49 protein-coding genes and 2 tRNA genes (1 of these 51 only partly in view) are annotated in these 48,332 nt (G+C 73.4%); 16 read left to right on the top strand and 35 right to left on the bottom strand.

Going from position 1 to position 48,332, the window contains the following annotated elements:
* Positions 1-129 precede the first annotated feature (129 nt).
* Positions 130-897 (top strand): HNH endonuclease, encoded by a 768-nt coding sequence (locus ACFYNO_RS34795; RefSeq protein WP_388021537.1) that lies wholly within the window; start codon positions 130-132, stop codon positions 895-897.
* A gap of 50 nt (positions 898-947) precedes the next feature.
* Positions 948-1,025 (top strand) — tRNA-Leu (locus ACFYNO_RS34790).
* A 45-nt stretch (positions 1,026-1,070) separates the two neighbouring features.
* Here ACFYNO_RS34790 and rdgB read toward each other — a convergent pair.
* The 4 genes from rdgB to ACFYNO_RS34770 all read right to left on the bottom strand — a co-directional run bounded on the left by rdgB (position 1,071) and on the right by ACFYNO_RS34770 (position 3,007).
* Positions 1,071-1,682 carry an RdgB/HAM1 family non-canonical purine NTP pyrophosphatase gene (gene rdgB / locus ACFYNO_RS34785; protein ID WP_388021528.1) on the bottom strand — a complete coding sequence of 204 codons (612 nt, stop codon included), beginning with the start codon at positions 1,680-1,682 and terminating at the stop codon, positions 1,071-1,073.
* A gap of 37 nt (positions 1,683-1,719) precedes the next feature.
* A complete protein-coding gene (locus tag ACFYNO_RS34780; RefSeq protein WP_388021527.1) occupies positions 1,720-1,854 on the bottom strand; it encodes a hypothetical protein in 135 nt (44 codons plus the stop codon).
* A gap of 92 nt (positions 1,855-1,946) precedes the next feature.
* The gene (gene rph, locus ACFYNO_RS34775; RefSeq protein ID WP_388021526.1) at positions 1,947-2,672 is read right to left on the bottom strand and encodes a ribonuclease PH; all 726 of its coding nucleotides are present in this window, start codon (positions 2,670-2,672) and stop codon (positions 1,947-1,949) included.
* Positions 2,673-2,773: 101 nt separating this feature from the next.
* A complete protein-coding gene (locus ACFYNO_RS34770; protein ID WP_035848895.1) occupies positions 2,774-3,007 on the bottom strand; it encodes a glucose PTS transporter subunit EIIB in 234 nt (77 codons plus the stop codon).
* A gap of 366 nt (positions 3,008-3,373) precedes the next feature.
* Here ACFYNO_RS34770 and ACFYNO_RS34765 point away from each other — a divergent pair, with 366 nt between their 5' ends.
* Positions 3,374-4,618 carry a PTS transporter subunit EIIC gene (locus ACFYNO_RS34765; RefSeq protein WP_388021525.1) on the top strand — a complete coding sequence of 415 codons (1,245 nt, stop codon included), beginning with the start codon at positions 3,374-3,376 and terminating at the stop codon, positions 4,616-4,618.
* 258 nt (positions 4,619-4,876) lie between these two features.
* Positions 4,877-6,151 carry a PTS transporter subunit EIIC gene (locus ACFYNO_RS34760; protein ID WP_388021524.1) on the top strand — a complete coding sequence of 425 codons (1,275 nt, stop codon included), beginning with the start codon at positions 4,877-4,879 and terminating at the stop codon, positions 6,149-6,151.
* Positions 6,152-6,214: 63 nt separating this feature from the next.
* Here ACFYNO_RS34760 and ACFYNO_RS34755 read toward each other — a convergent pair whose 3' ends face one another.
* Positions 6,215-6,961 carry an MBL fold metallo-hydrolase gene (locus ACFYNO_RS34755; protein WP_388021523.1) on the bottom strand — a complete coding sequence of 249 codons (747 nt, stop codon included), beginning with the start codon at positions 6,959-6,961 and terminating at the stop codon, positions 6,215-6,217.
* 209 nt (positions 6,962-7,170) lie between these two features.
* Positions 7,171-7,365, bottom strand: a complete 195-nt coding sequence (locus ACFYNO_RS34750; protein ID WP_388021522.1) for a MerR family transcriptional regulator — start codon at positions 7,363-7,365, stop codon at positions 7,171-7,173.
* Positions 7,366-7,519: 154 nt separating this feature from the next.
* On the opposite strand from ACFYNO_RS34750, the gene ACFYNO_RS34745 reads away from it, so the two are divergent.
* Positions 7,520-7,972, top strand: a complete 453-nt coding sequence (locus tag ACFYNO_RS34745) for a type II toxin-antitoxin system PemK/MazF family toxin (protein WP_388021521.1) — start codon at positions 7,520-7,522, stop codon at positions 7,970-7,972.
* 22 nt (positions 7,973-7,994) lie between these two features.
* Here ACFYNO_RS34745 and ACFYNO_RS34740 read toward each other — a convergent pair whose 3' ends face one another.
* The 6 genes from ACFYNO_RS34740 to clpS form a co-directional block, all read right to left on the bottom strand.
* A complete protein-coding gene (locus ACFYNO_RS34740) occupies positions 7,995-8,963 on the bottom strand; it encodes a PLP-dependent cysteine synthase family protein (protein WP_388021520.1) in 969 nt (322 codons plus the stop codon).
* A gap of 191 nt (positions 8,964-9,154) precedes the next feature.
* A complete protein-coding gene (locus tag ACFYNO_RS34735) occupies positions 9,155-9,433 on the bottom strand; it encodes a MoaD/ThiS family protein (RefSeq protein WP_388021519.1) in 279 nt (92 codons plus the stop codon).
* 106 nt (positions 9,434-9,539) lie between these two features.
* Positions 9,540-9,644 carry a putative leader peptide gene (locus ACFYNO_RS34730; RefSeq protein ID WP_342795305.1) on the bottom strand — a complete coding sequence of 35 codons (105 nt, stop codon included), beginning with the start codon at positions 9,642-9,644 and terminating at the stop codon, positions 9,540-9,542.
* Between the two features lie 139 nt (positions 9,645-9,783).
* Entirely contained in the window at positions 9,784-10,206 is a 423-nt protein-coding gene (locus ACFYNO_RS34725) for a Mov34/MPN/PAD-1 family protein (protein WP_388021518.1), read from the bottom strand.
* Positions 10,207-10,253: 47 nt separating this feature from the next.
* Entirely contained in the window at positions 10,254-10,832 is a 579-nt protein-coding gene (locus tag ACFYNO_RS34720) for a DUF2017 domain-containing protein (protein WP_388021517.1), read from the bottom strand.
* Between the two features lie 68 nt (positions 10,833-10,900).
* Positions 10,901-11,194 carry an ATP-dependent Clp protease adapter ClpS gene (gene clpS / locus ACFYNO_RS34715; protein ID WP_035848862.1) on the bottom strand — a complete coding sequence of 98 codons (294 nt, stop codon included), beginning with the start codon at positions 11,192-11,194 and terminating at the stop codon, positions 10,901-10,903.
* Positions 11,195-11,346: 152 nt separating this feature from the next.
* Here clpS and ACFYNO_RS34710 point away from each other — a divergent pair, with 152 nt between their 5' ends.
* Both ACFYNO_RS34710 and ACFYNO_RS34705 read left to right on the top strand, forming a co-directional pair.
* A complete protein-coding gene (locus tag ACFYNO_RS34710) occupies positions 11,347-12,702 on the top strand; it encodes a nicotinate phosphoribosyltransferase (protein WP_388021516.1) in 1,356 nt (451 codons plus the stop codon).
* Between the two features lie 245 nt (positions 12,703-12,947).
* Complete coding sequence (locus tag ACFYNO_RS34705; protein WP_388021515.1) at positions 12,948-13,535, top strand: isochorismatase family protein; 588 nt, start codon at positions 12,948-12,950, stop codon at positions 13,533-13,535.
* Between the two features lie 52 nt (positions 13,536-13,587).
* On the opposite strand, the gene ACFYNO_RS34700 is transcribed toward ACFYNO_RS34705, so the two are convergent.
* Complete coding sequence (locus ACFYNO_RS34700; RefSeq protein WP_388021514.1) at positions 13,588-14,628, bottom strand: hypothetical protein; 1,041 nt, start codon at positions 14,626-14,628, stop codon at positions 13,588-13,590.
* Positions 14,629-14,928: 300 nt separating this feature from the next.
* Between ACFYNO_RS34700 and ACFYNO_RS34695 the strand changes: the two genes are divergently transcribed.
* Positions 14,929-15,477 carry a hypothetical protein gene (locus tag ACFYNO_RS34695; protein ID WP_388021513.1) on the top strand — a complete coding sequence of 183 codons (549 nt, stop codon included), beginning with the start codon at positions 14,929-14,931 and terminating at the stop codon, positions 15,475-15,477.
* Positions 15,478-15,567: 90 nt separating this feature from the next.
* Positions 15,568-15,870 (top strand): hypothetical protein, encoded by a 303-nt coding sequence (locus ACFYNO_RS34690; RefSeq protein WP_388021512.1) that lies wholly within the window; start codon positions 15,568-15,570, stop codon positions 15,868-15,870.
* 217 nt (positions 15,871-16,087) lie between these two features.
* Here ACFYNO_RS34690 and ACFYNO_RS34685 read toward each other — a convergent pair whose 3' ends face one another.
* The 8 genes from ACFYNO_RS34685 to ACFYNO_RS34650 all read right to left on the bottom strand — a co-directional run bounded on the left by ACFYNO_RS34685 (position 16,088) and on the right by ACFYNO_RS34650 (position 23,725).
* Positions 16,088-16,501: a winged helix-turn-helix transcriptional regulator gene (locus ACFYNO_RS34685; protein ID WP_388021511.1), complete on the bottom strand. Its 414-nt coding sequence runs from the start codon at positions 16,499-16,501 to the stop codon at positions 16,088-16,090.
* A gap of 39 nt (positions 16,502-16,540) precedes the next feature.
* A complete protein-coding gene (locus ACFYNO_RS34680) occupies positions 16,541-16,921 on the bottom strand; it encodes a glyoxalase (protein WP_388021510.1) in 381 nt (126 codons plus the stop codon).
* 60 nt (positions 16,922-16,981) lie between these two features.
* Entirely contained in the window at positions 16,982-18,154 is a 1,173-nt protein-coding gene (locus ACFYNO_RS34675) for a S8 family serine peptidase (protein ID WP_388021509.1), read from the bottom strand.
* Positions 18,155-18,187: 33 nt separating this feature from the next.
* A complete protein-coding gene (locus tag ACFYNO_RS34670) occupies positions 18,188-19,798 on the bottom strand; it encodes a hypothetical protein (RefSeq protein ID WP_388021508.1) in 1,611 nt (536 codons plus the stop codon).
* Between the two features lie 58 nt (positions 19,799-19,856).
* Positions 19,857-20,507 carry a hypothetical protein gene (locus ACFYNO_RS34665; RefSeq protein WP_388021507.1) on the bottom strand — a complete coding sequence of 217 codons (651 nt, stop codon included), beginning with the start codon at positions 20,505-20,507 and terminating at the stop codon, positions 19,857-19,859.
* A gap of 155 nt (positions 20,508-20,662) precedes the next feature.
* Complete coding sequence (locus ACFYNO_RS34660) at positions 20,663-21,382, bottom strand: endonuclease V (protein ID WP_388021506.1); 720 nt, start codon at positions 21,380-21,382, stop codon at positions 20,663-20,665.
* Between the two features lie 79 nt (positions 21,383-21,461).
* Entirely contained in the window at positions 21,462-22,190 is a 729-nt protein-coding gene (locus ACFYNO_RS34655) for an RDD family protein (protein WP_388021505.1), read from the bottom strand.
* A gap of 71 nt (positions 22,191-22,261) precedes the next feature.
* Complete coding sequence (locus ACFYNO_RS34650; RefSeq protein ID WP_388021504.1) at positions 22,262-23,725, bottom strand: RDD family protein; 1,464 nt, start codon at positions 23,723-23,725, stop codon at positions 22,262-22,264.
* 284 nt (positions 23,726-24,009) lie between these two features.
* Here ACFYNO_RS34650 and ACFYNO_RS34645 point away from each other — a divergent pair, with 284 nt between their 5' ends.
* Positions 24,010-24,426: an SsgA family sporulation/cell division regulator gene (locus ACFYNO_RS34645; RefSeq protein WP_388021503.1), complete on the top strand. Its 417-nt coding sequence runs from the start codon at positions 24,010-24,012 to the stop codon at positions 24,424-24,426.
* Positions 24,427-24,500: 74 nt separating this feature from the next.
* Here the strand turns inward: ACFYNO_RS34645 and ACFYNO_RS34640 are convergent, their stop codons facing one another.
* From ACFYNO_RS34640 to ACFYNO_RS34625, 4 genes are all read right to left on the bottom strand, one after another.
* Positions 24,501-25,823 carry a glycosyltransferase 87 family protein gene (locus tag ACFYNO_RS34640; protein WP_388021502.1) on the bottom strand — a complete coding sequence of 441 codons (1,323 nt, stop codon included), beginning with the start codon at positions 25,821-25,823 and terminating at the stop codon, positions 24,501-24,503.
* A gap of 252 nt (positions 25,824-26,075) precedes the next feature.
* A complete protein-coding gene (locus ACFYNO_RS34635) occupies positions 26,076-27,653 on the bottom strand; it encodes a cellulose binding domain-containing protein (RefSeq protein WP_388021501.1) in 1,578 nt (525 codons plus the stop codon).
* Between the two features lie 156 nt (positions 27,654-27,809).
* On the bottom strand, positions 27,810-29,222 hold the full coding sequence (locus ACFYNO_RS34630) for an ATP-binding protein (protein WP_388021536.1): 1,413 nt from the start codon (positions 29,220-29,222) through the stop codon (positions 27,810-27,812).
* A gap of 65 nt (positions 29,223-29,287) precedes the next feature.
* Positions 29,288-29,992, bottom strand: a complete 705-nt coding sequence (locus ACFYNO_RS34625; RefSeq protein WP_388021500.1) for a response regulator transcription factor — start codon at positions 29,990-29,992, stop codon at positions 29,288-29,290.
* A 123-nt stretch (positions 29,993-30,115) separates the two neighbouring features.
* Here ACFYNO_RS34625 and ACFYNO_RS34620 point away from each other — a divergent pair, with 123 nt between their 5' ends.
* Positions 30,116-30,688, top strand: a complete 573-nt coding sequence (locus ACFYNO_RS34620; protein ID WP_388021499.1) for a hypothetical protein — start codon at positions 30,116-30,118, stop codon at positions 30,686-30,688.
* A gap of 45 nt (positions 30,689-30,733) precedes the next feature.
* Here the strand turns inward: ACFYNO_RS34620 and hppD are convergent, their stop codons facing one another.
* A complete protein-coding gene (gene hppD, locus ACFYNO_RS34615) occupies positions 30,734-31,882 on the bottom strand; it encodes a 4-hydroxyphenylpyruvate dioxygenase (protein ID WP_388021498.1) in 1,149 nt (382 codons plus the stop codon).
* A 226-nt stretch (positions 31,883-32,108) separates the two neighbouring features.
* Between hppD and ACFYNO_RS34610 the strand changes: the two genes are divergently transcribed.
* Positions 32,109-32,627 (top strand): Lrp/AsnC family transcriptional regulator, encoded by a 519-nt coding sequence (locus ACFYNO_RS34610; RefSeq protein WP_388021497.1) that lies wholly within the window; start codon positions 32,109-32,111, stop codon positions 32,625-32,627.
* 18 nt (positions 32,628-32,645) lie between these two features.
* Here ACFYNO_RS34610 and ACFYNO_RS34605 read toward each other — a convergent pair whose 3' ends face one another.
* The 3 genes from ACFYNO_RS34605 to ACFYNO_RS34595 all read right to left on the bottom strand — a co-directional run bounded on the left by ACFYNO_RS34605 (position 32,646) and on the right by ACFYNO_RS34595 (position 36,364).
* Positions 32,646-33,458: a S16 family serine protease gene (locus ACFYNO_RS34605; protein WP_388021496.1), complete on the bottom strand. Its 813-nt coding sequence runs from the start codon at positions 33,456-33,458 to the stop codon at positions 32,646-32,648.
* A gap of 25 nt (positions 33,459-33,483) precedes the next feature.
* Positions 33,484-34,134 (bottom strand): IclR family transcriptional regulator, encoded by a 651-nt coding sequence (locus ACFYNO_RS34600; RefSeq protein ID WP_388021495.1) that lies wholly within the window; start codon positions 34,132-34,134, stop codon positions 33,484-33,486.
* Between the two features lie 403 nt (positions 34,135-34,537).
* Positions 34,538-36,364: a DEAD/DEAH box helicase gene (locus tag ACFYNO_RS34595; protein ID WP_388021535.1), complete on the bottom strand. Its 1,827-nt coding sequence runs from the start codon at positions 36,362-36,364 to the stop codon at positions 34,538-34,540.
* Between the two features lie 273 nt (positions 36,365-36,637).
* Between ACFYNO_RS34595 and ACFYNO_RS34590 the strand changes: the two genes are divergently transcribed.
* The gene (locus ACFYNO_RS34590; protein WP_388021494.1) at positions 36,638-37,069 is read left to right on the top strand and encodes an SsgA family sporulation/cell division regulator; all 432 of its coding nucleotides are present in this window, start codon (positions 36,638-36,640) and stop codon (positions 37,067-37,069) included.
* A gap of 7 nt (positions 37,070-37,076) precedes the next feature.
* Here ACFYNO_RS34590 and ACFYNO_RS34585 read toward each other — a convergent pair whose 3' ends face one another.
* Genes ACFYNO_RS34585 through ACFYNO_RS34570 form a run of 4 tightly spaced genes read right to left on the bottom strand, consistent with a single transcriptional unit; the run spans position 37,077 to position 44,207 of the window.
* Positions 37,077-39,620, bottom strand: a complete 2,544-nt coding sequence (locus ACFYNO_RS34585) for a bifunctional lysylphosphatidylglycerol flippase/synthetase MprF (protein ID WP_388021493.1) — start codon at positions 39,618-39,620, stop codon at positions 37,077-37,079.
* Positions 39,617-40,930, bottom strand: a complete 1,314-nt coding sequence (locus ACFYNO_RS34580) for an alpha/beta hydrolase (protein WP_388021492.1) — start codon at positions 40,928-40,930, stop codon at positions 39,617-39,619. Before ACFYNO_RS34580 ends, ACFYNO_RS34585 begins: the two co-directional genes overlap by 4 nt.
* The gene (locus tag ACFYNO_RS34575) at positions 40,927-41,565 is read right to left on the bottom strand and encodes a class F sortase (RefSeq protein ID WP_388021491.1); all 639 of its coding nucleotides are present in this window, start codon (positions 41,563-41,565) and stop codon (positions 40,927-40,929) included. The genes ACFYNO_RS34580 and ACFYNO_RS34575 overlap by 4 nt, the downstream gene beginning before the upstream one ends.
* A gap of 41 nt (positions 41,566-41,606) precedes the next feature.
* Positions 41,607-44,207, bottom strand: coding sequence for a phosphatidylglycerol lysyltransferase domain-containing protein (locus tag ACFYNO_RS34570; RefSeq protein ID WP_388021534.1), 2,601 nt, complete (start codon positions 44,205-44,207; stop codon positions 41,607-41,609).
* 259 nt (positions 44,208-44,466) lie between these two features.
* On the opposite strand from ACFYNO_RS34570, the gene ACFYNO_RS34565 reads away from it, so the two are divergent.
* Positions 44,467-45,738, top strand: coding sequence for a hypothetical protein (locus tag ACFYNO_RS34565; RefSeq protein WP_388021490.1), 1,272 nt, complete (start codon positions 44,467-44,469; stop codon positions 45,736-45,738).
* Between the two features lie 183 nt (positions 45,739-45,921).
* Entirely contained in the window at positions 45,922-46,467 is a 546-nt protein-coding gene (locus ACFYNO_RS34560; protein ID WP_388021489.1) for a hypothetical protein, read from the top strand.
* 7 nt (positions 46,468-46,474) lie between these two features.
* Here the strand turns inward: ACFYNO_RS34560 and ACFYNO_RS34555 are convergent, their stop codons facing one another.
* The gene (locus ACFYNO_RS34555; protein WP_388021488.1) at positions 46,475-47,917 is read right to left on the bottom strand and encodes an MFS transporter; all 1,443 of its coding nucleotides are present in this window, start codon (positions 47,915-47,917) and stop codon (positions 46,475-46,477) included.
* Positions 47,918-48,131: 214 nt separating this feature from the next.
* Here ACFYNO_RS34555 and ACFYNO_RS34550 point away from each other — a divergent pair.
* Positions 48,132-48,203, top strand: a tRNA-Cys gene (locus ACFYNO_RS34550).
* An 87-nt stretch (positions 48,204-48,290) separates the two neighbouring features.
* On the opposite strand, the gene ACFYNO_RS34545 is transcribed toward ACFYNO_RS34550, so the two are convergent.
* A protein-coding gene (locus ACFYNO_RS34545; protein WP_388021487.1) for a xanthine dehydrogenase family protein molybdopterin-binding subunit crosses the window boundary here: on the bottom strand, positions 48,291-48,332 show its 3' end. Its footprint extends 2,229 nt past the window's final position; the window shows 42 of its 2,271 coding nt (coding positions 2,230-2,271); the start codon falls outside the window, past its right edge — the gene reads right to left on this strand; it ends in the stop codon at positions 48,291-48,293.

The raw sequence follows: 48,332 nt of genomic DNA, 5'->3' as shown, positions 1-48,332 counted from the left end.
CGGACCCGACCGCCACGAGATCCTGGAATCGAGTCCGTGCTACCTCGATCAAAGCCGGACAGTTGGGGGGAATCCCCTATCGAACACCCTCTAAGAGAACTCGCTGCCAGCTCGGCGAGCGTGACCGACATGATTCGCAGACTTGGTGTGCCCCTTGCCGGTGGCACTCACAGCTACCTCACCAAGCGACTGAAGCACTACCGAATCGACATCTCGCACTTCGAGCAGAGCCGTGCAGATGGACCGCGCCAGGCGTACACCCGCGATCGCCTGGCTGCTGCCGCAGCCGCCAGCACCAGCATGGGTGCGATGATCCGGGAGCTGGGTGTCGTTCCCTATGACAGCCTCTACGGCTACTTGAAGCGGCGCACCGAGGACTTCGGGATCGACACTTCACACTTCGTCAGGGACAGTCGGTCCCTGCTGATGCCCAAGGACGAGGTGGAGCCGGCAGTCGCCGCCCAAGCCAGCCTCGCCGGCGTCCTTCGGGTGCTCGGCCTCGCCGACACCACGGGCAACCGTCGGCGCCTCAAGGCCGTGATCGCCCAGCACGACCTGGACACCAGCCACTTCACCGGGGCCGGAAGCAACCGCGGGAAGCCGCCGGCGAACCGGCGACGACCCGAAGAGCTCCTTGTCCAGCGGCCGAGCGACGCACAGCGCCTGAAAGGCCCCCGGCTGCGCCGCGCCCTGCTCGAACTCGGTCGGCCGGATTCCTGCGAGGGCTGCGGCACCGGATCCGTGTGGCGCGGCCGACCACTGACGCTGGAGGTCGATCACATCAACGGGAACTGGTCGGACAACCGCCCGGAGAACCTGCGGCTGCTCTGCCCGAACTGCCATGCCACCACCACGACGTACTGCGGCCGGAATCGCAATCTTCCGCGCGTCGCCTGACCCGTCGGACTCCGAAACGCCCTTGCCGGACCGGGTAGGCTGCTCCATGAGCGCCCGTACCCCAGCTGGCTAGAGGGCTGCGACTTAGGATCGCAGTGTCGTGGGTTCGAGTCCCACCGGGCGTACCACGGTTGAGCAGCGGGGTCCTCCGCGACAGAGGACCCCGTTCTCCATCACCCCAGCACGTCCTTGACCACCTCCGCCAGCGCCCGGAACGCCTTCCCCCGGTGGCTGATCGCGTTCTTCTCCTCCGCCGTCAGCTCCGCGCAGGTCCGGCTCTCGCCCAGCGGCTGGAGGATCGGGTCGTAGCCGAAGCCGTTGGTGCCGGCCGGGGCGGTGCGCAGGGTGCCGAGCAGGCGGCCCTCCGTCACGCGCTCGGTGCCGTCGGGCAGCGCGAGTGCGGCGGCGCAGGCGAAGTGGGCGGCGCGGTGTTCCTCGGCGATGTCGGAGAGCTGGGCGAGCAGCAGTTCGAGGTTGGCGAGGTCGTCGCCGTGCTTGCCGGACCAGCGGGCCGAGAAGATGCCGGGCGCGCCGCCGAGCACGTCGACGCAGAGGCCCGAGTCGTCCGCGATGGCCGGCAGGCCGGTGGCGCGGGCCAGTGCGTGGGCCTTGAGCAGGGCGTTCTCGGCGAAGGTGACGCCGGTCTCCGGCACGTCGGGGATCTCGGGGTAGGCGTCGGCGCCGACCAGTTCGACGTCGAGGCCGGCGGCGCCCAGGATGGCGCGCAGCTCGGTGACCTTGTGCTGGTTGCGGGTGGCGAGGATCAGGCGTCGGGGGGTGCTCATGGCTCCCCAGTATCGCCCACCCCGGCGGCCCGTCAGCTCACCTGGACCCGGCGGTGCTCACCGGTGGCGCCGCGGCCCGGTGGGTGCCGGTGCAGCCGATGATGCTGAGCGGCAGGACGAGCAGCAGGGCGACGACGGAGAGGACGGTCGTGCGGTTGATGCTGGGCGGCATCGCGGACCTCGGGTGGTGCGGAGGGCTGTTCCCCGGAACGGTACGGCCCACCGCCCCGTGCTGTACAGCCCCGGGGCGGTGGATTCCGCAGGTCAGCCCTCGAGCGCCTTGCGCTGCACCGCGTCCAGCTCGGCGCAGCCGAGCGAGCCGAGGTCGAGCAGCTGGTTGAGCAGGTCGCGGTCGAAGGGCTGCCCTTCGGCGGTGCCCTGGACCTCGACGAAGCGGCCGTCGGAGGTGCAGACGATGTTCATGTCGGTCTCGGCCCGCACGTCCTCCTCGTAGCGCAGGTCGAGCATCGGCACGCCGTCGATGATGCCGACGCTGACCGCGCTGACGCCGCCGGTGATCGGCTGGCCCTTGGCGCGCAGCAGGCCCTTGCCGCGGGCCCAGGCGACGGCGTCGACCAGGGCGACGTAGGCGCCGGTGATGGCGGCGGTGCGGGTGCCGCCGTCGGCCTGGAGGACGTCGCAGTCGAGCACGATGGTGTTCTCGGCGAGCGCGCGGTGGTCGACCACGGCGCGCAGCGAACGGCCGATCAGGCGGCTGATCTCGTGGGTGCGGCCGCCGATCTTGCCGCGGACGGACTCGCGGTCGCCGCGGGTGTTGGTGGCGCGCGGCAGCATGGCGTACTCGGCGGTGACCCAGCCTTCGCCGCTGCCCTTGCGCCAGCGCGGGACGCCTTCGGTGACGCTGGCGGTGCAGAGCACCTTGGTGTCGCCGTAGGAGACCAGGACGGAGCCTTCGGCGTGCTTGCTCCAGCCGCGTTCGATGGTGATCGGGCGGAGCTGGTCGGCGGTGCGGCCGTCGATGCGTGACATGGTGGTTGAGCGTAGTCGCTCGGGGACGCCCGCCCGGCCACCCGGACCTGCCGAGGGCCCGCCGGCTGGTGCGCCGGCGGGCCCTCGGTGGGGGGTGCTGCTTACATCATGTCCTCGATGTCGGCGGCGATCGGATCGGCGTCGGTGCCGATGACGACCTGGATCGCGGTGCCCATCTTCACGACGCCGTGGGCGCCGGCGGCCTTGAGCGCGGCCTCGTCGATGAGGGAGGGGTCCTTGACCTCGGTGCGCAGCCGGGTGATGCAGCCCTCGACCTCTTCGATGTTGTCGATACCGCCGAGACCGGCGACGATCTTCTCAGCCTTGCTGGCCATGGTCTTTCTCCCTCTTCGTCGGCCTTCCGGCTGCCTTGCCGGGGCCGTCCTGCGGTGTGCGTGCCGTGCTGGGTGGTCCGGTGACGCGGGCTCAGTTCGCCCGTGTCCGGCGGGATCAGCATCGCCCGGTTCGGGGGGATCCGCCACGCCGGCCCTCGTTCGGACCAGTCCCGCGCGCGCCGGTTGGATCTTCCTCCCAGGATGACGGTGAGTGGGGCTCGGCTCCGTCGGCGCGTTCGGCAGTAGCACGACTGGTGGTGCCACGACTGGTCTACACCAATCCGGTCGTACTTCCCAAAACGTGCGGACCGCCCGGGGTGTTCCCGGCCCCGCTCGCGACCGGACGGCCGACGCGGAAGGACGAAGATGAGCTCAGCGAGCGCCGCGCTCCCCCAGAAGCAGTGGTGGCACACCTTCTACGGCGGGCTGCAGAAGATGGGGCGCTCGCTCCAGCTGCCGGTCGCGGTGCTGCCGGCGGCGGGCATCCTGAACCGGCTGGGCCAGCCGGACATCTTCGGTCCGCAGGGCAAGATCGCCGACTGGCCGAACGTGGCGAAGGTGCTCGCGGGCGCGGGCGGCGCGCTGCTGGACCCCACGCTGGGCCTGCCACTGCTGTTCTGCGTCGGCGTGGCGATCGGCATGGCGAAGAAGTCGGACGGCTCGACGGCGCTGGCCGCGGTCGCGGGCTTCCTGGTCTACTTCAACATCCTCCACCAGTTCCCGATCAAGCCGCCGACCAATCCGCCGACCTACCAGAACCCGGGGGTGTTCGGCGGCATCGTGATGGGCCTGCTCTCCGCCTGGCTCTGGGTGCGCTTCCACCGGACGAAGCTGCCGGACTGGCTGGGGTTCTTCAACGGGCGCCGGCTGGTGCCGATGATCATGGCACTGGTGGCGATCGTGCTGGCGGTGCTGGCGCTCTGGGCCTGGCCGCCGATCGGGCGGGGCCTGGTGCACTTCAGCGACTGGCTCTCGGGGCTGGGCTCGCTGGGCTCGGCGATCTTCGGTGTGGCCAACCGCGCGCTGCTGGTGATCGGCATGCACCAGTTCCTGAACACCTTCGTCTGGTTCCAATACGGGACCTACAAGGACGCCCAGGGCCAGGTCTGGACCGGCGACATCCCGCGCTTCCTGCACGGCGACCCGACGGCGGGCCAGTTCACCTCGGGCTTCTTCCCGATCATGATGTTCGCACTGCCGGCCGCCGCGCTGGCCATCGCGCACACCGCCAAGCCGCACCGGCGCAAGGAGATCTACGGCCTGATGACCTCGGTCGCGCTGACCAGCTTCGTGACCGGCGTCACCGAGCCGATCGAGTACTCCTTCCTCTACGTCGCACCGCTGCTCTACGTGGCGCACGCACTGCTGACCGGCGCCTCGATGGGCATCACCTGGGCGCTGGGCGTGCACGACGGTTTCAGTTTCTCGGCGGGACTGATCGACTATCTGATCAACTGGAGCCTGGCCACCAAACCCTGGCTGATCATTCCGATCGGCCTCTGCTTCGCGGCGGTGTACTACGCGCTCTTCCGTTTCATGATCACCAAGTTCAACCTGCTGACACCCGGCCGTGAACCGGACGAGGATGTGGTGGACACCACCAGGGCCTGAGGAGTCGAACCCGCGGGGTTCGCGATCCGTACGCGCGCAGCACGATCCGGAGGCTGGTTACCGCGGGTAGCGATGATCGTTAATCCACAACAAGGTTTCGATTTCATAGCGCTTCCCACCTGCGGGGCTAGCGGCATTTCCAGCCCCCCTCACGGCGTGCTACAAAACTGGTCTACACCACTAGTGGTGTAGACCAGTTCGCGTACCGGCCCCCGGCCCGCACCCCGCCCGGTACGCCATGCCGTGAGGAACCACCCCATGAGTACGACAGCGCAGGCAAAGGTGCCCTCCTCGGCGCCCGCCCCGTCCCCGCTGAAGCAGGCCGGCCAGAACACCCTGCAGGGCCTGCAGAAGATCGGCCGCAGCCTCCAGCTCCCGATCGCCGTGCTGCCCGCCGCCGGTCTGCTGCTGCGCCTGGGCCAGGACGACGTCTTCGGCAAGGACGGCCTCGGCTGGGACAAGGTCGCCGCGGTCTTCAGCACCGCCGGCGGCGCGGTCTTCGACAACCTGCCGCTGCTCTTCGCGGTCGGCATCGCGATCGGCTTCGCCAAGAAGGCCGACGGCTCCACCGCGCTCGCCGCGCTGGTCGGCTTCCTGGTCTACAAGAACGTGCTCACCGCGTTCCCGATCACCGAGGGCCACATCGCCGACGGCAAGTGGGTCGCCCCGACCTACCAGAACCCCGGCGTGCTCGGCGGCATCGTGATAGGCCTGCTCAGCGCCGTGCTCTGGCAGCGGTTCCACCGCACCAGGCTGGTCGACTGGCTGGGCTTCTTCAACGGCCGCCGCCTGGTGCCGATCCTCATGGCCTTCGTGGGCACCGCGGTCGGCGTGCTCTTCGCCGAGGTCTGGGGCCCGGTGGGCGACGCGATCGGCCACCTGAACAACACCCTGATCAGCGCGGGCGCCCTCGGCGCCGGTGCGTTCGGCCTGGTCAACCGCGCCCTGCTGCCGGTCGGCATGCACCAGTTCGTCAACTCCTACGCCTGGTTCCAGGCCGGCGACTTCACCAAGCCGGACGGCACCGTGGTGCACGGCGACCTGACCCGGTTCTTTGCCGGCGACCCGCACGCGGGCCAGTTCATGGCCGGCTTCTACCCGATCATGATGTTCGCGCTGCCCGCCGCCACCCTGGCCATCGCACACACCGCCAAGCCGCACCGGCGCAAGGCCGTCACCGGCATGATGCTGTCGCTCGCGCTGACCTCCTTCGTCACCGGTGTGACCGAGCCGATCGAGTTCTCCTTCGTCTTCATCGCCCCGGCCCTGTACGTGGTCCACGTGGTGCTGACCGCCGTCTCGCTGGCCGTCACCTGGGCGCTCGGCGTGCACGACGGCTTCACCTTCTCCGGCGGCCTGATCGACTACCTGCTGGCCTACAGCAAGGCGCACGACCCCCTGCTGATCATCCCGATCGGCCTGGTCTTCGCCGCCGTCTACTACTTCGTGTTCCGCTTCGCGATCACCAAGTTCAACCTCAAGACGCCGGGCCGCGAGGACGACGACGAGGTCGAGGACACCACCAAGGCCTGACCACCGGCCCTGCCGACAGGGGCCCCCGTCCGGTTCGCCGGACGGGGGCCCCTGTGGCATTCCTCAGACCTGGTAGACCGCGCCCGCCTTGGCCAGCTCGACCGGGCCGCGGAAGACCACCTCGGCGTCGTGCAGGTTGCGCTGCGGGTCGGTCCACGGCGGGATGTGGGTGAGCACCAGCCGGCCGACCCCGGCGGCCGCGGCGTGCTCGCCGGCCTCCCGGCCGTTCAGGTGGATCGCCCGGTAGGTCTCCTTGCCGTCGGTGTAGGCGGCCTCGCAGAGGAAGAGGTCGCAGCCGCGGGCCAGCTCCACCAGCTCCGGGCTCTCCCCGGTGTCGCCGGAGTAGACCAGCGAGCGGCCCTCGTGCTCGATCCGGAAGGCGTAGGCCTCCACCGGGTGGTTGACCCGCACGGCGGTGACCCGCAGCGGGCCCAGCTCGAACGGGCCGGCGGGCAGCGTGCGGAAGTCGAAGACCTCGGTCATGCCGGGCGCCTCGGGCATGTCGTAGGCCCGGGCCAGCCGGCCCGGGGTGTCGGCGGGGCCGTAGACCGGCAGCGGCTCCGGGCAGCCCTCCAGCCGGTAGTTCCTGGCCACCCAGTAGGCGCACAGGTCGATGCAGTGGTCGGCGTGCAGGTGGCTGAGCGCGATGGCGTCCACCTCGTAGAGACCGGTGTGGCTCTGCAGCGCGCCCAGCGCGCCGTTGCCCAGGTCCAGCACCAGCCGGTATCCGGCCGCCTCGACCAGGTAGCTTGAGCAGGCGGAATCGGGCGACGGGAAGCTTCCGGAGCAACCCACCACAGTCAGTTTCATCCCGTGCCCCTCCGCCGGATCCCAGTCCGCGCACGCCGGTTACCGCCGGGTCACACCGGCGGGTAGCGGCAGCGGTCGCCTGTTGAGGGTAAGGGCGGGACGGCACTTTGCCCCCGTCCCCGTGCCGGGCTGTGGCTGGAATCACCAGAACGGAGCGGCGTGCGCGCGGTGCCGGGCTCCGGGCCGCCGGACAGCTGTGCGGGAGCCGGTCAGCGGTGCCGGGGACGGCGCCTGGCCCACTCCCGGATCCGCTCCGGGTACCACCGCGGATGCCCGCCGGCGTCCACGAAGTCGGGCTCCGGCAGCAGCCCGTGCCGGCGGTAGCTGCGCACGGTGTCGGGCTGCACGCCGATGTGCCGGGCGATCTCGGGGTAGGACCACGCTTCGGCGCTGGACTGGCTCACCGGGGACCTCCGGGTGGCGAGGCTCGATCGGGGAGTCCAGCCAACCGGGGCGGGGGCCGGGCCCCGGGACGCGCCGGGCGCGGTGGCGGTTCCGTGACGAAAGAGCTGCCCGGTACGGATAAATGCTCAACTGTCACACCGGTACGGTCATCGCATGAACCATGCGATGTGGCCGCTGCTCGGCCTGGTGCTGCTGGTGCTGATCGGGCTGGCAGTGCTGGTCGGCCGCCGTTCCCGGACCACCGTCGAGCCCCCGCGGCGGGTGCCGCCGCCGACCGGGACCCGCACCGGAACGCCCGCGCCCCGGGAGATCTGGTGGGCCGAGGTGCCCTTCGAGGACGGCCCGGGCAGCAAGGACCGGCCCTGCCTGGTGCTCTCGGTGCACGGGCGGACGGCCACCGTGGCCAAGATCACCAGCAAGCACCACGCCGAACTGCCGGGCGTGCTGGCGCTTCCGCCGGGCACGGTCGGCGACCGCGCGGGCCGGGCCAGCTGGCTGGAGACCCACGAGCTGCGCGAGGTGCCGCTGACGCACTTCCGCCGCCGGGCCGGACTGCTGGACGCGACGACCTGGGCCCGTACCGAACGTGCGGTACGGGCCCGTTGACGAGGCGTCGGGTGCCGCGGGGTCAGGCCCAGAGCTGGCCCTGCAGCAGTTCCACGGCCTGCTCGGTGGTCTCGGCCGTGTAGATGCCGGTGGAGAGGTACTTCCAGCCGCCGTCCGGCACCACGAAGACGATGTCGGCCCGCTCGCCGGCCTGCGCGGCCCGGCGGCCGACGCCGATCGCCGCGTGCAGGATGGCGCCGGTCGACACCCCCGCGAAGATGCCCTCCTCGGCGAGGAGCTCGCGGGTGCGGCGGACCGAGTCGGCGGAGCCCACGCTGAACCGGGTGGTCAGCACCTCGGCGTCGTAGAGCTCCGGCACGAAGCCCTCGTCCAGGTTGCGCAGGCCGTAGACCAGGTCGTCGTAGCGCGGCTCGGCGGCCACGATGCTGACGCCCGGCACCTTCTCGCGCAGGAACCGGCCGACGCCCATCAGGGTGCCGGTGGTGCCCAGGCCCGCCACGAAGTGGGTGACGGTCGGCAGGTCGGCCAGGATCTCCGGGCCGGTGCCCGCGTAGTGCGCGCCGGCGTTGTCCGGGTTGCCGTACTGGTAGAGCATCACCCAGTCCGGGTGCTCGGCGGCGAGCTCCTTGGCCACCCGCACCGCGGTGTTGGAGCCGCCGGCGGCGGGCGAGGAGATGATCTCCGCGCCCCACATCCGCAGCAGCTCGCGCCGCTCCTCGCTGGTGTTCTCCGGCATCACGCAGACCATCCGGTAGCCCTTGAGCTTGGCCGCCATGGCGAGCGAGATGCCGGTGTTGCCGCTGGTGGGCTCCAGCACGGTGCAGCCGGGGGTGAGCCGGCCGTCCGCCTCGGCCCGCTCGATCATGTGCAGGGCCGGGCGGTCCTTGATCGAGCCGGTCGGGTTGCGGTCCTCCAGCTTGGCCCAGAGCGACACCAGACCGGCCTCGTTGCCCGGGATCGCGGCGGAGAGCCGGGGCAGGCGGACCAGCGGGGTGTTGCCGACGGCCTCGAGGGGGCTGTCGTAGCGCATGGGGTCTCCGGCGGTTGGGGGTGGGTGAGGGAGCGGTCTCCGGGCCGGGTCCGGGCGGCGCCGACGGAGGACTCCCTGCGGAGCATGGGCGACTGAGGAGGAGCCGTCCGGGGGGCACCTCCCGGCCGAAGGCCGGGGGAGAGAGCCCGGGCGCCGTGACGCCGCCCCCAACCGTCGGCGGCCCCCTGCTTCTACTTCGAGCCGCCGGCCACGGCCGGGAGGATCGTGACGCTGTCGCCGTCCTTGAGGTCGGTCCCGATGCCCTCCAGGAACCGGACGTCCTCGTCGTTGAGGTAGACGTTGACGAAGCGGCGCAGCTCGCCGTTGTCCAGCAGACGGGCGGCGATGCCCGGGTGGCGGACGTCCAGGTCGGCGATCAGCTCGCCGAGGTTGGCGCCGCTGCCGTCGACGGCCTTGGCGCCGTCGGTGTAGCTGCGGAGGATGGTCGGGATGCGGACCTCGATGGCCATGGCTGTGCTCCTGGGCAGGTGGTGGTGGGGCCGCAGGGGCGCGGCGCGGAATCGGGCGGTGAGCCGGGGCGTGGTGTTCCGCAGCCCGGCGAGGGGCGGCGGCGGCTCAGGCGTCGCGACAGATCGCGGCGGCGTGCCGGCACAGGTCGATGTGCAGGCGCGCCACGAGGCGGATGCCCGGGGCCTGGATGCTCACATCGACGGAACGCATGGGCTCATCGTATAGATTCCCGCCCGGATTCCTCCATGCCCGTCTCACTCACCGGATGTTTTCGTGTCGCCCCCTGAGATGACACCGGGACGGACGGACCGCGGCGGGCCGCCCATGGGGCCCGCCGCCTGGGAGGGTCTCAGGCCTCGACGACCTGGACCTCCTCCTCGGTGATCACGCCGTCCAGGATGCGGAACGAGCGGAACTGGTACGGGTCGTCCTCGCCGGTGCCCTCGGCGGTGGAGACCAGCACGTAGTGGGCGTTCGGCTCGGAGGCGTAGCTGACGTCGGTGCGCGAGGGGTAGGCCTCGGTGGCGGTGTGCGAGTGGTAGACCACCACCGGCTCCTCGTCCCGGTCGTCCATGTCCCGGTAGAGCTTCAGCAGGTCCTGCGAGTCGAACTCGTAGAAGGTGGGCGAGCGGGCCGCGTTCAGCATCGGGATGAACCGCTCCGGGCGGTCGCTGCCGGCCGGTCCGGCGACGACCCCGCAGGCCTCGTCCGGGTGGTCGGCGCGGGCGTGGGCGACGATCGCGTCGCGCAGTTCTCGGGTGATGGTCAGCATGCCGTCAGGATAGGGGCAGCCGTCCGACGCCCTTCCGGGCCCGGCGGTCAGCCCGCCATCGCCTCCAGCAGCGACTCCTGCATCGCGCCGAGCCAGAGGTAGGCCATCACCAGCGGCTTGCGCTCGTCGCCGTCCGGCAGGTCGTAGAGGCCCTGCTCGTCCTCCTCGGTGACCTCCAGCCGCGCGCCGATGGTCAGCCGCAGGTCGTTGAGCGCGCCGAGCCAGCGGGTCCGCTCCTCCCCCTCCGGCCGCAGCACCCCGCCCTGGCCGCCCAGGCCGTCCAGCGCGCGGACCACGAAGAGCGCGTCCTCGCGCTTGCGGGCGCGCAGGTCGAGCTCGGTGTAGCGGCGGAACTCGCCGGCCGCCGCCTTGGTCTGCTGGTCGGCCGCCTCGCCCGGCTCGCCGTAGGCGTCGGGGAAGAGCCGGGCCAGCGCCGGATCGGCCGGCGCCTCGGTGGGGCCCTCGGCGAAGAGCGCCGCCAGCGGGTCCTCGTGCGCGTCCCCGCCGGGGCCGGGGCCGATCAGCTCCAGCATCTGCACCTCCAGCGAGCGGAGGATGTCGGCCTCCACCTCGTCGAGGGCGATCGCCGTGCCGCCGTCGCGGGTCCGCTCGAACAAGCCAGCCATCAGTGCAACTACCGTCCCGGTTCGCGTTTCTGTCGGTCAGTGGGTCAAGGATGCGGGGTGAGGGTGCGTCAGTCGTGCTGCAGGGTGGCCCACAGGCCGTAGCCGTGCATCGCCTGGACGTCCCGCTCCATCTCCTCGCGGGTGCCGCTGGAGACCACGGCGCGGCCCCTGGTGTGCACGTCCATCATCAGCTTGCGGGCCTTCTCCTTCGGGTAGCCGAAGTAGGCCTGGAACACGTAGAGCACGTAACTCATCAGATTGACCGGATCGTTGTGGACGATCGTCACCCACGGCGTGTCCGGCTCCGCCACCGGGAGGCTCTCGGCCTCGGGGCGTTCGATCTCGGCCGGCGCGACACTCACGGCGGGGTCTCCTCACGGGGGTCTCCTCCGGCCGGCGGCCGGGGGTCTCTGACCTCCCATGCTGCCATCCGAGGGACCCGGGAGCGATTCCGACCCGGCGTTCGGCGGACCAAATCGTCAAACTGACGCTAAGTGGTAGTAGCATCATCTCCATGGACGCCAAGGCACTGGCGGCGGCTCGCTCCGCCGCGCCCACCTCGCCGACAGCCGGCACCACCGCGCTGCTCACCGACCGCTACGAGCTCACCATGCTGCAGGCCGCGCTGCGCAGCGGAGCGGCGCACCGCCGCTCGGTCTTCGAGGTCTTCACCCGGCGGCTGCCCGACGGCCGGCGCTACGGCGTGCTGGCCGGCACCGGCCGGATGCTCGACGCGATCGAGGACTTCCGCTTCACCACGCCCCAGCTGGACTGGCTGGCCGACCAGCGGGTGGTGGACGAGCCCACCCTGCGCTGGCTGGCCGACTACCGCTTCTCCGGCGACGTCACCGGCTACCCGGAGGGCGAGGTCTACTTCCCCGGCTCCCCGCTGCTGACCGTCGAGGGCAGCTTCGCGGAGGCGGTGATCCTGGAGACGGTGATCCTCTCCATCCTCAACTTCGACTCCGCGGTGGCCGCCGCGGCCTCCCGGATGACGGCCGCCGCAGGGGAGCGGCCGTGCATCGAGATGGGGGCCCGGCGGGCGCACGAGAGCGCGGCCGTGGCGGCCGCCCGGGCGGCCTACCTGGCCGGCTTCGCGGCCACCTCCGACCTGCAGGCCGGCTTCGCGCACGGCATCCCGACCACCGGCACCGCCGCGCACGCCTTCACCCTGCTGCACGACAGCGAGAAGGACGCCTTCACCGCGCAGATCGCCTCGATGGGCACCGGCACCACCCTGCTGGTGGACACCTACGACCTGGCCGAGGCGGTCCGCACCGCCGTCGAGGTGGCCGGGCCGGAGCTGGGCGCGGTCCGGATCGACTCCGGCGACCTCACCCTGCTGGCCCACCGGGTCCGCCGCCAGCTGGACGAACTGGGCGCCCGGCAGACCCGGATCATCGTCACCTCCGACCTGGACGAGTACGCGATCGCCGCGCTGGCCGCCGCGCCGGTGGACGGCTACGGGGTCGGCACCAGCCTGGTCACCGGCAGCGGGCACCCGACCTGCGCGATGGTCTACAAGCTGGTCGCCCGGGCCGCCTCGGCCGACCCGGGCGCGCCGCTGGTGCCGGTGGCCAAGCGCTCGGCCGGCGGCAAGACCAGCGTCGGCGGGCGCAAGTGGGCGGCCCGCCGCCCGGACGCCGACGGGGTGGCCGAGGCCGAGGTGGTCGGCACCGGGGAGGTGCCCGCCGACCTGGCCGGCCACCTGCTGCAGGTTCCGCTGGTGCGCGGCGGCGAGCCGGTCGGGCGGGAGCCGCTGGCGGCCGCCCGGGAGCGGCACCGGCGGGCGCGGTCCGCGCTGCCGCTCTCGGCCACCCAGCTCTCCCGCGGCGAGCCGGTGCTGCCGACCGAGCTGCGGCTGGACTGACGGCTCGACAGCCTGCACCGCACCCGCCGGCGGGCGGGAACGGCGGGCGCGGTGCAGGCTGTGGACCAGAGGCGGCCACAGGGCGGCCACCCGCCACCGGTCGGCTGCCGCGCGGGGGGCGGCAGCCCGCCACCGGAGGGCGGTGGCCGCCTCTTCCGCCCTCCACCGGCACTCCCTAGAGTGGCCACCACTCCGAGTGGCCGCCCCACTCTCCCAACACCTGAACGCCAGCGAGGAAGCACGCCATGTCCCGGGCCCTGATCGTCATCGATGTGCAGAACGACTTCTGCGAGGGCGGCAGCCTCCCCGTCGCCGGCGGCGCTGAGGTGGCGGCCGCGATCACCGACCTGATCGCCACCGAGCGCGCCTCCTACCTGCACGTGGTCGCCACCCGGGACCACCACCTGGACCCCGGCGACCACTTCTCGGCCGAGCCGGACTTCGTCAACAGCTGGCCGCCGCACTGCGTGGCGGGCACCGAGGGGGTCGGCTTCCACCCGAACTTCGCACCCTCGGTCACCTCCGGAGCGATCGAGGCGGTCTTCTCCAAGGGCGCGCACGCCGCCGCCTACAGCGGCTTCGAGGGCTTCGACGAGAACGGCGACACGCTGGCCGCCTGGCTGCGGGGGCACGGGGTCGACGCGGTGGACCTGGTCGGCATCGCCACCGACCACTGCGTGCGGGCCACCGCGCTGGACGCGGTGCGCGAGGGCTTCGCCACCCGGGTGCTGCTGGACCTGACGGCGGGGGTGGCGGCCGGGACCACGGCCGCCGCGCTGGAGCAGCTGCGGGCGGCCGGGGTGGAGCTGGCCGGGGAGCCGGTGCTGAGCTGACGGGGTGCCGGTGGGGCGGGTCCGGGCGGGGCGGGTCTCGGAGAAGTGGCGCTCACCCCTCGGTAACCAGCAGTTCCACCAGGTCGTCGCCGCCCGAAACCAGCGCGGTGCGCAACTGCTCGGTCACCGCGGCGGGGTCCGCGGCCAGCTGGCCGCCGGTCAGGTGCACCAGCCGCACGCCCAGGTACTCCATCCGGTGCTGCCCGGCCCGCACCCAGGCCGCCTCGCCCTCGCTCAGGCAGCGCAGCGCCGAGTCCAGCTCCACCGCCACGCCCTGCTCGGGCCAGTAGACGTCCGGCACGGCGACGAAGGTGCCGCCGCGCATCCGCAGCTCCGGGCCGACCAGCGGCACCGGCAGCAGCTCGGCCGCGGCCAGCTCCAGCAGCCCGCCCAGCACCTCGTCGCGCTCGGCGGCCAGCAGCTCGTCCACCGCCGCCCGGATCCGCGGCTCGCCCAGCAGTTCGGCCTCGCGCAGCTCGGCGATCAGCTCGGCCGGCGCGGCGGCCCGCTCCCCCGCCGGACCGCTCGGCGCGACGGCCTCGCGCAGCACCGAGCGGAGCACCGCGGGACCGAGCAGGCCGGCCTCCAGCACCCCGCCGTCGGTCCATTCGCGCAGCGCGTCCGCCACCGCCCTGGGCACCGGCGCGCAGGCCAACCCGTGGACGTCGGTGGACTCCAACTCGCGGGCGGTGCGCTGGATCCGCACCTCCCCGGCGTCGCGCAGCCGGCGCTGCCGGGGCACCAGCACCTGCACCCCGGTGACCGCGGGCAGCCGTGGCACGCCGGTGAACCCGTAGAGCGCGAGGGCCGCCGCGCCGGTGATCACCGCACCGGCCCGACAGCCCTCCTCCCGGCCGTTCTGGGCCGCGTAGAGCAGCGCGGCCCACATCCGCTGCTCGGGGGTCGGGGTGCCGGCCTGCAGCAGGTAGACCCGGGGCAGCAGCCGCTGCCAGGGCCCGCCCCGGCGGCAGTGCTCGCTCACCACCCGGGACGGAACTCCACGGGCTCGCAACTGACTTGCGGTGATCACGTTCTGCTGGCGGCGGGCCAGTTCTTCGAGGGACAGGGCGGCGGAGGGCGTCTGGTAGCTCATGCGACAACACTCCCCCGTCACCCGGTCGCCGGAGTCACGCACTGACGCACCGTTACGCAACCGTCGTCAAACCGGGACGTCCCCGCACTAAAGTCTGCATACCCTCACTCATTCGGAGTAATTGGGAGCATTTTCCTTGCTTCTGACGATCGTTCATGATGCCGACCCATGACATCCGTCATGACCGACCGGTGATGCCGCACGCTGCCGCGGCGGCCCGGCGTGGAGCAGAATCGGTGTCACCGGCGGGGCGGAGGGCGCGGGGCCGGGGGAACGGGGGCGACGGACATGAGCGGGACCATGAGCGGGACCATCGGCGAGATCGGCGAGATCGGCGAGATCGGCGGGACCGGCCCGGCCGTCCCCGCCTCCGGGACCGCCGCCGAGGCCGGGGCGCCCGCCGCCCCGGCGCTGCCCAAGCACCTGGCCGCGCTGCCCGAGGACCTGTCCGAGCTGCGGCTGCCCACCTGGTACTTCGGCTTCGAGTCGGTCTTCGCCTGCGCCTACGACCTGATCAAGGCCTACCCCTCCGCCTGGCCGGCGCTGGTGGCGCTGGCCGCCGTCAACATCGCCCTCTCGCTCACCCTGATGCGCCGCCGGCTCAAGCTGGCCAAGGCGCTCTGGCAGGGCAAGCGGACCCGGTTCCTGGCGCTGGGCCTGCTCGCGCTGCGGATCGGCTCGCACGCCGCGCTGGCCGCGGTCGGCGTCGCCGTCGACGGCACCGCCGCCCACCTGGCCTTCGCGGTCGCGATGGGCGCCGTCACCCTCGGCCTGCTCGCCTTCACCCAGCGCACCGCCCTGCGCGCGCTGGACGCCGAGCGTGCGCGGGCGCACACCACGGCGGCCTGAACCCGCCCCCGCCCCCGGTGTGATCCGGGCCACTGTCCCGGATTCCTCTCTCGCACCAAGCGGCCCGCGAGCATTGCCTACCATCAGGGCATGCGATATGACGAAACATCAGGTCTGAGCGCGGCTCAGCTGCGCCTGGGCCGGCTACCCGGCTACGTCCGGCGGCCAGACCCCGCCCGCCGGGCCGGCGAGCGGGGTTCGACGTACAAGAAGGGCTGGGAGGTCCGCTTCACGGCCCGCTCCGAGGCGGAGATAGCAGAGATCCGCGAACTGCTCGTCGCGGCGGGCTTCGCCCCCGCCCGGCCGTTCTTCAAGGGCCAGCAGCTGATCCAGCCGGTCTACGGCATGGCAGTGGTGCGGACCTACCTGGAAGCCCGCGAACTGGTCGTCTGACCGGCGGCACGACGGCGGCGGGGCGGTCGACGCCACAAGCGGTCCGACCAGCGCGCCGACAGCTCGCGAGCACGGCAGGTCAACGGGGACACAACGGGGGCCCCACGGGGGTCAACGGGGGCAGCGGGGGTAGCGGGGGCACCACGATCGGCGGGGGCAGATCGGCGGAGCAGACCGACGGGGCAGACCGACGGGGGCAACGGGGGTTCGCCTCGACTCAGACCGGATCGGGCCCGTCCCGGTCCTCCGCCCCACCATGGGCCGCCCGGGCGGCCAGCAGCGGCGCCAGGTTGTCGCCGGCCCAGGCGCACACCGCGTTCATCGGCCCGAACATCGACCGGCCCAACGGCGTCAGCTCGTACACCACGCGGGGCGGGTTCTCCTCGAACTCGGTCCGGGTCAGCAGCCCGTCGCGCTCCAGCGAACGGAGCGTGGCCGTCAGCACCTTGGGCGTCACCCAGTGCAGCGGCACCCGCAGCTCGGAGAACCGCCGCGGCCCCGGCTCCAGGCAGCGCAGCACGAACCAGGCCCACTTGTCGCCGAGCTTGATCGGCATCGGACTCGGCAGCGCCCGCGGATCGAACAGGTCGGCCGGCAGCGGCTCCGGCGGAGCCGGCGCGAACGTGGTCATCAGTACCCCCTGCGGTTCGGCACCGGCCCCGACCCGGCGTCAGGCCCCGTGCGGTTCCAGGAACTCCAGCCGGTTGCCCAGCTTGTCGAAGGCGTAGAACCGGTCGTGCCCCGGGAACTCGCCGTCCCAGCGCACCTCGTGCCCGTGCGCCTCCAGCCGCTCCGCCAGCGCCGGCAGGCCGCGCACCAGGATGCCCGGGTGCGCCTTGCGGGCGGGCTGGAAGTCCTCCTCCACGCCCAGGTGCACCTCGAGCCCGCCGCCCCGGAACCAGCACCCGCCGCGCGCCGCCAGCACCGGCGGCTTGGCCAGCTCCGCCATCCCGAGCACCCCGCCCCAGAACTCGCGGCAGAGCGGCTCCGCCCCCGGCGGGATCGCCAATTGGACGTGGTGCAGGGCGGTGAAGACCGGTTCGTCAGACATGTGCACGACCTTAACCGGGGCCCGACGGTCCGCACCAGGCCTTTCGATCGTCTCCGATCTTCAGCGCCCCGCCGCCCGGCGGACCAGCACGGCGACCCCCGCCACGATCAGCACCACCAGCACCGCCGCGGCCGCGTACAGCCACACCGTCGTCCCGCCCCCCGTGCCCGCCGCTGCGGCGGCCGGCGTCGGCGCGGCCGCCAGCGAGTCCGGCGCGCCCTGCGACTCGACCCGGCTCAGCAGCGGGTTGTCCCTGGGCCCGTTGTCGACGGCCGGGTTGTCGGCCAGCGACTTGGAGGGCGAGGCGATGCCGTAGCCGTAGCGGTCGTTGGGCACCTGGCTGTGGTCGGGCGGCGCGGCAGCGGAGGTGATCATGCGTCGGATCACCTGGCCGGCGGTGAGGTTGGGGTACTTCGAGCGGACCAGGGCGGCGATGGCGGAGACGTAGGCGGTGGCGTCGGAGGTGCCGTCCGAATAGCCGTAGTCGGTGGACGACTTGTTGCCGGCGACGGTGATGCCGACGCCCGGTCCCACCAGGGTCAGCTCCGGCCCCTGGTCCGACTTCGCCCAGAGATTGCCCATCCGGTCGATCGCGCCGACGGCTACCACTCCCGGAAACGCTGCCGGATACGCCACGGTCGACGTGAGGTTTCCGCTCGCGGCCACCAGCACGACGTCCCGGGAGAGCGCGTAGTTGACCGCCGCTCGGTCGGCCGGATTGGTCCGCATGGGCCCGCCGATCGACATGCTGACGACCTTCGCGCCGTGGTCCACCGCGAACCGCAGGGCGTCGGCGAACTTGTCGTCCTGGGCCGCCTGGACGTCGCCCACCTCGGACAATGCGAGCCGCACCGGAAGGATCTTCACCTTGGGGGCGAGGCCCATCACCCCGGCTTGGTCACCGTGCCCGTGGCCGGCGATCAGGCTGGCCATCCCCGTCCCGTGCCCCTGGTCATCCGTGCGCCCATCGCCCTGCGTTCCCGAGAAGTCGGCGCCGGACAGAACCTGGCCCGTCAGATCCTGGTGGCTCGCGTTCACGCCGGTGTCGATCACCGCAACCGTGACACCGTCGCCCTCGCTGATCGGCCACACGTTCGTGGACGCCTTGTACGCCTGCAGCGCCCACTGCTGGTCGCGGATGTTGTCGGCCCAGGCCGGACCGGCCGCCATCCCCCACACCAGTGCCCCCGCTGCCAGGGCGGCCACGCCCCGTATCGGCCGCCTGCTGGTCATGACCGCTACTCCCCACTCCTCGTCATCGGCGCCTCATTCCACCACGCCGGGCGTGGCGTCCTGATCCGACACCCAGGTCTCCTCGTCCTCGACCAGGTAGTCCGCCCGCTCGCCCTGACGCTTCTTCTTCCGCTTGGTGTCCCGTGCCTCACCCGGCATCAGACCCATTCCCGTACCCATGCCCTCACCACGGGCTTCCTCGGCACCGGCCTCCGCCATGATCCGGCTGCGGGCACCGAGTCCGCTACCGCCCCTGGTGAACTCCTCCTTGCCCGCAGCGCCTCGGGAGGACTCGAAGGGCATCTCTCCCTCGCCGACGGCACCACCCGGGCGCCGTCGACTCGCGGTGCCCCGACCGACGGCCTCGCCGCCGATCAGACCGCGCCCGGAAGCCGCCGACCCGCCCTCCTCTGCGAACACACCACGCCCGGAAGCCGTGGAACCCCCCTGCTCGGAGAACGCCCCGCGTCGGCCGGGCCCCGCGCCGCCGCCCTCCTCGCCCTCGACCGGGCCGACTCGGCCACCACCGGTTCCCCGGGAGCCCTCACCGTTCTTGGGCCACGGCGCGTCGAACCCGTCACTGGAGGACGGCAGCCGGCCGGACCCCGTCCCGAGGCCGAAGGGCGTGCCGCTCTTGGGCGTTCCACTTCCACCGACCGGCCCGCTCGGCAGACCGGACGGGCCGGCCCCCGGCACGCTGGGGGCCAGCGCGGTGTGGTCCAGGCCGGTGCCGGCGCTGGGAGCGGCGAGCTGCGCGGGCGAAGCGCCCACTGTGCTGGGGGCCGCGGGCGCGGACACGTTCACCGGCGTGGACGGACCCGGCGCGGACGAACCCGCCCCGGCCGGGGCGACGCCAACGACAGCGGACCGCGGCGGCTTGGGAGCGGCACTCGGCACACCTCCGGCGATGCCGGAATCGGCAGGTGCCGGAGAGCTGGCCGGGGCCGCGATCTGCCGGGGCGCCGGAGCCGGGCTGCTGGATGCCACCACGGCACGGGAGACGGCCTGCGTGGTCTCCGGAGCAGTCGAGTAGCCGCCGATCGCGCCAAGTCCGGAACCCATCACGAAGGCGCTCAGCGCGGCTGCGGCGGTCGGGTCCGGCGGCGGAACGTCCTGCTCTCCGTGAATGTCCAGCCCTGGCGGCTTCAGCACCGGCACCGCCGTCCGGTACTTGTTCGCCAGCGTCTGCATCACCGCAACGGCCTGCGCCTTGCGCTGATCCGTGATCGGGATCTGGGTGGCGTCGCTCTGGTTCCCGATCGCGTTCTCGAACGTGTCCGAGACCGCGTTCCCGACCTGGTCCCAGAAGCCGGGCTCCTCAGGCATGTCGTGCTTCGCCTGGTCGATCGCCTCGGACATCATCTGCAGCGTGTTCGCCGCGTCGTTGGCGTAGGCGGCGGTGTTGTTGACGTTGTTCGCCAGCTTGGTCATCGCCGAGTAGAACGCGTCGCTCGACGTCCCCTGCCAGCTCTGCGTCGCGTCGCCGGAGGCCATGCCCAGCGCGGTGCGGATCTGCTTGAGGGTGTCGGAGGCCCGGCGCCAGGGGTCGCTGGCGGACATCACGTCACCGGAGTTGAGGGCTTCGACCATCGTGCGCAGCTGCGCGTGGCTGTAGCCGCTGAAGTCCGTCACGTTACTGCTCACGACGGGTCGCCCCCTGTCCTCTCGGCCTTGCGGCTGCTGGTGATCGGCTGACGGGTGGTCACCACGAGGGCAGCTCCGTCCCGTCCGGCGCCGTGGTCGGGCCCGTGCCCGTCCCCGGGGCGGGCTTGGCGCGACCGGGCTTTCCGCTCTTGCTCCCCTTGCCCTCGGCCACCGGAACCGCCGCACCGCCCGCCGACGCGCCGTCAACCGCCGCACCGTCGACCGCGCCGCCCTCCACGGCACCGCCGGGGACCCCCGCCGCGCCGGTCCGCCGGGCCGCCGACCGGCCCGCCGCGGCGCCGGCCACGGCACCGCCCGCCGCCGAGGCGGCGTAGACGGTGGTGGCGGGGCTGCCGACCGACCAGCCGTCCGAGGTGACCTTGAGGCGCTGGGTGGTGTCCCGCTCCTGCTCCTCGTAGTTGGTGGCGGTCAGGTCGGCCTTCTGCTGGGCCTCGTCGATGAGTTGGTGCAGGGCGATCAGCACGTCCTTGAGGCCGTCGCGCATCACGTCGTACTGGTCGTGCAGCGCGGTGGCCTCGGCGAACTCGCCGAAGGAGCCGCGGCCGATGCCCGACTTGGCGTGTGCGGTCTTGCCGTCGGCCGAGGCCTGGAACTCCGCGAGCAGGCTCCTGACCTGGCCGGCGAAGGCCCGCAGGCTGTCCACCTCGACCTGGTACCCGGTGCCGCTCACGCTCCCCTTGTCGGTCACGGTTCGCGCCTCCCCCGTCCGCGTTCCTCTGGCGTCTGCCGTCACCGGTCCTCCGGGTCGGCGGTGTTGCGGTGCTGCGGTGTTGCCTGGGCGTTCAAGCCTCCCAAGTATTCAACGCAACGCCAACCCCCCGTGTCCACCACCCGCACGGCCGGTCACGACCCGGCGGGCGCGGACTCCGGGGCCGCTCCGGCCTCGGCCAGCGCCCGACGGCAGAGCGAGTCGGCCCTGCGGGTGGTCTCGGGGAGGCGGTAGGCGGGGGTGAGGGCGAGCACGCAGTCGACCGCTTCGGACAACCCGATCAGGTGGCCGACCGAGACGAAGACCGGCTTCACCCCCGTGCGGGTACGGACGGCCCGGCCGACCTCGGCGCCGTCGGCCGGGTCCACCAGCGGGGTCCAGGCGCCGCGTTCGGGGGCGGGGTCGGTGCTGGTGAAGGTGAAGGCGGTCTTGGCGGCGCCCAGGGTGGGCAGGCCGGTGAGCACGCCGAGGTGGCTGGCCAGGCCGAGCCGGCGGGGGTGGGCCAGGCCGTAGCCGTCGCAGACCACCAGGTCGGGGCGGCGGGTGAGGCGGGCCAGCGCGTCGAGCACGGCGGGCAGTTCGCGGAAGGCCAGCAGGCCGGGGAGGTAGGGGAAGGCGACCCGGCCGACCGCGGTGGCCTGCTCGACCACGGCGAGGGTGTCGAGGTCGAGCAGCACGGCCGCGGCGGCGACCAGGTCGCGTTCGTCGTCGTAGGCCACGTCCACGCCGGCCACCAGCGCGCCGGGGGCGGGCGCCGGGCCGTGCGGGACGACCAGTGGGCGCAGCCGCTGCTGCTCGGCCAGGGCGGCCGCCTCGGTGGCGGGCCAGGCGGCCAGGTCGATGGGCGTGATCATGGTGCTCCCCCGGGGCGGCTGACGGCACGGCGACGCGGGCCACGCTAGCGGGTGGCCCGCGTCGTGCCGGGCGGGGCCGTCAGTTGGTGGAGACCACCACGGTCTTCGCCGCCTTGTCGTGGATGCACTGGCGGTAGGGCTTGTCGAAGACGCCGAACAGGCCGTTGACCAGCCACCAGAGGCCGCAGCAGAGCACGGCGGGGAGGGTGTAGACGGCGGCCCGGGTCCAGGCGGCGGAGGTCGACGGGCGGGAGCCGTCCGCCAGCGTGGCGACCCGGACGTTCATCACCTTCTTGCCCACGGTCTGGCCGTCCCGGGAGAGCATCACGCCCTCGTAGATCAGGTACATCACGTAGAAGAGCCAGACGCCGCCGGTCCAGCCGTCGCGGTTGCCGAAGCCGGTGAACGGGAGGACCAGGACGAAGGCGATCACCTGGATGATCACGTAGTCGATCACCCGGGCCAGGATGCGGCTCGGCCAGGTGCCCAGCGGGGGCATGCCGGCGGTCGGACCGCCCGCGGGGGCGCCGCTGCCGTAGGGGTCGCCGCCGTAGGGCTGCTGGCCGTAGGGCGCGCCCTGGCCGGGGGGCTGGTCGTACGGGGAGCCGCCGTAGCTGCCCTGGTAGCCGCCGGGGCCGGTGCCGTTGGCCCGGGTGCTGTCGTGCGGGGCCTGCGGGTCGTACGGGGATCCGTTGGCGGGCGGGGGCGGCGGCGCTGACGGGTTGTCGGCGGGGGTGGGCGGCTGCTTCTCGAAGGAGGGCTTGCCGCCTCCTTCCGGATCGGCGCTCGAAGGGTCATAGCTGCTCATACGAGCAGTAGATCACCGGAAATCGTATCTTCTAAGGATTTCTAGACCGTTTCGGACAAACTGATGGCCGTTCAGCCGCGCACCACCGTGGTCCGGGCCGCCCGGTCGGGCCACGCGGCCGCGCCGGCCACACCGAGGACGGTGAGCAGGAGGAACTGGGCGAGCAGCCAGCGGCCGCAGGCCCGGCCGACGCCGGGAGGCTGCCGGGTACCGGTCCTGACGACCCGCAGGCCGAGCAGCCGCTTGCCCAGCGTGCGTCCGGTCCGGGCGGTGGGGACCACCTCCAGCAGCACCCCGGCGAGCAGCACGGCACCGAGCAGCAGGGCGACCCGGCCGAGGACGGTGCCGTCGATCAGCCAGACGTCCACCTCACGGCGGGTCAGCTGACTGAGCGCCCGGGCCTGGGTGAGCTTCTGCTGGAGGTAGGCGGTGGTCTGCGCGGCCAGCGGCACCCCGACGGCGGCGGCGACGGCGAGCAGGGGGACGGTGTCGACCAGCCGCGCGAGCAGCCGCCGCCCGAACCGCGCCCGGACGGGGGCGGGGTGGGCGACAGGGGTGCGGGCGACGGCTTTGGTGGGGCTGGCGGAGGTGGAGCGGGAAGTCGGCGGGGTGGACTTTTGGGGGGCGGCGAGAGGTGGGGTCGGCTCCTGAGCGGGCGCAGGGGCAGCATCGGAGGTCGGCCTGGTCGACTCTGCGGGGATGGGAGTGACCCAGGCATCGGGAGTCGATGGGGCCGACTTCTCAGCACCGAGGGGGGAGCCCCCAGAAGTCACCGAAGCCGAAGATGCCTCCTCCCCAGAAGTCGACCAGCCCGACTCTTCGCTCCACGCCGAGCCGTCCCCCGCCTCCTGCTCCCGAAAGTCCAGCCCACCCGAGGCGCCATCAGCCCCAAAAGTCGACCCGCCCGACGTCTCACACCCATCGCCCTCCTCCGCCATCCCCCACGTGACCCAGCGCGGCGCCTGGCCGGTCTCCATGAGGCCGCGCTGCTCCAGCGGGTCGGCATGCCAGCCGTTGCGGGGGGCGGGGGCGCTGGTACCCGGATCCGCTACCCGGACGGGTGACCCCGTGAGCGGTGTGCCCGGTACCCGAACGGAGGGATCCGCCTCGGCCGCACCCCAGTGGGCGGCCGCGTCGGGGCCGAGGGTGAACACCGCACCGGCACCGGGCTCGTCGAGGAAGATCGGGCCGGTCTCCTCCACCACACCGACGCGGTCGGCCCCGTCGACGCCGTCGACCGCGCCGGCCGGTTCCCGTTGCGGCATCGCCGGGGGCGGGATGTAGCGGCCGCCGGGGCGGGGCACCCGGTCGGCGAAGCGCGGGGTGGCCAGTACCTCGCCGTCGGCGGGGACGGGCCGGCTGGTGCCGGGGGTCCAGGCGTCACCGTTCCAGTAGCGGACGAAGCCGGGCACCGAGGGGTCCGGGTAGTAGCCGGGCGCGGGGACGGCGCTCTGCGCGACGGCCCCCTGATAGGCCGGAACCGCCGCAGCGGCCCCGCCGTACCCCTGGCCTTGGTCGAAACTCCCGTAGGACACCCACCCGGGCAGCGCGCATTCCCCCGGGTCCGCGCCCGGGCTCGGTACCCTCGGGGCTCCGTCCGACATCTGGTCCGACATGCAGATCCACTCTCCTGAGACCTCGGCGGGGCGCACGCCACGTCGCCGGGCAGTCACAAAGGGTAGCCCTTTCGGCCAGGGGTCGGCTGAAGTTGGTGATTCTCCGGAAATCGGTCCCGGAATGTGTGTAAGAGCTTCCCGCCCCCGCCCTCTCTCCAGGTGAAGCGGCCACAACGGCCGCTCGCCGAGAGAGGACCATCGCCATGGACACCCAGCACAGCGTGGTGGAGCAGGAACTGCAGCTGAAGCTGGTGCTCTCCCCCGAGCGCAGCGTCCCGGTGCCGGCCCGGCTGTCCTACGGCAGCCACGACCCGTACGCCGTGCACGTCACCTTCCACCTGGACACCGGCACCCCGGTGACCTGGGTGTTCTCCCGGGAGCTGCTGGTGGAGGGCACCTTCCGCCCGTGCGGGCAGGGGGACGTGCGGATCTGGCCCACCCGGGACGGCCGGCAGAGCGTGCTCTGCCTCGCCCTCACCTCGCCGGGCGGCGACGCGCTGCTGGAGGCACCGCTCCCCGTGGTGGCCGCGTGGCTGGAGCGCTGCCACCGCCTGGTGCCGCCGGGCAGCGAGCTGAACGTGCTGGACCTGGACGGATCGCTCGCCGACCTCCTCGCGTGACCCCGCCGAGCACGGCGCCGCCGAGCACAGCGCCGCCGAGCGCGGTCGGCCACACCCGCGTCCCGCCCGCGGCCTCAGCGCACCGCGGGGGCGCGCTGCTCCCGGGCGGCGAGTTCCCGCACCGTCGGCTCGGCGGTGCGCTGCCGGCCGATCCGGAACTCCGTCCGCTCTCCCGCCGACCGGCGCCGGGCCCGCACCCGCAGCGCCGCCAGCACCAGGAAGCAGAGCCCGATCAGCGGGTAGAGCGCAGCGGGCACCTGCTGCAGCAGGCTGAGCCGGTAGTTCGGCAGGCCCTTGTGCGGCACCGTCCACATCGCGAAGGAGAGGAACCCGAGCAGCGTCAGTCCGAAGACCGCCCGCCACCGCCAGTGCCGCAGCAGCGCGGGCCTGGTGCGCTCGGTGTCGGCCTCGGCGGCGAGCAGCACCAGCAGCGGCACGCACCAGACCCAGTGGTGGGTCCAACTGATCGGCGAGAGCAGCAGCGCGGTGACGGCGGTGCAGCAGGCGCCCCAGGCCTCGGGGCGGGGCAGGAAGTGCTCGTTGCGCCAGACGTAGACGGCGGTGGCCAGCCCGGCCACCGCGACCGCGGCGGCCAGCAGGGTGGCGGGGGCGCCGGGGTTGGCGTGGTGCAGGAACCGGGCGACGGCCCCGCGCAGTGACTGGTTGTCGACGATCTGGGTCCGGCCGACCCGGGAGGAGTCGTAGAGGTACTTGGTGAAGAAGCCCCAGGTGGCGTGCGGCAGCACGACCGAGCCGAGCACGAAGGTGACAACGAAGGTCAGTCCGGCGGTGATGGCGGCCCGGATCCGGCCGGTGAGCAGCAGGTAGACCGCGAACAGGCCGGGGGTGAGCTTCATCCCGGCGGCGATCCCGATGCCGACGCCCCGCCGGCCCTTCTCCTGCCCGGACCCGAGGTCCCAGAGCACCAGGCAGAGCAGCAGCAGGTTGATCTGCCCGTACCGCAGCGTGGTGAAGACCGGTTCCAGCCAGACGCCGACCCCGGCGACCACCAGCACCCCGACCGGCCGCAGCTGCCGGCGCGGCCAGCCCGCCAGCCGGAACGAGAGCAGCCCGGCCAGCGCGAGCAGCAGGATGTTGCCCCCGGTGACCAGGATCCGCAGCGCGCCGATCGGGGCCAGCACGGTCGGCGCGAAGAGCATCGCGGCGAACGGCGGGTAGGTGGCCGGCAGGTCCCACGGGCCGACCCGCAGCGCGTAGAGGTCGTCGCCGTGCACCACGGCCGAGCCCTCCGCGCGGTAGACGACCATGTCCACCATCGGGAAGTGCAGCAGGTGCCGGACCACCGCGTAGCAGAGCAGCGAGACGAGGGCGAAGGCGCCGGCGGCGAGCACCGGCCCGCGCGGAGCCTCCTGCACCGCCCGCAGTGGCACGGTCACCCGCTGTCGCCATCCGGTGGCGGACGACGGATCGGGCCGGGGACCGGCGGATGCCGTCCACTGGTCCTCTTGCGCCACTGTCACTGCCCGCTCCATCCCGACGGCCCGGTCGACCAGCCAACGACCATACCGGAGGGGTGCGGCCGTGGCGTGTGCTGTGCAGGAGGTTGTGGGGAACACTTCCGGCCGTCCTGGGCCGCCCCACGAGGGGCCGGCCGGGCCGCTCGGGCCCGGCCGGCGGCTGACTCCGGGTCAGCCGGTGTAGGCGCCCAGCGCCTTGGTGAAGTCGAGCGGCTGCTGGACGATGCTGCTGCAGCTGGCATCGGCGTTCGGCTGGGCGCCGCCGGCGCAGGCCTTGTCCCGGGTGCCGCTCCACATGGCCAGCCAGGCGAGGTGCTTGGTGGCGGCGAAGGCGGCCAGCTGCTTGGCGTCGGCGACCGTGAAGACCTCGGTGGAGACGTCGTTGACGCCGATCATCGGGGTGACGGCGACCTTGGCCCAGGCGTCCGCGTCGTTCAGGCCGAGCACGCTCTTCAGCTGGGCCTGGGTGGCGGTGGCGGCGTTGATCGCGTAGGTGCCCATCTGGCCGCTCGGGTTGGGGGCCACCCCGTCGCCGAAGTCCATCGCCATGATGTTCACGGCGCCGGTCTTCACCCCGGCGGCCTTGGCGCCGCCGACCAGGTTGATGCCGTCCTGGGTGAGGCCGGTGGGCAGCGCGGGCAGGGTGAAGGAGACGTCCAGGGCGCGGCCCTTGGCGGCGGCGGTCTGCTGCAGCTGGGCGATGGCCTGGTCACGGCGGGTGTTGGCGGCGGAGTCGCCGAGCGCGCCGCCCTCCACGTCGAAGTCCAGCTTGGTCAGGCCGTAGGCGTCGACCACCTGCTGGTAGGCGGCGGCCAGGTCGGCCGCGGTGCCGCAGGCGCCGGCCAGCTCGGTGCCGTTGGCCCCGCCGAAGGAGACCCGGACGTCGCCGCCGAGCGCCCGCAGCGCACCGATCTGGCTCGCCACCGCGTCCGAGGCGAGGTCGCTGACGCCGCCCCACTTGGGCACGCAGCCGCCGCCGGAGACCACGAAGGCCAGGTTGAAGTTCTTCACCCCGCTGGCCTTGGCGGTGGCCGCCAGGTCGTAGGGCGGGTAGAGCGAGGTGTCCACGTACGGCGCGAACCCGGCACCCGCGACGGGGACGGGGACGGGAGTCGGCGTAGCAGTGGCCGTGGCCGAAACCGTGGGAGTGGGGGTCGGCCGGGCACTGCTGGCCGGGGCACTGGGCACCGGAGCAGCGGACGACGGCGCGGCGGTGGGCGATGCAGCGGTGGGCGACGGAACGGCCGACGGCGCCGCCGTGGTCGGCCGCCCGGACGGCACCGGCGTCGGCCCGTTCCCGGCCTTGCACGAGGCGTTGTTGATCAGGCAGTTCCCCGGCTCTGCCTGGGCCGCCCCCGCCCCCTGCACCACGAACCCGACGTCCACACTCTGTCCGGCGCCGATCTGCTGGTTCCAGCTCTCCGGCCGCACCGTGACGTGCTGCCCGCTGACGGTGTAGACGGCGTTCCACAGCGAGGAGAGGCTGGCACCGGCCGGCAGGTCGAAGCTGAGCGTCCAGTCGCCGATCGGCGCGGTGTCCCCGTTGCTGATCAGGTACTGCCCGGTGTAGCCGCCGTCCCAGGTGCTGGTGCGGCTGTAGACGGCGCCGAGGGTGGCGGCGCTGGCACTGGAGGCGAACACCGCCACCCCGCCGGCGATCACGGCCGCCGCGAGCGCGCTCGCGCCGATCACCATGCCCTTGCGACCGCGGCGGCGGTGCCCGGGTCGGTGGCTGGTCTGCTGGGTCATCGGCACTCCTCGGAACGGCGTCGAACGGCGTCAGGAGCCGGGGGACCCGAGGGCCCGCACCCGGCGCCGCTGACGCTAGCGGGCCGATATCGGGACGTACCGGCCGCTCAGGCTCGGGTAGCCGTCCCTTAGGCGAGTGTTAAGGAACCGCCGCCCTCAGCAGGCCTCGCCGGCCCGCTCCTGCTCGCCGCGCCGCCGCCCCCGGCCCAGCCGCCGGGCGGGCGGCACCGCGGGCACCGCCCCGGCGCCCAGCCGCAGCCGGATCTCGGCGCCGCCGAGCCCGCCGGACCGTCCGAGCTCCAGGTCCCCGCCGGTCGCCTCGGCGAGCTTGCGGACGATGTCCAGACCGAGCCCGGTGGACCCCTCGCCGCCGTGCCCGCCGCCCCGGCGCAGCGCGGCCGACGGGTCCTCGAAGCCCACCCCGGCGTCGCCGACCAGCACGATCACGGCCCGCTCGGTGGCCAGCACGTCGACCGAGAAGGCGGTGCCGACCGGGGTGTGCCGGAAGACGTTGCCGAGCAGCGCGTCCACGGCCGCGGCCAGGTCGCCGCGCTGCACCGGCACCGGCGCGCCCGCCTCGGCGCCGGAGAGCCGCCAGGTCCGTCCCTCGTCCTCGGCCAGCGCGGACCAGAAGCCGACCCGTTCCCGGATCACCTCGGCGGCGTCGCAGCCGACCGTGACGGCGGGCGCGTCGGCCGGCGCCCGGCGGGCCGAGCGGATGATCTGGTCCACCTCGCGCTCCAGCTGGGCGACCGCGTGCCGGGTGGCGTCGGCCGCGTCGCCGTCGCCGAGCGAGGCGGCGTTCAGCCGCAGCACGGTGAGCGGGGTGCGCAGCCGGTGCGAGAGGTCGGCGGCCAGCTCCCGCTCGGCGGCCAGCAGCTGCACCACCCGGTCCGCCATCGCGTTGAACGCGGTGGCCGCCTCCTGCAGCTCGGCGGGGCTGCCCTCGGCCTCCCGCCCGGTGACCGGCACCCGCACCGCCAGGTCGCCCGCGCCCAGCGCCCGGGCGGCGGCGGCCAGCCGGCGGGCCGCGCCGACCAGCCGGCCGCCCATCCGGTCGGCGACCAGCACGGCGATCGCCACCAGGCCGAGCGCGACCAGCGAGAGCACCAGCCAGGCGGTGCCGACGCCCTGGGTGAGCTCGCTCTCGTCCACGTAGACCTCGACCACGGCGACCCGGGCGGGGTTGACGGCGACCGGCTGCAGCCGGGCGAAGCCGCCGGGCACGGCCACGGTGAGCACCCGGCCCGCTCCGGCGCCGGCCACGTCGGCGGGCTTGGCCCGGCCGGTGCCGATGGTGGCGCCCTCGACCGCGCCGCCGTCGGTGGGCGGCAGGTGGATCGCGATCCGCCCGCGGGCGCCGGCGTCGGTGCTGGCCAGGGCCCGGGACAGGTCGCCCTGGTCGGTGGTGATGGCCAGCGCCGGGCCGAGGCCGGCGGCCTGCCGGTCGGCGGCGGTGAAGGCCCGGTCCCTGGCGGTCTTCTGGACCATCAGGCCGAGCGGGATCAGGAAGGCCAGCGCGACCATCGTCGTCCCGGCGACGGCCGCCTTGACCAGGGCCCAGCGCAGCGGCTCGCCGCTGCGGCGGGCCTTCGGCGGCGCGCCCGCGTCCCCCGTGGCGCCGCCGGTCCGGGTCACGGCCGCTGCTCCGCTGTCGGGGCGGGCGCCTCCAGCCGGACGCCGACGCCGCGCACGGTGTGCAGGTAGCGCGGGTTGGAGGCGGTCTCGCCGAGCTTGCGGCGCAGCCAGGACAGGTGCACGTCGATGGTCTGGTCGCCGCCGTAGGTCTGCCGCCAGACCTCGGCCAGGATCTCCTTGCGCGGCACCACCACGCCGGGCCGGGCGGCCAGGAAGGCCAGCAGGTCGAACTCGCGGCGGGTCAGGTCGAGCGGCCGCCCGTCCAGCACCGCCTCGCGCCGCTGCACGTCGATGGCCAGCCCGCCGACCCGCAGCACCGGGGAGACCGGGGCCATCCCGCCGCCGAGCCGGCGCAGCACGGCGGTCATCCGGGCCGTCAGGTGCTCGCCGGAGAACGGCTTGACCAGGTAGTCGTCGGCGCCGTCGTTGAGCAGCCGGACGATCTCCGCCTCGTCGTCCCGGGCGGTGGAGATGATCACCGGCACGTTGGTCAGGCCGCGGATCATCTTCAGCGCCTCGCCGCCGTCCAGGTCGGGCAGGCCGAGGTCGAGGATGACCAGGTCGCAGCCGACCTGGGCGACCTCGCGCAGCGCTTCCAGGGCGGTGCCGACGCTGCGGACGGCGTGCCCGGACTCGGACAGGTGCCGGATCAGGGCCGAACGGACGAACGGGTCGTCCTCGACGACCAGGACTGTTGCCATGGCCCTGCACGGTACGGCATGCCGGTTTTTCACAAGAACCTTGCTCAATCGCCCGGCTGTCGGCGGCGCTCGGCTCAGGGCCGCTGAGCTGGTCCGGCCGCCGATGCGGCAGGATGGCGGTCGATGCGAAGCGGACTGGTTCAGACGGGTGCCTGGGCGGCGGCCACCACGGCCGCGGTGCTGCTGTCCTGGCTGGGCGTCAACGCGGTGCTCTCCGACGCCGCGTTCGAGCCGCCGGCCGCGCTCCCGCCCCGCCACTCCCCCACGCCGCTGCCCTCGGTCGCCCCGTCGACCTCCGCGCCGGCCCCGTCCTCGCCCGCCGCGCCGACCGTGCAGGGCCCGGCCAGCGCGCCGGCCTCGCTGCAGGTGGCGCCGACCCCGCCGGCGCGCAGCAGCGCCCCGCCGCCGACCCGGCACCCGTCGGCGGCCGGCTCCACCCTGGCGGCCGCCCCGAGCGGCGGCGGCACCGGCACGGTGCACAGCTACCTGGTGCCGGGCGGCCGGGTGGCGCTGGACATGCACCCGGACCGGGCCGAGCTGGTCTCGGCGGTGCCGGACGCGGGCTGGCAGATGCAGATGTGGAACGGCGACCAGTGGATGCGGATCGACTTCTCCCAGGGCACCAGCACCAACTCGGTCTTCGTCACCTGGAACGGCCACGAGCCGGACGTGCAGACGGTGGTGAACAACAGCTGACCCCGGACCGCACCGGTCCGGGGCCAGCTGTCCGTCAGGCGGCGGTCAGAGGTTGCCGCGCTTCTCCTGCTCGCGCTCGATCGCCTCGAAGAGCGCCTTGAAGTTGCCCTTGCCGAAGCCCATCGAGCCGTGCCGCTCGATCATCTCGAAGAAGACGGTCGGCTTGTCCTGCACCGGCTTGGTGAAGATCTGCAGCAGGTAGCCGTCCTCGTCGCGGTCGGCCAGGATCTTCAGCTCGCGCAGCTCCTCCAGCGGCACCCGGGTCTCGCCGACCCACTCGCCGAGGGTGTCGTAGTAGCTGTCCGGGGTGTCCAGGAACTCCACGCCGGCCTCGCGCATCTGGCGGACCGTGCGGACGATGTCGTTGGTGGCGAGCGCGATGTGCTGCACGCCGGGGCCGCCGTAGAACTCCAGGTACTCGTCGATCTGCGACTTCTTCTTGGCGATGGCCGGCTCGTTGAGCGGGAACTTCACCTTGCGGGTGCCGTCCGCGACCACCTTGGACATCAGCGCCGAGTACTCGGTGGCGATGTCGTCGCCGACGAACTCCTTCATGTTGGTGAAGCCCATCACCCGGTTGTAGAAGCCCACCCAGGTGTCCATCTTGCCCAGCTCGACGTTGCCCACGCAGTGGTCGATGGCCTGGAAGTTGCGCTGGGCCGGCGGGGCGGTGATCGGGCCGCGGGCGGTGTAGCCGGGCAGGTAGGCGCCGGCGTAGCCGGAGCGGTCCACCAGGGTGTGCCGGGTCTCGCCGTAGGTGGCGATGGCGGCCAGCACCACGGTGCCGTGCTCGTCGCTCTCCTCGTGCGGCTCGACCAGGCCGGTGGCGCCGTGTGCCAGGGCGTAGGCGTAGGCGGCGTGCACGTCCGGCACCTCGATGGCCAGGTCGACCACGCCGTCGCCGTGCTTGGCGACGTGCTGCTCCAGGAAGGCGCCGCGCTCGGTGGCGGCCTTGACGACGGAGGTGAGGACGAACCGGGCGCCGCCGGACTCCAGCACGTAGCTCGCGGTCTCCCGGCTGCCGGTCTCCGGGCCGCGGTAGGCGGTGCAGCGCATCCCGAAGGCGGTGGAGTAGTAGTGGGCCGCCTGCTTGGCGTTGCCCACGGCGAACTCGACGGCGTCCATCCCCTTCACCGGGAAGGGGTCTGCCTGGCCCGCGTGGGCGGGGACGGACTGCGCGGCGGTGTCGGTCATGACGGCCTCCCTGTAAGGCTCCGGGACCTGCGGCGAACCCGGGGGTGTGGGAGCGCCGGTAGCGCCCCGTGGCAGCGTGTGGGGTCGTCGCCACGGGGTCGTGGGTGGAGCGTGACGCCGCTCACCCCGTTGCGCAACCGTCCCGCACGATGCTGGTCAAGCTGTGCACCGTGGTCGGAGAATGCTTCCGAAGCCTGTACAGGTTGACCAGTCCAGGAGGCACAGGATGCATCCGCCGGTTTCGTCCCGGATCGACCCGTTGGACGCCCGTCTGCTCGAATTGCTCGCCGCCGAGCCGCGGATCGGGGTGCTGGAGTGCTCGCGCCGGCTGCAGGTGGCCCGCGGCACCGTGCAGGCCCGGCTGGACCGGCTGATGGCCCGCGGGGTGATCTCCGGCTTCGGGCCCGACATCGACCCGGCGGCGCTGGGCTACCCGGTGACGGCCTTCGCCACCCTGGAGATCTCCCAGGGCCAGGGCGCCGACGTCCGGGCCCACCTGGCCTCGGTGCCCGAGGTGCTGGAGCTGCACACCATCACCGGGCAGGGCGACATGCTCTGCCGGATCGTCGCCCGGTCCAACGCGGACCTGCAGCGGGTGATCGACCGGGTGGTCGGCTTCGACGGGATCGTCCGGGCGGCCACCGCGATCGCGCTGGAGAACCCGGTCCGCTACCGGGTGCTGCCGCTGGTCGAGCAGGCCGCCCAGGAGGGGCAGCCGGAGGCGCCGCCGGGGCTCGGCGGCTGAGCGGCGCGGTGGGGCGGCTCAGCAGCTGGGGACGGCCCCGCCGGAGTTCAGCGCCCGCAGCGCCGCCAGCGAGTCGTTCAGCGTGGTCACCGGGATCAGCCGCAGCTGCGCGGGCGTGTTGACCTTGGCGTCGGCGCACTCGCCGCGCGGCACCAGGAAGACGGTGGCGCCGTCCCGGGCCGCCGCCTGGGTCTTCAGCGCGACGCCGCCGACCGCGCCGATCGTGCCGCTGTCGTCGATGGTGCCGGTGCCCGCGATGTTGCGCCCGCCGGTCAGGTCGCCGCCCTGCCCGTCGCCGGCCAGCTTGTCGATGATCGCCAGGCTGAGCATCTGGCCGCCGCTGGGGCCGCCGATGTCGCCCAGGTCCACCGTCACCTTCACCTGGTCCGAGGAGAGGTGCAGGTAGTCCAGGGCCACGGTGGTGGCGCTGTCCTGGGCCTGCGTCATCTCGTGCTGGGCCTGGGTGATGGTGCCCTGCGGGTAGACGCTGTCCCGGGGCAGCACGGCCACCTTCGGGTCCGCCCAGGCGGAGAGCGCCTGGTAGAGGCTGATCGAGTCCTTCGGCCCGGTGGCCAGGATGGTGGTCACCCGCAGCGAGCCCGTGGTGCCGCGCACCGGGGCGCCGGTGATGGTCAGCACCTGGGCGCCCTGGTAGCTGCCGAGCGCGTCGGCGGTGGAGCCGGGCCAGGTCTTGGTGAACGGCAGCGGGGCGAACGCGGCCACCAGCACCAGGGCGGCCAGCACCGCGCCGCAGAGCCCCAGCGCGCGGCGGCGCGGGGTCAGCCGGTCGGCAAGGGAACGGGCGGCGGGTGCAGTCGGGTCAGCAGGCACAAGGGGAATCCAAACACACCCCGGCTCAGCGCAGGGCGTCCGCCACCTCGGTCGCCGCCTCCACCACCCGCGGCCCGACCCGCTCGGGCACCAGTCCGTTGAGCATCACCACGCCGACGCTGCCCTCGATGCCGCTCAGCCCGACCAGGGCCGCCGCGGCGCCGCTGGCCCCGGACTGCTCCTCCGCGCGGGTGATCACGAAGGCCTGGTCCGGTCGGCGCTGCCCGGGGAACTTGCGGGCCTCCAGGATCGCCCGGCCGGCCGCGCTCTCGTCCAGCGGGTGCCGCAGGCCGGTCCGGTAGGCCACGTGGAAGTCGGTCCAGCTGGGTTCCACGACGGCCACGGCCAGCGCCTCGGTGCCGTCCACCAGGGTCAGGTGGGCGGTGGCGCCGAGGTCCTCGGCCAGGCTGCGCAGCGCGGGCAGCGCGGCCTCGCGCAGCAGCGGGTGCACCCGGTGGGCCAGCCGCAGTACGCCCAGGCCGACCCGGGCCCGGCCGCCGATGTCGCGGCGGACCAGCCCGTGCTGCTCCAGGGTGGCCAGCAGGCGGTAGACGACCGTGCGGTTGACGGCCAGTCGGGCGGCCAGCTCGGTCACGGTCAGGCCGCGCTCGGAGTCGGCCAGCAGTTTGAGTACCCGCACTCCGCGGTCGAGGGTCTGGGAGGTCTCGGCGGTCACGACACGCATTCCTTTCCGCACCGGGAGCCGCCCGGTACGGGACCGGACCGGCGAGGGGGCGTCGCGCGCAGGGGTGTGGACGCGGCAGGCCGGCTGCGTCGTCATCGGCACGCACGGCTGTGCGCCCTCCAGCCGTAGGTCGTGCCTGCGAGAAGAGCGTGGGGAGAAAGTAGTAAGTGATTGGCCGTGACGGAAGTGCTTGTCCAAAATTCGGTCAAGATCGATATTTTGGATTCGGACCAATCCGGGCAATCATCTGCATTTCGCGGGGGGAACGGGCACCCCGACTCCCGCGGTGCTCCGGGTAACGGACACCTGGGAGTTTTCCGGGAACTCACCCGGCGGGCGGTGATCGCCCGCACGCCGGGTCAGTTCGGGGCGGCCGGAAAGGGCTCCGCAGGGGTCAGCGGGCCCATTCCTTGACCTTGGCGATCCGCGCCTTCAGCTGGTTCGCGGTGGCCTGCGCGGTGAGCGGTCCGCCGCACTGGCGGCGCAGCTCGTTGTGGATGGTGCCGTGCGGCTGGCTGGTCCGGTGGTGCCAGGCGGCCACCAGGCTGTTCAGCTCCTTGCGCAGCTCGCGCAGCTCCTGGTGGGTCACCACCGGGCGCTGCTCGGCGGGCAGCTCCAGCAGGTCGGCCTCCTCGGCCGGCTTGGTCCGGGAGCGCTGGATCTGCCGGCTCTGGCGCTTCTGCAGCAGCAGGTGCACCTGGTCGGGCTCCAGCAGGCCGGGGATGCCCAGGTACTCCTCTTCCTCCTCGGAGCCCGGGTGCGCCTGCATCCCGAACTCCATGGCGTTGTAGAGCACCCGGTCGAAGACCGCGTCGGAGCCCAGCGCCTCGTAGGAGAACTCCTCGCCGCCGGCGCCGTCCGGGCCGTCGTTGGCCCGTTCGGCCTCGGCGAGCAGCCGGTCCTCCTCGTCGAAGAGCCCCTCGCCCTCCTTCTTCGGCCGGTCCAGCACGTGGTCGCGCTGCAGCTCCATCTCGTTGGCGAAGCCGAGCAGCATCGGCACCGAGGGCAGGAAGACCGAGGCGGTCTCGCCGCGCTTGCGGGCCCGCACGAAGCGGCCGACCGCCTGGGCGAAGAAGAGCGGGGTGGAGATCGAGGTGGCGTAGACGCCGACGGCCAGCCGGGGCACGTCCACGCCCTCGGAGACCATCCGGACCGCGACCATCCAGCGGTCGTCGCTCGCCGCGAAGTCGGAGATCTTCTTCGACGCCTCGGCCTCGTCGGAGAGCACCAGGGTGGCCCCGTGGCCGGTGATCTCACGGATCATCTTGGCGTAGGCCCGGGCCGCGTTCTGGTCGGAGGCGATCACCAGCGCGCCGGCGTCGGGGATCGCCTTGCGCACCTCGGTCAGCCGCTTGTCGGCGGCCCGCAGCACGTTGGGGATCCACTCGCCCTGCGGGGAGAGCGCGGTCCGCCAGGCCTGGGCGATCAGGTCCTTGGTCATCGGCTCGCCGAGCCGGGCCTCCAGCTCGTCTCCGGACTTGGTCCGCCAGCGCATGTTGCCGCTGTAGGAGAGGAAGATCACCGGGCGGACCACGTGGTCCGAGAGCGCGTGCCCGTAGCCGTAGGTGTAGTCGGCGACCGACTTGCGCAGGCCGTCGGTGTCCTGCTCGTACTGGACGAACGGGATCGGGTTGGTGTCCGAGCGGAACGGCGTGCCGGTCAGCGCCAGCCGCCGGGTGGCCGGTTCGAAGGCCTCGAAGCAGGCCTCGCCCCAGGACTTGGAGTCGCCCGCGTGGTGGATCTCGTCCATGATCACCAGCGTCTTGCGGGACTCCGTGCGATTGCGGTGCAGCATCGGGTTGACCCCGACGCCCGCGTAGGTGACCACGATGCCGTGGTAGTCCTTGCTCAGCGGTCCCGAGGAGTAGGCCGGGTCCAGCCGGATCCCTATCCGGGCGGCGGCCTCGGCCCACTGCTTCTTCAGGTGCTCGGTCGGCGCGACCACGGTGATCTGCTGCACCAGGTGGTTGTGCAGCAGGTACGAGGCCAGGGTGAGCGCGAAGGTGGTCTTGCCTGCGCCCGGGGTGGCGACCGCCATGAAGTCCCGGGGCTGCTTCTCGATGTACGTGTCCAGCGCCCCCTGCTGCCAGGCCCGCAGCTTGCCCGCGGTGCCCCAGGGCGCGCGCCCGGGGAAGGCCGGCGACAGGTGCGAGGCGGCCGAGGTCCCGGCCGCCCGGGCCGCGTGGTGCGGCTCGGCGGCATCGGAGAAGAGCGGCGACATGTCGGAAGAGGCGGCAGTACTCACGGTCTCCGGATGAGGGATCGTCGCAGGTCAGGGCGGTGACGCGGCCCCACCCCGCAGTCGGCGGGCGATCGGACAACCCGCCTAGCCTACCGGCCCGCGGTGAACGCCGGCCCTCGACACGAAGGCCGCACGGGTCCTCCGGAGGGCTCGCACACCGTGATCCGGATCACCCGTTCGCCACGGTAATCAGCTGCCGCCTCCGCACTCTCACCGGGTGCACGCGCCCCACCGCCCCCCTGAGGAGTCCCCATGCGCAGCGCCGTCGTCGAGCACGTCCTGCCGGCCCGTCTGATCCTGAGCAGCCAGTGCAGCACCGGTCTGACCGTGGTGCTGCGGTACCGGGCGGCCGACCCGCTGGCCGTGACCATGGTGTTCCCCGCCGAGTACTCGCTGGACGAGCGGCGGGCGCCGCAACCGGAGGCCGAGGTGGTCTGGGTGTTCGGCCGGGAGCTGCTGGCGAGCGGCCTGGAGCTGCCCAGCGGGGTGGGCGACGTGCACGTGCGGCCCTGCCGCGGGCCGCAGACCATGGTGGAGCTGCGCACCCCCGAGGGGGTGGCGCTGCTGCGGTTCGAGGCGGGGGCGCTGCGCCGGTTCCTGGCCGAGAGCTACCGGGCGGTGCCGGCCGGGCGGGAGCTCGGCCTGCTGGACCCGGACCGGGCGCTGGCCGAGCTGCTGGGCTGACGGCCGGTCAGGAGGAGAGCCGGCGCATCAGCCGCACGCCCTGGCCCGGGGTCAGGTGCGGCAGGTAGGCCTTGCCGATCGCCCGGGTGATCGCCGGCAGCGCCGCCGGGTCGGGGTAGACCATGTACATCGGCCGGTACTCGGGCTGGAACTTCGCCTTGAAGGCCAGCAGCGAGCGGAACCCGTAGACCGGCTCCAGGGTCCGCCCGATCCAGTCGAGCGTCCGCTGCAGCGCGGTCGCCCCGCCGCCCCGGTCGGCCCGGGCCAGCGGGGCGCCGGAGAGGCTGAGGAACTCGGCGCCCTCCTCCTTGAAGCCGAGCGCCGCGGAGGCGATCAGGAACTCCATCACGCCCCGCAGCGCCTGCGGGTCGGCCCGCCGCCGCATGAAGTCCAGCGTCCAGCCGACCGCCGCACCGTCCCGGTAGACCGGCATCCAGCTGGTCAGCCCGTGCACGGTGCGGTCCGCGTCCACGGCCACCAGCAGCCGCACCGCCGGGTCGGCCAGCTCGTCCAGCCCGCCGAGGGTGAAGCCCATCTCGGGCAGCCCCTTGTCGGCCACCCACTCCTCGGAGATCGACCGGATCTGGTCGCGCAGCCCGATCGGGGCGCTCTGCCAGGTCCACCACTCGGCGGTGACGCCCTGTTTGCCGGCCTTGTTCAGCGCGGTCCTGATGTCCTGCCACTTCTTGCCGGTGAAGGCCAGCTCGGGCAGCGGCACCACGGTGTCCTCGGCGACCTGCAGCGAGCGCCAGCCGAGTGCGCCGGCGATCCGCTCGGTCTGCTCGGTGGCGCTGTAGAAGCACGGCGTCCAGCCCCGGGCGTCGCAGTACCGCCCGAAGCCGGCCACCGCCCGCTCCCGGGCGGCGGGCTCGCCGAACGGGTCGCCGGTGGTGAGCGCCACGGTGGCGATCACCCGGTAGGCGACGGCGGCCTCGCCGCGCTCGTCGAACCAGTAGTGGTTGCCGTCCCAGGTGCTCAGGAAGGAGAGCGTGGAGCCGCCGGAGCGGGTCAGCAGCTCCCGGGCCCGCTGCCCGGCGGCCGCGTCCTGGTGCACCGAGGGGCGGCGGAAGGCGATCAGCAGCACGACCAGCGTGACCGCCCAGAAGAGCAGCCCGCAGTAGGCGTCCAGCGCCTGCGAGGTGCCGCCGACCGGCACCGGCGCGGTCGGCAGCAGGTCGCTGTAGGCGGGCGGCAGGAACTGCGCGGGCAGCCCCTTGAGCAGCCCGGCCAGGGTGGCGTCCGGCTGGTACTGGTCGCGGACCAGCCAGCCGATCCCGACGTAGGCGGCGCAGGCCGCCAGCAGCGTGCCGCCGATCACCGCGGCCAGCCGCCGCAGGTCCGGCCGGCGCAGCCGCAGCCCGAACCGCCGGCGGGTGACCAGCAGCAGCACCAGCAGCAGCACGGGCAGCAGCAGCGCCTCGCCGACCACCTGCCAGACCACCTGGCTGCCGCCGAGCTCGCCGGCCTGGTCCAGCAGCGCGCTGAGCAGCCAGCTGAGCAGCCCGATCCAGAGCAGCTGCACCGCCGCTGTCGTCCACCAGGCCAGCCGCAGCCCGCGCCGCAGCCCCTCGGCGAGCACCACCAGCAGCACCGGGACCAGCGCCGCCATCAGCAGCCCGGGCGAGTGGAAGAAGTGCGCCTGGGCCCTGAGGTGGGCGCAGTCCGCGACCGAGACCGAGCAGGCGTAGTCGATGTCCTCGGCGCTCGGCGGCCGGGAGAAGTAGAGGTCGCCGAAGGTGTTGAACGGTCCGGCCGCCGCGCTGTAGAGCGAGGCGACCAGCGGGCCGAGCGCCGAGCCGACCACGCAGAGCGCGACCAGCACCCGGGCCTCGGCGTGCGAGGCCCGGCGCGGCGGGTGCAGCACCCCGGCCCGGCGGGCGGCCAGCACGCCCGCGGCCAGCCCGACCAGCACCCCGGCCATCCGCTGCACGCTCTGCAGGTGGCCGATGTAGAGCATCATCACCAGCGGCACCAGCACCACCAGCAGCTGCAGCCGGCGCCGCCAGAGCACGGTGAGCCGCCAGCCGAGCGCGGCGGCCAGCGCGCACAGGCCGCTGCTCGGGCCCACCGCGAGCTGGTCGACCAGCCCCTGGGTCCAGGTCTCGCCGACCGCCGCGCCGAGCCGGACCAGCCCGGTGCCGAGCAGGGTGCCGGCCGCCTGGCCGATCAGCAGCAGGGCCGCCGCCCGGGCGGTGCCCAGCCGGCGCGCGGCCATCGGCAGCACCAGCAGCGCCAGCGCCGTGTTGCCCAGGTAGGCGGCGATGCCGGAGCACCAGAGCAGGGAGCTGACCGGCGTCCACCAGTAGCCGGCCGCCAGGCTGGGCACGCCCACCCCGACGTGCGCCAGCAGCGGGGCCGGCGGCCCGTGGCCGAGGCTGCCGGTGAGCCCGCCGACCAGCCAGAGCGCCGCCACCAGGGCGACCGCCGGCGGCGCCTCGCGCAGCCCGCGCACGGCCCGCAGCGGCAGCGCGCCGGCCCGCAGCACCCGCTGCAGCCGGCCGGGCGGAGCCGGGGCGAGCGGCGGCGCCGGGGCGCCGGGTTCCGCGCTCACCCGGTCAGCCCGGTGGTCTTGCCGATCCAGTCCACCTGGCCGGCCAGAGCGGCCTTGAAGACGCCCCAGTCGTGGCCGCCGGGCACGCTGCCGATCACGGTGGCCATGCCCGCGGCGGCCGCCGCCTCGTGCACCTTCTTCGTCTGCGGCCCGTAGGTGCCGTCGCCGGCTCCGTAGACGAAGGAGGCGCTGGTGTGCGGGAACCGCTGGCGGGCCATCACGTGCAGCGGGTCGACGGCGTCGAAGGCCGCCTCGTCGCCGCCGAAGGCCTTGTCCACGGTCTCCTGGTGGCTGCCCAGGGTGGGCTCGTCCTGCCCGGAGACGTCCAGGAAGGCGCCGTAGACCTGCGGCGCGTTGACGGCGAGCTGGACGGCACAGGTGCCGCCGTAGGAGATCCCGCCGATCATGGTCGCGGTGCGGCCGGTGGCGGTCTGCAGGTGGGCGTGGATCCAGTCCGGCACGTCCTCGGCCAGGTAGGTCTGGGCCTTGGTGATCCTGGAGTCCATGCACAGGGTGTTGCCGAAGGTGGAGCCGGTCGGGTCGGCGCTGACCACGATCGGGGCCAGCCCGTGGTGCTTGGCGGCGAAGGCGTCCATGGTGGCGGCCAGGTCGCCGGAGTTCACCCAGTCGGACGGGCTGCCGGGCTGCCCGGCGAGCAGCACCAGCACCGGCAGCAGCGGGCGCGGGTCGGCCTGGTAGGCGGGCGGCAGGTAGACGTAGGCGTCCCGGCCGCTGTAGCCGGACTTGGTGCCGGGGATCGCCGCGGTGGAGACGGTGCCCTTGGCGGGCAGGCCGGCCGGCGGCCGCCAGACGCTCTCCAGCGGGCGTCCGGCGGGCGCGGCCACGGTGTGCGCGGCCTGTCCGGCGGCCAGCTTGGGGGTGTGCTCCAGCCAGGGCGCCAGCAGCACCCGCACCGTCGGGTACTGCTGGTAGTAGCGGTTGACCTGGTTGGCGCCCATCGCCAGCACCAGCAGCGCGGCCCCCGCGGCGGCGAACCGGCCGCGCCAGCGCAGCGCGGACATCCGGAAGACGGCCAGCAGCGGGCCGAGCAGCGCGATGCCGGTCCACACCTCCACCTCCCGGGGCAGCGGGTCGGGGAACGGCCGCCACCAGTCCTCCACCACCAGCACCAGCAGCGCGGTGAGCGCGGCGGCCAGCACCACGGCGGTCGGGAACCGGCGGCTCCACCAGTGGTCGCTGGCCGAGACGGCCAGGCCCAGCAGCGCGCCGCAGCCGAGCACCAGCAGGATCCAGGCCAGCGCGCCGGAGGTGAGGGACCAGTCGAGGGGTCCGGATATCGCGAGTTTCACGCGGGCCTCCGGTGGCCCGTGAGGTGTGCGTAGACCACCACGTTGCCCTGGTAGCCGGTGTCCTTGCGGTAGTCGCCGCCGCAGGTGATCAGCCGCAGCTGCGGGTCCGGCGCCTGGCCGTAGACCTGCTTGTCCGGGAAGGCGGTGCGCGGGTAGACCTCGATCGCGTCGACCATGAACCAGGCGGTGCTGCGGTCGGCCCGGGCCACGTCGATCCGGTCGCCGCGGTGCAGCGCGCCGAGCCCGTAGAAGACCGCCGGGCCCTCGGCGGTGTCCACGTGGCCGGCCAGCAGCGCGGTGCCCTTCTGACCGGGCGTCACGCCGCCGCGGTACCAGCCGGCCAGGTTGCGGTCCTGCTCCGACGGGGTGGCCAGGTGGCCCTCGCCGTCCAGGCCGACGCCGGTGACCGGCGCGTCCACGCCGATCGCCGGGATGCTGATCCGCACCGGCGCCGAGGCCCCCATCGGGGTTCCGCTCAGCGCGGCCGGCCGCGGCCCGCCGGCTCCCAGCGCCTCGGCCGGGGAGGGTGCGGGCGGCTGCCCGCCCCGGCTGCCGTCCTGCACCAGCCAGGCTCCGAGCACCACCGCCGCTCCCAGCAGCGCCGCCCCCGTCCAGGGACTCCTGCGCGCACCCACCCCTGCACCTCTCCTCGTCGTCGGTGAGATCGTCGGAGAAATCACCCTTGTCCAGCCAATCCGGACGCCCGGTCGGGCGCATCGGTTGCGCCGCCGCCCGGGTGATCGTCCGCGGCCCTTCCGACGGCCCGCACCCGGGGCAGCCGCGGCCGTACCAGGAAGCCCTCGGCGAGGCCGTTGGCGATCGCGATCACCGGCAGCTCGGAGGACTTCTCGTACAGGACGAACCGGGGCTCCCAGACCGGCTGGTACTTGGCGTTCGCACGGTACAGCGACTCCAGCTGCCACCACCGGGAGAGGAACCGCAGCACCGAGCGGGAGAGCCGCAGCACCGGCCCGGCGCCGAGCCTGCCGCCGGCCTCGAAGACGTAGCGGAACATCGCGAAGTTGAGCGAGACCCGGGTGACCGGCAGCCGGCCCTGTCCGGCCGCCAGCAGCAGCTCGGTGACCAGGAACTCCACCAGCCCGTTCTCCGACTCCCGGTCCCGGCGCATCAGGTCCAGCGAGAGCCCGTGCGCGCCCCAGGGCACGAAGCTGAGCAGCGCGCAGGTGCGGTCGTTCTCGTCCCGGCACTCGGCCAGCACGCAGTCCCCGTCGGACGGGTCGCCGAGCCGGCCCAGCGCCATGGTGAAGCCGCGCTCGGTGCGGCCGTGCCGCCAGGCGTCGGCCAGGTGCACCAGTTCGGCCAGCTCCTGCGCCGGGATGTCCCGGTGCCGGCGGACCACCGCCCGGTAGCCGGCCTTGCGGACCCGGTTGTGGGCCTGCCGCAGGGTCCGCATCGAGCGGCCCTCCAGGCTGAAGTCGGCCACCTCGACGATCGCCTCGTCGCCGAACTCCAGCGCCCGCAGCCCGGCCCGCCGGTAGGCGATGCCGGCCTGCTCGCCGGCGCCGGTGACGGCCGGCACCCAGGCGTTGGCCCGGGCCAGCTCGCGCCAGCGCTCGATCGCGCCGGGCCAGGCCTCCGGGTCGCCGATCGGGTCGCCGGAGGCCAGCGCCACCCCGTTGACCACCCGGTAGAGCACGGCGGACTTGCCGGACGGCGACCAGCAGACCGACTTGTCCCGGCGCAGCGCGAAGTAGCCCAGCGAGTCCCGGGCGCCGTGCCGGTCCAGCAGCTCCCGCAGCCGCAGCTCGTCCTCCGGCTGCAGCCGGACCCTGCCGTGCGGGGAGCGGAAGAAGACCCGCAGCACGATCAGGAAGAGCGCCGCGCCGAGCACGTTGATCGCCAGGTCGGCCCAGCGGGAGACGGTCACCGCGGGCACCAGCTCGCCGAAGCCGGAGGTGGTGAAGAGCCGGATCGCGGCGTACCGCACGCTGTCGTCCCAGTCCGGCACCGGCGCCGCGTTGCCGGCCCGGATCAGCACCGCGCCCAGGCCGATCACCAGCGCCCCGCCGACGGCCGCGGTACCCAGCCCGAGCAGCACGTTCCCGCGCGCGCCGCGCACCCGGTAGGCGGGCCGGCCGATCAGCAGCGCGACCAGCACGCTCGCGGTCAGGGCGGCCGAGACCCAGTTGAAGGGGTGCTCGCGGTCCTCCGGGAGCAGCAGCAGGGCCAGCGCGAAGAGCACCGCGTAGGCCGCCACCACGGTGGTGGCGACGATCCAGGCAGCCCGCTTGCGCCGGCGCAGCATCACGGCGAGCAGGGCGGCGAAGAGCGCGGCGGTGAAGCCGGCGGTGACCAGCACGGGGGTGAAGTAGTCGCCGGAGTTGGCCCGGTGCACCCGGTCCCGGAACGGTGCGACCACCCCGGCCAGCAGGTTGAGCGCGGCGGCGATCCGCAGGTACCACTCGGCGTAGCCGGCGCACCGCTGCCGCCAGCGCGGCAGCACCACCGGCACCGGCTCGGGCGCCGCGGCGGGTGTGGCGGGTGTGGCGGGCGCCTCGGCGGCGGCGCTGCCGGGCAGGAGGTCGGGGGCGCCGGCCAGCAGGTTGTAGGCGGCCGTCTTGGCGGTCATCAGCCGGCGGTGCACCCGGGCCTCGCGGCGCTCGGCGCGGGCCATCCGGCGCGGGCGGCTGCGGTAGCGCCAGCGGGCCCAGGGGCTGCCGGGCCGGGCCAGCCGGATCGCGCCGACCACCGCGAGCAGCGGGATCATCAGGCCGATCAGGCCGGTCCAGAGCTTGCCCTTGAGCAGGCTGATCACCACCAGCACCAGCAGCACCCCGGCCACCGCCAGCTGACCGGCCGAGGGCCGCCCGGAGAAGCCGCCGAGCGGCAGCTGGCCGAGCAGCAGCAGGCCGATCAGCGCCACCGCCAGGATCACCGCGTCCACCGACTTGCGGCCCTGCTCCTTCCAGTAGACGTCCTCCAGGTGCAGCACCAGGGCGAACTCGTCCAGCACCAGGCCGCAGCCGACGCCGAAGCCGAGCGCCAGCAGCTCCCGGGTGTGGCTGGTCAGCCCGTGCACGGTGAACCCGCCGACGCCGGTGACCAGCATCAGCGCCTGGCCGAAGACCACGTGGTGGATGTGCAGGCCGCCCGGGGAGACGTTGCCGGGCCACCAGGGCGTACCGCGGCGGATCAGCCGGGTGCTGAGCCGGATGAAGAGGAAGGCGACGACCAGCCCGAGCAGCAGCAGGAAGAGCGGCTGCCGGCCCGGCTCGACGACCCTGGAGTGATAGGCGTCCAGTACCGACTGCCACATGGCGACCTTCTGCTCCTCCCGCTGCTTTCCGTCCAATCTGAATGATCGTTCGATCCGCCGGACGCGTCGACACGCCGTTCGGCTGGTCCTAACGGGCGGTCGACCCGCTCCTGGTCCACCGTCACGGCCCGGAGCGTGACATCCTGTGGACAAATCAGCCCATAACGGCCGATCAGCGGACGGAGAGCCAGCAACCGGGTGCCGCAGGGCCGTTGGGCCGCACCGCGACCGATACTCGCGCCCTCGACTTGGAGAGACCATGGACGCCCTGTCCCGCCGTTCCCTACTCGCCGCCGGTGCGGCCACCGCCGCCACGGTGGCCGCCGGCTGCGCCCGTCCCGCCACCGCCGGATCGCGGGGCGAAGCGGCGGGCGCCGCCCCGGTCCCGGCCGGAGCGGGCTCCGGCTCCGCCTCCCCCGCCGCGCCGAGCACCCCGGCCAAGCCGCCGGCCACCATGATCGGCGACGGCTCCACCTCCGACACCGGCCCGCAGCCGCACCAGCCGGTGCCGGAGCCGCTGGAGCTGGGCCAGCGGCCGCCGCAGTTCGTGGTCTTCTCCTGGGACGGGGCCGGCGAGCTGGACAACAAGCTCTTCTCCCGGTTCCGCACCCTGGCCAACGAGCACAACGCCTCGATGACCTTCTTCCTCTCCGGCATCTACCTGCTGCCGGAGTCCAAGAAGGAGACCTACCGGCCGCCGCAGCACAAGCCCGGCGCCTCCGACATCGGCTACCTGGCCGACCAGCACATCCACGACACGCTCACCCAGGTGGGCGCCGCCTGGCTGGACGGCCATGAGATCGGCACCCACTTCAACGGCCACTTCTGCGGCGCCACCGGCGGCGGCCGCTGGTCGCCGGAGGACTGGGACAGCGAGATCCAGCAGGCCATGGACTTCGTGATGAACTGGCGCACCAACACCGGCTTCACCGACCTGCCCGCGCTGCCCTTCGACTACCGCAAGGAGCTGATCGGCAGCCGCACCCCCTGCCTGGAGGGCCAGCGCGGCCTGCTGCCGACCGCGGCCGCGCGCGGCTGGAAGTACGACTCCAGCGGGCCCGGCGGACTGCAGGTCTGGCCGCAGAAGATCCAGGGCGGCGCGCTCTGGGACATGCCGCTGCAGTCCATCCCGTTCCCCGGGCACTCCTTCCAGGTGCTCTCGATGGACTACAACATCATGTACAACCAGTCCGGCGACAACACCAAGGGCAACGCGGTCTTCCAGGACGCCTGGCAGAAGCAGGCCCGGGACGCCTACCTGGCCGGCTTCGAGCGCGCCTACAACGGCAACCGCGCGCCGATGTACATCGGCAACCACTTCGAGCAGTGGAACGGCGGCATCTACATGAACGCCGTCGAGGAGGTGCTGCGGACCATCGCCGAGAAGCCCGAGGTCCGGCTGGTCTCGTTCCGCCAGCTGGTCCAGTGGCTGGAGGTCCAGGACCCCGGCGTGCTGCGCAAGCTGCAGGCGCTGGGCGTCGGCGAGGCCCCGGCGGCCGGCTGGTCGGCCTACCTCGGCGCCGCCGGCTGACCCCATTCGGCGCCACCCCGGGTGATCGGGCATCACCCCAGGTAGCGGGGGGTTTGAGCGGGGCCCGGCGGCGGATCTGCGGATGCGCCGCCCCGCCCGGGACCGTACCCCTGGTCTCAGGACCCGGTTCCGCCTACTACCCCCGCGGGACGACCCCGCGACCCGCGTCCCAGGAGAACCACCATGCGTGCTCGCCACTTCGCCGCCACCGGACTGCTCGTCCTGGCCGCCGGCCTGGCCGCGGCCGGCCCCGCCGCCGCCAACCCGGTCATCATCGAGCCGGACCCGGTCACCCCGGGCAGCCAGTTCACCGTCCTGGACGGCGGCAACTGCGACAGCGCGGGCGGCACCGCCGTCTTCCGCTCCCGCGAGCACGCCCAGGACGAGGACATCCCGCAGGTCCGGCTCGGCTCGCTGCGCGGCCTGGTCGGCGCGGTGGCCACAGTGCCCGAGCACGCCCGCCCCGGCGTCTACGACGTGACCGTCAAGTGCACCACCGTCACCAAGAGCGAGGTGACCACCACCTTCACGGTGCACGGCGACGCGGGCGGCAAGCCGGAGCACGAGCAGCCCGGCGGCCCGAGCGCCCCGAGCGGCCCGAGCGGCCCGAGCCACGCGGGCCTCGGCGGCTCGGTCGGCCCCAACCTGCCGGAGACGCTGGCCGGCGTCACCCTGCTGGGCACCGCGGCCGCCGCGGTGGTGCACCACCGGCGCCGCCGCGACACCTGAGCAGGACTCAGGTGTCGGCCCGCGCCGGCCGCACCCGGCCGGCCAGCGCGGCGCCGAGCAGCGCCACCCCGGCCATCACCACGAAGATCGCCGCGTAGGCCCCGCGCGCCACGCTCCCGGTGCCCGCGTCGGCCGCCGCCACCGCGCCGCCGCCGAAGCCCGCGAAGAGCACCCCCGCCAGCGCCACCAGCAGCACCGTGCCCAGCGCGTCGCAGAGCTGCAGCGAGGCCGAGTTGGCGCCGGCCTCGGCGGGCGGCGAGAGCTTCATCATCAGCACGCTGATGCTGGCGATCATCAGGCCCATCCCGATCCCGCCGAAGCCCCAGGCCACCGCCGCCGTCCAGGTGGGCATCCCGGGCAGCAGCACCAGCGCGGCGCCGGCGATGGCCGCCGCGGTGAGCAGGAAGCCCACCCGGATCAGCGGCTCCCGGTACCGGTCGGCGCCGGGCCGGCCCTGCAGCCAGGAGCCGAGCGCCCAGGACAGGCCGCCGCTGGTCAGCGTCAACCCGGCCATGGTCGGCGACAGGTGCCGCTGGGTCACCATCATCAGCGGGATGAACGCCTCGGCGGCGAAGAACGCCCCGGAGGCCACCCCGCGCAGCAGGATCACCGTCGGCAGCCCGCGCGCCACCCGCAGCGTGCCGGGCGGCAGCAGCCGCAGCACGGCCGGCACGAGCAGCGCCGCCCCGGCCGCCGCGGGCAGCAGCGCCCAGGCGTCCCGCCGGTCCCCGGCGTACTGCAGCAGCCCGGCGCCGAGCGCCGCCATCGCGGCCAGCCCGATCCGCCGCCGGTCCAGCGCCCCGCCCGCGGGCGGCGGCTGGTCCCGCTCGGCCCGGCGCAACGCCGGGCCCATCACCGCCAGCGGCAGCACCACCAGCACCGGCACGGCCAGGAAGACCCAGCGCCAGCCCAGGTGCTGGGTGACCGCGCCGGCCACCACCGGGCCGAGGATCGAGGGCAGCACCCAGGCAGCGGAGAAGGCCGCGAAGACGGCCGGCCGCAGCCGCTCCGGGAAGGCCCGCCCGACCACCACGTAGAGCGCGACGATCACCAGGCCACCGCCCAGGCCCTGGATCGCCCGGCCGCCGACGAAGAGCCACATGTTGGCCGCGGTGCCCGCCACCACCAGCCCGGCCGCGAAGATCCCTATCCCGCCGAACAGCGGCAGCACCGGCCCGCGCCGGTCGCACCACTCGCCGGAGAGCACCATGGCGAACAGGGTGCTGGTGAAGTAGCCGGAGAAGGCGAAGGCGTAGAGCGCGACCCCGTGCAGCTGACGGGCCGCCACCGGCATCGCGGTGTTGACGGCCGTCGCCTCGAAGGCGAGCAGCAGCACCACCGACACGATCCCGAGGGTGAGCGCCCGGTAGCCGGCGCTCAGCACCCCGCCCTCGTCGGCTGGGGCGAGGGCGGTCGGCAGCGCGGTGTCGGAAGCGGTCATGGCTGCCATGGTAAGCGGCGTTGACCGAGTTGACCCCTGACCTTTGGTCCTAGGACTTCATACGCATGTCACATTCGGGCATTGACGCCCCCCACCCGCGACGGTTTAGAGTAATTCTCGAAAGCACCGCGGAATTCACCCGCAACACACCGACCGGAGAGGAGCCCGCCGCCATGCAGCGCACCGCTCCCTCCTGTTGTCGCACTGCCTGACCAGCTCGCACGGCCATGTGCCCGAGTGGCTCAGGGAACCGCCTGCAAAGCGGTGCACACGGGTTCGAATCCCGTCATGGCCTCCCTTTCCGTGAATTCCGGCCGGCAGCCCGCCGACCGGAATTCCGGCATTCCCGAAAACAGTTCCCGGGAATTCCCGGGACCCGTGCTCAGCCCACCACCGCGTCCTGCGGCGGGATCGGCAGCCGCCC

It is taken from the genome of Kitasatospora sp. NPDC006697 (genome assembly GCF_042869935.1).
In the GTDB taxonomy this organism is placed as follows: Bacteria; Actinomycetota; Actinomycetes; order Streptomycetales; family Streptomycetaceae; genus Kitasatospora.
Note: the sequence above shows the minus strand (reverse complement) of the source record. Positions and strands in the feature narration are given on the sequence as shown.

Bases quoted from the DNA above. Each gene is read 5' to 3' on its own strand.
- ACFYNO_RS34795 (WP_388021537.1), top strand. From the start codon at position 130: ATGATTCGCAGACTTGGTGTGCCCCTTGCCGGTGGCACTCACAGCTAC.
- rdgB (WP_388021528.1), bottom strand. From the start codon at position 1,682: ATGAGCACCCCCCGACGCCTGATCCTCGCCACCCGCAACCAGCACAAG.
- ACFYNO_RS34780 (WP_388021527.1), bottom strand. From the start codon at position 1,854: ATGCCGCCCAGCATCAACCGCACGACCGTCCTCTCCGTCGTCGCCCTG.
- rph (WP_388021526.1), bottom strand. From the start codon at position 2,672: ATGTCACGCATCGACGGCCGCACCGCCGACCAGCTCCGCCCGATCACC.
- ACFYNO_RS34770 (WP_035848895.1), bottom strand. From the start codon at position 3,007: ATGGCCAGCAAGGCTGAGAAGATCGTCGCCGGTCTCGGCGGTATCGAC.
- ACFYNO_RS34765 (WP_388021525.1), top strand. From the start codon at position 3,374: ATGAGCTCAGCGAGCGCCGCGCTCCCCCAGAAGCAGTGGTGGCACACC.
- ACFYNO_RS34760 (WP_388021524.1), top strand. From the start codon at position 4,877: ATGAGTACGACAGCGCAGGCAAAGGTGCCCTCCTCGGCGCCCGCCCCG.
- ACFYNO_RS34755 (WP_388021523.1), bottom strand. From the start codon at position 6,961: ATGAAACTGACTGTGGTGGGTTGCTCCGGAAGCTTCCCGTCGCCCGAT.
- ACFYNO_RS34745 (WP_388021521.1), top strand. From the start codon at position 7,520: ATGAACCATGCGATGTGGCCGCTGCTCGGCCTGGTGCTGCTGGTGCTG.
- ACFYNO_RS34740 (WP_388021520.1), bottom strand. From the start codon at position 8,963: ATGCGCTACGACAGCCCCCTCGAGGCCGTCGGCAACACCCCGCTGGTC.
- ACFYNO_RS34735 (WP_388021519.1), bottom strand. From the start codon at position 9,433: ATGGCCATCGAGGTCCGCATCCCGACCATCCTCCGCAGCTACACCGAC.
- ACFYNO_RS34730 (WP_342795305.1), bottom strand. From the start codon at position 9,644: ATGCGTTCCGTCGATGTGAGCATCCAGGCCCCGGGCATCCGCCTCGTG.
- ACFYNO_RS34725 (WP_388021518.1), bottom strand. From the start codon at position 10,206: ATGCTGACCATCACCCGAGAACTGCGCGACGCGATCGTCGCCCACGCC.
- ACFYNO_RS34720 (WP_388021517.1), bottom strand. From the start codon at position 10,832: ATGGCTGGCTTGTTCGAGCGGACCCGCGACGGCGGCACGGCGATCGCC.
- ACFYNO_RS34710 (WP_388021516.1), top strand. From the start codon at position 11,347: ATGGACGCCAAGGCACTGGCGGCGGCTCGCTCCGCCGCGCCCACCTCG.
- ACFYNO_RS34705 (WP_388021515.1), top strand. From the start codon at position 12,948: ATGTCCCGGGCCCTGATCGTCATCGATGTGCAGAACGACTTCTGCGAG.
- ACFYNO_RS34700 (WP_388021514.1), bottom strand. From the start codon at position 14,628: ATGAGCTACCAGACGCCCTCCGCCGCCCTGTCCCTCGAAGAACTGGCC.
- ACFYNO_RS34695 (WP_388021513.1), top strand. From the start codon at position 14,929: ATGAGCGGGACCATCGGCGAGATCGGCGAGATCGGCGAGATCGGCGGG.
- ACFYNO_RS34690 (WP_388021512.1), top strand. From the start codon at position 15,568: ATGCGATATGACGAAACATCAGGTCTGAGCGCGGCTCAGCTGCGCCTG.
- ACFYNO_RS34685 (WP_388021511.1), bottom strand. From the start codon at position 16,501: ATGACCACGTTCGCGCCGGCTCCGCCGGAGCCGCTGCCGGCCGACCTG.
- ACFYNO_RS34680 (WP_388021510.1), bottom strand. From the start codon at position 16,921: ATGTCTGACGAACCGGTCTTCACCGCCCTGCACCACGTCCAATTGGCG.
- ACFYNO_RS34675 (WP_388021509.1), bottom strand. From the start codon at position 18,154: ATGACCAGCAGGCGGCCGATACGGGGCGTGGCCGCCCTGGCAGCGGGG.
- ACFYNO_RS34660 (WP_388021506.1), bottom strand. From the start codon at position 21,382: ATGATCACGCCCATCGACCTGGCCGCCTGGCCCGCCACCGAGGCGGCC.
- ACFYNO_RS34655 (WP_388021505.1), bottom strand. From the start codon at position 22,190: ATGAGCAGCTATGACCCTTCGAGCGCCGATCCGGAAGGAGGCGGCAAG.
- ACFYNO_RS34645 (WP_388021503.1), top strand. From the start codon at position 24,010: ATGGACACCCAGCACAGCGTGGTGGAGCAGGAACTGCAGCTGAAGCTG.
- ACFYNO_RS34635 (WP_388021501.1), bottom strand. From the start codon at position 27,653: ATGACCCAGCAGACCAGCCACCGACCCGGGCACCGCCGCCGCGGTCGC.
- ACFYNO_RS34625 (WP_388021500.1), bottom strand. From the start codon at position 29,992: ATGGCAACAGTCCTGGTCGTCGAGGACGACCCGTTCGTCCGTTCGGCC.
- ACFYNO_RS34620 (WP_388021499.1), top strand. From the start codon at position 30,116: ATGCGAAGCGGACTGGTTCAGACGGGTGCCTGGGCGGCGGCCACCACG.
- hppD (WP_388021498.1), bottom strand. From the start codon at position 31,882: ATGACCGACACCGCCGCGCAGTCCGTCCCCGCCCACGCGGGCCAGGCA.
- ACFYNO_RS34610 (WP_388021497.1), top strand. From the start codon at position 32,109: ATGCATCCGCCGGTTTCGTCCCGGATCGACCCGTTGGACGCCCGTCTG.
- ACFYNO_RS34595 (WP_388021535.1), bottom strand. From the start codon at position 36,364: ATGTCGCCGCTCTTCTCCGATGCCGCCGAGCCGCACCACGCGGCCCGG.
- ACFYNO_RS34590 (WP_388021494.1), top strand. From the start codon at position 36,638: ATGCGCAGCGCCGTCGTCGAGCACGTCCTGCCGGCCCGTCTGATCCTG.
- ACFYNO_RS34570 (WP_388021534.1), bottom strand. From the start codon at position 44,207: ATGTGGCAGTCGGTACTGGACGCCTATCACTCCAGGGTCGTCGAGCCG.
- ACFYNO_RS34565 (WP_388021490.1), top strand. From the start codon at position 44,467: ATGGACGCCCTGTCCCGCCGTTCCCTACTCGCCGCCGGTGCGGCCACC.
- ACFYNO_RS34560 (WP_388021489.1), top strand. From the start codon at position 45,922: ATGCGTGCTCGCCACTTCGCCGCCACCGGACTGCTCGTCCTGGCCGCC.
- ACFYNO_RS34555 (WP_388021488.1), bottom strand. From the start codon at position 47,917: ATGGCAGCCATGACCGCTTCCGACACCGCGCTGCCGACCGCCCTCGCC.